Below are 55,341 nucleotides of genomic sequence, written 5' to 3' on the forward strand. Positions count from 1 at the left end.
ATCAAGCCGGATATTCGATCCCATTGCACATCGCTCAGAACCAGCCGATCCATGACACCCAAGGCTTCCTCCTAAAAGAAAGCCTTGAATCACGTTCAATCTGATTTGAGAATCCCAAGAGTCCACACGACCTAGTCTAAGGCGACGCCGCGATCTTGGTCGCGTCCCGCAACCCAAACCGGTCGCCATCGCGGACCAGCGCGATGTTGCGCTGGTGGAATTCCTCCAGCGTCGAGCGGTGGCCGATCGAGACGATCGTGGTGGCCGGCAATTCCTCCATCAGCAAACGATAGAGCGCGGCTTCCGAGGGCTCGTCCAGCGAGGCGGTGGCCTCGTCGAGGAACAGGTAGTCGGGTGCATGCAAGAGCGCGCGCGCCAGCCCCAGGCGCTGCTGCTCGCCGAGCGACAGCATTCTGTTCCAGTGTCCCTCTTCTTCTAGCCGTGAAGCGAGCTGGGGCAGTCCGATCTGGCCGAGCACTTCCCTGATCCTGTCGGCGCTGAACTTTTCTGCTTCGGCGGGATAGACGATCGCCGCGTGCAGCGAGCCGATCGGGAAATAGGGCTTTTGCGGCAGCATCATCAGCGAGGCGTGCTCGGGAATGACGATCGAGCCGCTGCCGAACGGCCAGATGCCGGCGACGGCCCGGAACAGCGTCGACTTGCCCGCGCCGGACGGCCCGGTAACCAGCGTGCGTTCGCCGGGCCGAAGCTTGAGCCCGGTCGCTGCGACCAGCGGCGCCCCATTGGGCAGCTTCACGAGAAGCTCTTGCAGCGCGATCGCATCGCTCGCCGCCGGTACCGCCTTGACTGCGTCGGGGTCGGTAGCGAGCCTTTCCGCCTGCGCAATCGATCGCTCGAAGCCATCGAGACGGGCGACCACCGCGCGCCATTCCGCCATGGTGCGATAGACCGATATGAAGAACGACAGCGCATCCTGCACCTTGCCGAAAGCTTCCATGATCTGCATCACGGTTCCGAGCTGGATCTTGCTGGCGAAATAGGCCGGCGCGGAGAGGATGACCGGAAACACCACGGCGGCCTGCGAGTAGCTCTGCGTGAACGCCGTCAGCCGCTTGGTCCGGCTCATGATGCCGTACCAGTTGGAGACCACACTGCCGAAACGCGTCGACAGCTGCTCGCGTTCGGCGCGGTCACCCTTGAGCAGCGCGATCTGTTCGGAGTTCTCGCGAACCCGCACCAGGTTGAAACGGAAGTCAGCCTCCAGCCGCTGCTGATCGAAATCGAGCCGCACCAGCGGCGAGCCGATCCACTGTGTCAGAGCCGTGCCGAAGATGGCGTAGACCAGCGCGCCCCACACCAGATAGCCGGGGAACGACACGTCGCTACCGAACAGATGCAACGGCGCCGCCGCGGACAGGCCCCAGAGAATTACGACGAAGGATGCCAGCGTCACGATCGAGCTCAACAGCCCGATGCCTAGCCCCAGCGTCTGACTGACGAACATCTTGATGTCGTCGCTGATGCGCTGGTCCGGGTTGTCGGCGGCATCGCCGTGAAGCTGCATGCGGTAGTGGTTGGCATCGTGCAGCCATTCGCCGAGATATTTACTCGTCATCCAGCGGCGCCAGCGGATCTGAAGCCACTGGTTGAGATAGAGCTGATAGATCGACAGCACGGTGAGGATCGCGGCCAGCACGCAGAACACGATGAGCTCGCGGACGAAGCCGTCCCAGTCCCGCTCCTGCAGCGCGTTGTAGAAACGATTGCGCCACTGGTTCAGCAGCACATCGTTGGCGACCAGCGCCAGCTCGATCGCGATGACCGCGGCAAGCAGGCCGCGGCCGGCCCATTTGTCTTCGGAGTTGAAATAAGGCGCTGCAATGCGCCACACCGTCGCGAGCGTCGAACGAATGTTGTTCACAGATTAGCGTCTCCGGGGGACCGCCTACAAAGGCTTGAAAAAACGGGACAATCAGGGAACCTTCAGACTAAAGTCGTGGGTTCCTCGGTCAGCGTCCACTTGTCGCAGCATGATAGTTAACCCTAGCATGCCAAGGCGACGCGGGGCGGCGGACTTTCTGATTTCGCGAGGTTGTGAGCGTTTGGCTGTGCCGACTCGTGCAGGCCTGTTTCGCACCACATGATCTTTGATTGCGCCCGGTGCGCCGGGTCCATGCCCGCGGCGAGCCGACGCAAGCCGCCGGCGGGAAGCCGCCACCGGGAAACCTTGGGGAGGAACAACAAAAATGTGGAACCAAATCTACAACCCGCTCGGCAACGCCGCGCTGTCGACGATCGCAGCCGCCGTTCCCGTGGTCACGCTGCTGGTCCTGATCGCCAGCGGCAGAGTGAAGGCGCATGTCGCCGCCATCATCGCCGTGATCGTGACCAACCTGATCACGATCTTCATCTTCACCATGCCCCCGAACATGTCGATCCGCGCCACGCTGCTCGGCGTGGTGACCGGCTTCTTCCCGATCGGCTGGATCGTGCTGAACGTCATCTTCCTCTACCAGATCACGGTGGCGACCGGGAAATTCGAGCTCCTGAAGCGCGCGGTCGGCGGCGTCACCGAGGACCGGCGCTTGCAACTGCTGCTGATCGCGTTCGCCTTCGGCGCGTTCTTCGAGGGCGCCTCGGGCTTCGGCACGCCGGTCGCGATCACAGGCGCGATCCTGATCGGCCTTGGCTTCTCGCCGCTCGCGGCGTCCGGACTGTCGCTGATCGCCAACACCGCACCGGTCGCCTACGGCGCGCTGGGCACGCCGATTCTGGGTCTCGCCTCGGTCACCGGGCTGGACCCCTATGTGCTTGGCGCGATGGTCGGGCGGCAATTGCCGCTGTTCTCGCTGATCGTACCGTTCTGGGTGGTGTGCGCATTTGCCGGCTGGCGCGGCATGAAGGACGTCTGGCCGGCGATCCTGGTCACCGGCGTCTCTTTCGCGGTCCCGCAATTCGTGATCTCGAACTTCATCAATCCCTGGATCGTCGACATCGGCGCCTCGCTGATCTCGATGGGCTGCCTGATCCTGTTCCTGCGCGTCTGGCAGCCGCGGCAACTCTGGCTGTCACCGGCGCTGCGCGGCCACGATGAATCGGCCGCGACCATGGCGGCGCCGAAGACGCTGGACAAGACGCCGCTCACGCAAGGCGAATTGTGGAGCGCACTGCTGCCATGGATCATCGTCTGCATCCTGATGCTGGTCTGGGGCAACGGCGCGTTCAAGACCTGGGCGAACGCCAATTTCGTCTGGAACTATCCGGTGCCCGAGCTCGACAAGCTCATCAACAAGATGCCGCCTGTCGCCGCCAAGCCGACGCCGGAAGGCGCGGTGTTCGGCTTCACCTGGCTGTCCTTCACCGGCACGGGCATGCTGATCGCGGCGATCATCTCGGGTCTGTTGATGGGCTTCTCGCCGCTGAAGCTCATCACCGAATATGGCCGCACCATCCGCCTGTGCGCGATCTCGCTGATCACGATCTCGGCGATGCTCGCGATCGGCACGCTGACGCGGCTCTCCGGTGTCGACGCGACGCTCGGCCTGGCCTTCGCCGCAACCGGCGTGCTCTATCCCTTCTTCGGCACGCTGCTCGGCTGGCTGGGCGTCGCGCTGACCGGGTCGGACACCGCCTCCAACGTGCTATTCGGCAACCTGCAGAGGATCACCTCCGAGCAATTGGGCCTGTCGCCGATCCTGATGGCGGCCGCCAACTCCTCGGGTGGCGTGATGGGCAAGATGATCGACGCACAATCGATCGTGGTCGCCTCCACCGCGACCAACTGGTACGGCCATGAAGGCTCGATCCTGCGCTATGTGTTCCTGCACTCGATCGTGCTGGCCTGCCTCGTCGGTCTGTTCGTGACGCTCCAGGCCTATGTCTACCCGTTCACGGAGATGGTCCTGAAGTAGCGACTCGCCGCCCTCCCCCTGCAGGGGGAGGGCGGGGTAGGGGTCAGCCACGGGCGCAGGCGTTCGCGGAGAGACCGGATCCCCACCCGGTTGCGCGTTGGGCAAACCGACCTCCACTTTTCGAGGAGGTGGATCGAACTCGTAGCCCGGGTGAAGCGCCAGCGTAACCCGGGTCCGCTCGCAAACACTGACACGGATATCCCGGGTTGCGCGTTCCGCTCCGCCCGGGCTACGAACTCGTCTCCGCGTCGCCGATGCGGCAGTGTCAGAGAGAGTTGATGGTTTCACGGATTTGCAAGAGCACGGTCTTTGTCTTCGCGCTGCTCGCGACTGCGATCGCGGCAGGTCCGGCGCGCGCCGACGAGGAGTTTCCCTTCGGCTTCGAAATGTCGCTCGATGCCGCGCGCATGCCCGGCTCCAAGCGCATCCCTTCGCTCGAGATCGGCGACAATGGCGAGGGGGTGCTGGAACTCTGGTGCAAGGGCGGCAAGGGCCAGTTCTCGGTGGCGGGCAACACCATCATCTTCGTTCCCGGCGCGATGGAGAATCGCAACTGTCCGCCTGAGCGGGCGCAGGCCGACGATGATCTGCTTGCGGCGCTCGGCGACACCGCGACCTGGCGCCGTCAGGGTGACCTCGTCACCTTGACCGGCTCGAAGACGCTGCGCTTCCGGCTCAACACGAATTAAGGCGCCGCAATCAGTCCGTTGGCCGTGGCAACGATCCAGCGGTTACCCCAGCGCACGATGGTTTCGATACGCCCGAGCCCGGGTATCGTGTCGCCGCGCGCGGCCATCCGAATGCCCTCAGGCCCGTCGAGAACAGCGGTTCCGTCCCGGACATCGACAACCGTCCAGCCCGATATGGTGGTCGGTCTCGTTTCCGGTGCCGGCGCCAAAGGTGGCCTCGCCGGCGCCGCGCCGGAAGGACTCGCATTTGCCTGCGAGGCGAACGGGTTTGAAGTGCGCGCGGCCAGGTGAGTGCTCGCGGGTAAAGGCTTGGGAATGCTTCCTACGACAGCGGGGGCCGCTGCCTGCAGATCTGACGTGGATGTTGCTTTTTTGGTGCCTTCGATCCTGCCGCCCGGTCTTGCTTCAGCGGTTCGAGGCGAAGACGTGACTTTCTGGGTGACCGAGCTGATCCCGAGCGTGCTCGCGAACTCCGGCCAATTCAGACCGCCGGCCCATCCCAACCCAAAGGCTGCCACCAGTGCCGTCGCGGGCAGCGCAATGGTGCGCGCCCAATCGCCGTACGGCCCCCGCACCACCAGAACGTCACCGCGATTTTGCTGCAGGAAATCCGACAGGCGCGCCGGCTGCTCCGGCAACTCGCCGTCAGCCACATTCCCCGACCAGCTTCCAAGGGTACTCGGCTCGTGGACTTGCATGGCGTGACCCACGTTCGGCTGAGCGATGATGTTCCCGGAAATTGAATCGAACCTTAACGACCAGGCCGAATGAACTGCGTCGCGATGCCGCTCCGATCGCTGGCCCCGGCAGCCGGCCATCCCAAATGGAGCTGCCAAAATTCCATGTCAGGCTGTCGAGCCGCCGGCTATCAACCTTCACGGCTCTCCGTTTTGTGATTAGACAGGTGCGAGTTTTGGGGCGGACATGCACGCGCAGTGGGAAAGTCGGTTGGCAGGCACGGAAATCTGCTGGTTAGCCCCGATAATTTTGCCCAGCGCCTGACAGCCGGAATCGAAATCTCTGACGTGGGCATGCGACGTGATGATTGTCAGTCATCCTGTCTCAACCGCGTCGTAACGGTGGAGAGACCGCCATGGCTGTGAACCTCGTCTCTGTTGTCATGCAATGTCTGACTCCTGACCTGATCGCCAAGATCGCGTCATCTCTGGGACTTGATCGAGACATCGTACAAAAGGCGATAGGAGGTGCCGTCCCCGCACTGCTCGCGAACTTGTCCGAGGTGGCCTCCACCCCCGGTGGGGCTCGTCAGTTGTCCAGCGCATTGTCGCAGCAGCAGCCCGGAGCGCTTGAAAGCCTAAAGAATGCGATGGCAGGTCCTGGCCAGGCGGCGCTCGCGGACAGCGGATCGGCGATGCTGGCCGGCCTGTTTGGCGGCCGGGCGCTGGACACGATCGCTCAGGCCATCGCGAAGTTCGCTGGCATCGGCGAGGGCTCCGGCAAGTTGCTGACCGGCATGCTTGGCCCTGTCGTCCTCGGGGTGTTGGGGCAGCATCAACGCAGCACCGGCATGGAGGCGAGCGGGCTGACATCGCTCCTCGCCGCGCAAAAGGACCAGATCACTGCGGCGCTTCCATCTGGTCTCGCCGATCAACTGAGCACTGCCGGTCTCATTGACAGGGCGGGGGAGAGCGTGCGCAGCGGAGCTTCGGCGGCCGCGAGCCGCGTCGCCGGGGCTTCTACACGCTACACGCCAAGCAACACGATGGCGCAGTGGCCCTATTGGCTGGCCGGCCTCGTCGTGCTCGGCGGTCTTCTCTGGTACGCAACGCAGCGCCCGGGTGAACAGACTGTCGCCGAGCAACCCGCCGCAACGCGCCCCGCAACCGGGACCGTGGGCGTGGCGCCCGCGAATTTGACCGTCGACGGGGTGAACCTGGCCAGCCAGGTCGATTCGTCCGTCAACACCTTGAAGTCCGCGCTGTCAGGCGTCACAGACGTGGCTACCGCTCAAGCGGCCCTGCCCAAGATCAACGAGGCGGTAGCACAGTTGAACGATGTCAACGCGCGAGCTGCAAAGCTGCCTCCGGAAGGACGAAGCGCACTCGCCAAACTGGTCGTGGTGGTGACACCTGCAATCAATCAGATGTGCGACAAGGTGATGGCGATTCCAGGTGTTGGTCCCGTCGCGAAGCCGGCGATTGATGATCTTCACGGAAAACTGGACTCGCTCGCACGAGTCTGAGCTGCGCGCGGCAAGCCAGTCACATATCGCCGCGTGGCCGCTACTTCCACGCCGATTTGTCGGCGTCCCAGCGCTGGGCCTTGAATTCCTTCGCCAGCGCCTCGATCGAGCCGTTGTCGTCGGGCGGCTCGCCGCCTTCCTCGTCGCCGACGGAGTCTTCCGAGAGGTTCAGCTTTGGACCTGAACCCTCATCGGCGGTGGTGACCACCGGGCTCGAGACCCACAGCATCAGCCTGTCCGACGCACCGGGCTTGTCCGAGGATACCAGCGCCGAGATCTCGACGGTCTCGGTGAGGCCGAGCGCGGGATAGACCTGGCTCGGACGCTTGAAGGTCAATTTCAGCTTGCCGGTGTTGGCGTTCCATGACGCCCCCGACGGCTTTGCCGCCAGCGTCTTGCTCAGTACGCCCGATATCGCTGATGCGATCTTGTCCCTGTTGATCTTGTCGCCGCTGAGCCAGTCGGCGGCGGCGAAGCGGATGGTGCGGTCCATCTCGACGCTGCCCGTGGTCCAGCCGGCCGCGACCACGCCCGGCGTCGCCTTGGCCTTGGCGACCAGGGCCGAGGCCTGTTCCGGATCGACGGTGAGGTTGATGGTCTGCTCGCCGGCGCGCAGCGCGTCGCAGGTGATGGCGAGGCTCGAGAGGCCGACCTCCACGGCCTGGCCCTTGAGGCTCTTCAGCAAGTCCAGCGCCGCGTCGAGCTTGACGCGCACGCCGACGGATTCGGGAGACACCTCGGTAAAGTCCTTCGGTGCCGGCGTGATGCCGTCATCGGTGGTCTGGCTCTCCTGAAATTCCCGCTCCGAAAGGTCGGTATTGTCGGAGGAGGCGACTTCCGTCACCGCCTGGCCGATTGTGATCTGGCCGCGGAATTCGAAACTGTCGCCGGTCGGCTTGCGCACGAGCTTCACCGTGACGGGCGATTTGTCATTCAGGGTCTGCGTCGTGCCGCTCAGGTTCTGGCCATTGACGGCGAGGTTGACGACGAAGCGGTCCTTGCGGTCGGAACCTTTTTCCGCGGGGTAGCAGACGTCGAGGACCGCCGCGGTGACGTTCTTGCCCTGGCGGGTTTCCTTCAGCACCGCGTCGGCATTGCCCTCCATCAAGCCGTCGATCGCGGTGAAATAGCGCGTCTCGGTCGTGCCCGGCGCCGTCTTGGACGGCAGCTTCATCTGGGCAAGAGCGAGATCCGAAGAGGCCGTGAGGAGGCCCACGAGGCAGCAGAGCAGGGCGCGCATATGAGGATCCCCCTTGAGGAACAGAATCGCCAACGCCGTAACTAGCAAACCTTTGGTGAAAAAGAAGGCCGCGGCGGTGACGTAACCCAAAAATGCGCAGCCGCATTCAGGGACGCGGGTGCGGGCGGGGAAACCGGTTGCGGACTGCTGGGATGGGCGCGTTCCCAACTCGAAAAAAGTCGTGGGCTAACCGGACAAGGGGTGAGCCGCAACGGCTCCCGCGTTTGCTCGCTTCCGCTTCAGGCGGCGCACGACCGGAATTCCGCCCGGTGTCAACTGCTGCGACGGCACCATGCGACGCCGACGCCACGCGTCCGTTTCGTTCTTCAGCTTGGCTGCCCAATCGGCTTCGCCACCGATACCCTTGTCAGCCACATCCGAGCCAGCCATGCATTCTCCAACAATCATCTAAAATAACAGCCACAACGCTGCTCGCGCGATGACAGGCTTGCCCGCTGCGCTCGTGCGTCCTGCAACAATCAGGTTCATTGAATTCCCGAGCCCGGGCTGCAGTTCCTTCGGCAACGCCGATCGCAGCCTCGCGCTTTGTGCGGGTCGAAGAATGCTGCATCGTGTTCTTACGTCCCGCCGAAGGGAACGGAATCTCCACTGCAATGGTTAGGGTGAACAGCAGTCCGGGCGTTCATCATGGCCATTGATGATCGCAACCCCGACATTTGGTGGTGGATTCGTCGCGCCGCTGAAATAGTGGGAAAAATCGGAAAAATCGCCGCGGCGTCCTCCGGCAAGAGCAGATGCGGTGATTACAAAAATCGACAATTTTCATTGCTAATCGTCCGATCAGTCGGATGCTCCTTGGCAAATCAATATCGGGATAAAATGGAAATTCGCTCTGCGCGCCCCGGAACTTGTGCGAGTCCATGAAGTTCTTTGAGCGCCGCATGTCGCGGCGAGGAGAATCCAGATGAGGAAGATGCTTTTGCTTTCCGCGGCTATCGCTCTGATGTCGAGCGGTGCGCTCGCGCAGAGCACCGTGACGACCACGACCGGGGCCGGACGTGCAACGGTTCAGATCGAGCCGGAGTACCGCACCAGGATCAAGACCTACGTCACCGAGCACAAGGTTCGTCCCGTGACGACAAAGGAAAAGATCGTCGTCGGCGGAACGGTGCCGAGTGATGTCGAGCTCGCGGCGGTGCCGTCCGATTGGGGACCATCGCTCACGAAGTATCGCTATGTGTATTCCGGGGACCGCGTGATGCTGGTGGATCCCGGCACGCGCACCGTCGTTCAGGAAATTGATTGATGCAGGCTAGAGGCTGCCGTTATGGCGGCCTCTATCTCTTCGAACGGAGGGAAATTTGGAATCTCATCGCGAGGCCAGGATCGTGGGCGTGAGCCTGGCCATGGTCTACGTCGCCTGCCTGGTATTCGCCGCCATCAGCCTGGCCTGACAGAAAGTACTCGGCGGCTATTCGGTTCTGATACAATCAGAACCGAATATGTTCTAATCCGGATACGAAAAGGCCGCCCAAAGGCGGCCTTTTGATTTGATTGTTAGAGGGGCTCAGAAGCCCATGCCGCCCATACCGCCGCCTCCGGGCGGCATCGCAGACGCCGGCTCCTTCGGCAGTTCGGCGACCATGGCTTCCGTCGTCACCAGGAGGCCGGCGACCGAGGAGGCGTCCTGCAGCGCGGTGCGCACAACCTTGGCGGGGTCGATGATGCCTTCTTCGACCATGTCGACATATTCCTCGGTCTGGGCGTCGAAGCCGAAGGTCTCCGACTTGTTCTCGAGGATCTTGCCGACCACGATCGAGCCTTCGACGCCGGCATTTTCCGAGATCTGGCGTACGGGGGCTTCGAGGGCCTTCAGCACGATGTTGATGCCGGCCTGGACGTCGGAATTGTCGTTGGAGAGACGGCCGACCGCCTTCTTGGCGCGCAGCAGCGCCACGCCGCCGCCGGGCACGATGCCTTCCTGCACCGCGGCGCGGGTTGCGTTCAGCGCGTCCTCGACACGGTCCTTCTTCTCCTTGACCTCGACCTCGGTGGCGCCGCCGACGCGGATCACCGCGACGCCGCCGGCCAGCTTGGCCAGCCGCTCCTGCAGCTTCTCGCGGTCGTAGTCGGAGGTGGTCTCCTCGATCTGCGCCTTGATCTGGCCGACGCGTGCCTCGATGTCGGCCTTCTTGCCGGCGCCGTTGACGATCGTGGTGTTCTCCTTGTCGATCACGACCTTGCGGGCGCGGCCGAGCATCTTGATCGTGACGTTCTCGAGCTTGATGCCGAGCTCTTCGGAGATCAACTGGCCGCCGGTCAGGACCGCGATATCCTCCAGCATCGCCTTCCGGCGGTCGCCGAAGCCCGGCGCCTTGACGGCGGCGACCTTCAACCCGCCGCGCAGGCGGTTGACCACCAGTGTCGCCAGCGCCTCGCCCTCGACGTCCTCGGCGATGATCAAGAGCGGACGGCCGGACTGCACGACAGCTTCCAGCACCGGCAGCATCGCCTGCAGACCGGAGAGCTTCTTCTCGTGCAGGAGGATGTAGGCGTCTTCGAGCTCGGCGGTCATCTTCTCGGCATTGGTGATGAAATAGGGCGAGAGATAGCCGCGGTCGAACTTCATGCCTTCGACGATGTCGACCTCGGTCTCCAGCGACTTGTTCTCCTCGACCGTGATCACGCCCTCATTGCCGACCTTCTGCATGGCCTGGGCGATCATCTTGCCGATCGCGGTGTCGCCATTGGCCGAGATGGTGCCGACCTGCGCGACCTCGGAAGAGGCGGCCACTGGCTTGGCGCGCTTCTCGAGGTCCTTGACCACAGCGGCGACAGCAAGGTCGATGCCGCGCTTCAGGTCCATCGGGTTCATGCCCGCAGCAACCGCCTTGCCGCCCTCCCGCACGATCGCCTGCGCCAGCACGGTCGCGGTGGTGGTGCCGTCACCCGCAGTGTCGTTGGTCTTGGAGGCGACTTCGCGCAGCATCTGCGCGCCCATGTTCTCGAACTTGTCCTCTAGCTCGATCTCCTTGGCGACGGTGACGCCGTCCTTGGTGATGCGAGGGGCACCGAAGCTCTTTTCGATGACGACGTTGCGGCCCTTCGGGCCGAGCGTGACCTTTACCGCATTGGCAAGGACATCGACGCCGCGCAGCATTCGCTCGCGGGCTTCTCCGGCAAATTTAACGTCTTTGGCAGCCATATCTTGCTCCTGGAATGATTGAGGGCACTGGGCCGCACACCCTTGTCGTCATTGCCGGGCTTGACCCGGCAATCCATCGCTCTTGAAGATCGATGGATGCCCGGGTCAGGCCCGGGCATGACATGTGTGGATGTTGCGGCCGCTCCGCTAAGTTGCGTTAGACCAGCACGCCCATGATGTCGGACTCCTTCATGATCAGGAGTTCCTCGCCGTCGAGCTTGACCTCGGTGCCCGACCATTTGCCGAACAGCACGCGATCGCCGACCTTGACGTCGATCGGGATCAGCTTGCCGGTCTCGTCGCGGCCGCCTGGCCCGACGGCGGTGACTTCGCCCTGAGAGGGCTTTTCCTTGGCGGTGTCGGGGATGATGATGCCGCCCTTGGACTTCTCTTCGGCTTCGATGCGCTTGACCACGACACGGTCATGCAGCGGGCGGAATTTGGATTTAGCCATGACGTTTCCTCTTGGAGGCTCGGTTTCAGGTCTCGTTCATCGAGGCCGGGGTTGAATGCCGGCCGGTCGATGGCTCGCGGGCAGGATATCCAGCGCATTAGCAATCGTCGCGCCAGAGTGCTAATTGTGGGGCGGGGAATATGGCTTGGCGCCTTTCCTGTCAAGCAAAGTGGTTAAGGCCTTGGTGAGGCCAATATAGGATGCTGCAACCAAATCAAATCAGAGCCCAGGTTGGAGTTCTCACGTCATCGTTTCGACGTCATTGCTCTGCCTTACGTTTTAAGCTTGGCTGCAGGACGGGTGCGGCCCAAAGGTGCGACCAAGGATATTTCGGGGGAATACGGATGATCGGATCAGGTGACGCGCGCGCGGTTGCGAAATTTGCGACCGTCTCGGCGCTGACGCTTCTGTTGGGCGCGTGCAGCAGCGTCAACCTGCCGTCGCTGTCATCCAACCCGGGGCCTGGGCCCGAGGAGGCCGCGCCGGAAATGCCCGCCACCATTCGTTCCGACGAGATCGTCGGCCGCTGGGGCTTGGCCTCCTACCAAAATCCGGCGGACCGCGCCCGCACCGAGAAGATGGCGCGCGACCAGTGCAAGCAGCCTTACGTGATCGGCGCCGGCCAGTCCGGCGGCGTGATCATGCATCTCGCAGACCAGGCCACCCCCCAGGAGCTGCGTCTGAAGGGCTCTCCGAGCGGCAAGAACTATATCGGCCCGCCCGGGCCGTCCGGCGGCGAGCAGGACCGCGAGATCGTCTCCTTCGACGGCCGCGTCATGGTCACCCGCTTCGTCGACAAGGACGCCGCCGTCCGCTACGGCAACATGGTCTACGTCCGCTGCGCGCCACGGGCGTGAAGTGCCAATTGCTGTGCCCTCTCCCCTTACAAGGAGGGCTATATGCGGCGGTGCCGGTTGATGTGCCCTCGCCCCTTGCGGGAGAGGGCAGCTCCGCTGCCAGAACTGGACTCATTTGGGTGAGGGGTACTCTCCGCGAACGCTATCGCGCGCGGAGACAACCCCTCATCCGGCGCTTCGCGCCACCTTCTCCCACAAGGGGAGAAGGGAAGAGGGGGCGCCGCCGCGCATAAAAAACGCCGGCATCGCGCCGGCGTTTTGTGTTGTTCCCTGCGACCTGTCCGCTCAGTCGAACATCGCGTCGATATCGTCCTGCGAGGCGTGGCCCACGTCGCCGTCGAGCTTCGGGCCGTTGAGCAGGCGGGCGTCGCCCTCGCGGGTGTCGACGATCGGCGGCGCGTGCGCCTTGATGGCGTCGACACCGCCCCAGATATCCATCATCGCATTGATGTGCTGCTCGATGAACTTCATCGTGTTCATCACCTTGTTGATGCGCTGGCCGGTGAGGTCCTGGAAATTGCAGGCCTCGAAGATCGTCACCACACGTTCCTGGATATCCTCGGCAAGCAGCTTCTGCTGTTCGGGCGAGGCGACCTTGGTCAGCGCGGTGGCGGCCTGGTCGATCGCCTCAGTCGCCTCGAGGATCTGCTGGGTCGCCTCCTCGGTGCCGCCGACGACGGCCCCGAGCTCGCCGTTCACCTTGGCCATCTCCGGGCCATCGAAGCCCCTGCCGTGCAGCGCCGCGATCTCGCGCTTGGTGCGGTTGATGGCATCGTGGATCAGGTCGAGCTCGACCTTCAGCTTCTCGCATTGCTCGATCTGCGCCCGATAGGTGTCGAGCAGCGCATGCGCTTCGGCGACCTCGCGCGCCACCGCCGCCTCGGTGGCTTCGGCTGCGACCGGACGCTGGGCGTGGACGCCGAGCGCCATCTGCGCACGGATGGATCGAAGCTCCGCCATGATCTCCCGATGCATTGGACCGATTTCACCGCCTTCCACCGTAACCGGTGCCGGCATCGGCATGTCGCCCATAATGGCTTGTTCAACACGAAAACGCTTGCGACTAACTGACATGAGACTGTTCCCGCCCCCTTCACTCCCACTGTTCTACGCAGAAGCGATTTAATAGGGAGTTCACACGGGAATGTTTTGCAACGGCGTTTCGCGTCGCGCCGCATACCCGGGATTAACCATGACGCCCACGAATTTAAGCAAAATAAACGCTAATTTTGAAATCCGCCGCCGATTGCCGACGTGGTGAATCCAAACGCTGGTTACGTTTACCAAACCGATGCGGTTTTGATTTTGATTGGTCGCATGCCACGGCGCCTAACGCCGAGTGCTGCTGACGATTGACGAAACAGTACAGAGTACGTCGATGAAGAAAACATTCTTTGCGCTTGTTGCCGGCGCGTCCTTCCTGCCTGTCGCTCCGCATCAGGCGTTTGCGATCGATGGCGCGCCGCTCGCCGGGCCGACCGTGATCTATTCCTACCAGGCGCCGCCTCAGCCGGTGCGCAGGGCCTCCAGCCTCGGCGGCGGCTTTATCGAATTCCTGTTCGGCGACGGTCCCGACCAGGGCTATCCGCAATCCTACGAGCAGCAGCCGATGTATCAGCAGCAGCCGGGTTACTATGGTGGCCGGCGCACGATGCTGCCGCCGATGGATCCGCAGCAGCCGATGATGCGCGAGGAGCAGGCGGCCGATCCCACGCAGCGGCCGTTCGATCCGAGATATGAGAAGCAGCTTGTCGATTATGACGGCAAGGAAGCTCCGGGCACGATCGTCGTCGATACCCCGAACAAGTTCCTTTATCTCGTGCAGGCTGACGGCAAGGCACTGCGCTACGGCATCGGCGTCGGCCGCCCCGGCTTCACCTGGTCGGGCGTTAAGACGATCTCCGCCAAGCGCGAATGGCCGGACTGGACACCGCCGCCGGAAATGCTGGCGCGCCGTCCCGATCTGCCGCGGCACATGGTGGGCGGACCGGAAAATCCGCTCGGCGCGCGTGCGATGTATCTCGGCTCCTCGCTCTATCGCATCCACGGCTCGAACGAGCCCTGGACCATCGGCACCAACGTGTCCTCCGGCTGCATCCGCATGCGCAACGAGGACGTCATCGATCTCTATGGTCGCGTCAACGTCGGCACCAGGGTGATCGTGATCTAGCGATGCTGTCGTCCCGGGCAAGCGAAGCGCAGACCCGGGACCCATAATCACAGGCGTTTGTGGTGTGCCCCGCTGCAACAGCTTGCTCGCGCCACAATAGCTTCCTGTGGTTAGGGACGACGAAAGAGAAACGGCCGCTCGCTCGAGCGGCCGTTCTGCTTTGGAATTTGCGTGCGGCTTACGCGTAGTCGCTGCCACCGTCGTCGCCGCCGTCATCGAACCCATCGTCGTCATCGTCGGGACCATAGCCATGGTCGTCATTGTTGTTGTCGTTGTTGTTCGACGCCTGATCGTACAGGCCGGAGCGCGAGTCGTTGTCGCGCCCGCCAGAGCCGATGTCGTTGACGCCGGCATCGCGCGCAAGATTGCCGCCCGACTGGTCATTGCCCCACGGCTTGTTGTCGCCGAGACTTGCGGAGTCTCCGAACGCCTGGTGACCGCCGCCACCGCCCATCAGCCCGCGGATGCTGTTCATCAAGAGCGAGCCACCGACGACGCCGGCGGCGGCCGCCGCAGCGGTGCCGAGGAACGAGCCGCCGCCACCGCCGAACGGACCCGCCTGTGGCGCGCCATAGGGCTGGGGCTGCTGGCCGTAAGGCGGCTGGCCATACGGTCCAGGACCCTGCGCCTGCTGCAGCGCCTGGCCGGTATTCCAGGCCGGACGGCTGCCACCCTCCGGCGGGCGCACCGGCGGAACCGAGCCGCGCGGCTGATTCTGGTTCTGGCCGAAGATCGCATCGCGCATCGAATCGAGGAAGCCGCCGCCTTGGCCCTGCTGCTGCGGTCCACCGCCGAGTTCTGCTTCCAATTGCTGGATATGGTCGTTGGCGCGCTTCAGCGCCTCGTCCTGCACCAGCGTGGTCTGCACCAGCGCATAGACGGCGTTGGGCGCCTTGCGCAGCCCTTCCGAGATGGCGGCCAGCGCCTCCGGATCACGCGGGGCGTTCTCCAGCTTGGCGAGCCGGTCGAAGAGATCGTCGATCAATTGGCGTTCTTGCGGGGTCATGGCCTTCTCCATCGCGTCGATTGCGTCGAAGCGCGGAACATGTAGGGCCGCCTTTGTGGCGCAAGGAGTGGGGCCGCGAATTAAATTTGCGTATGCGACAAAACGACCGGCGGATTTCTCTTTGCGCACGATCTTTTCGGAAAACCGGTACCCACTTTTCCGGATCATGCTCAGGCGAGCGTAACATTGTTCGCCGCCAGCAATTGCGGGAAGTGCTCGCTGCCGAGGTAGGCATGCTCATTTTCGCGCTGGGTCGTCAGCGGATCGAGCTCCCTCAGCGTCTCGTCGACGAAGCCGGGATGGCACATCACGAGCCCGCCGTCGGGCAGTCCCTCGAGAAACTGTCGCATCAGGGGACCGAAATCGGGCGATCTCGAAAAATCATAGGCGCCCGCAAAAGCGGGGTTGAAGGCAATGCCGACGCGTCGTGCACGCTTCCTGAACTGCGCGCTCAGCGTGTCCAGCACCAGTGCTTTCGGCGACCGCAAGCGTTGCGATAACGGCTGGCTGCGTCCGCCCTGGCGCACCCAGGCTTCGGGCGCGGCGTCCTTCACGGCGCGCAAGAAGGCGTCCCGCACCTGCGGAAACAATTGCACATGCTGATGGCCGTCAACAAAGTCAGGCGCGCGGCCGAACATGTCCTTGAAGGTCGCGAGCTGCTCGACGAGCTCGGCATGGATCATCTCGCGATCGAGCCGCCGGAGCAGGCCGGCGCGCAACATTTTCGGGAAGGGCAGGAACAGCCCGCCAGTGACGGGTCGGAAATGCATGGTCAGCGGACGGAACGGCGCGCTCAGCGTCGCGTGCAGCCCGACCGCGCAGCGCGGGCTTTCGGCGGCAACGCGCTTTAGGGCCGCCACTTCGTCGCGGCCGATTGCCGCGCCCACCACCATCACCGAGGTCGCGTTGAGACGGCCGCGCGCGATGAGATCGCGAATGGCGCGGTTGACGCCCTCGCTCAATCCGTAATCGTCGGCGCAGAGCCAGATCCGGCGCGGCTGCGCGGCATCGTTCATTCGGCCGCGGTCCGTTCGCTGCCCGCGGCGGCCGCATCGGGGCCGGCGCGCTTCTCGCTATGCTCGGCGACGAAATAGATCGGCCGCGCCTTCAGCTCGGACAGGATCTTGCCGATATATTCGCCGACGATGCCGATCATGATGAGCTGCACGCCGCCGATCGTCATCAACCCGATCACCAGCGAGGGATAGCCGGGCACCTGCTTGCCGGTCGTGAAGACCTCCCACAGGATCGAAAGCCCGAACAGGAACGCCGCGGTCGCCAGCAGCACGCCGAGCAGGCTCGCGAAGCGCAGCGGCGCCACCGAAAACGATGTCACTCCTTCGATCGACAGGCCGATCAGCCGCGTCGCGCTGAAGGTGGTGACGCCATGCGCGCGCGGCGCCGGCTCGTAGTCGACCCTGATCTGGCGGAAGCCGATCCAGCTCGCCAGCCCCTTGAAGAAGCGGTTGCGCTCGGGCAATTGCCGCAGCGCCGCCACCGCGCGCGGCGACAAGAGGCGGAAGTCGCCGGCATCTTCCGGGATCTTCTGCCGCGCCCCCCAGTTGATCAGCGCATAGAAGCCGTGCACCGCGAGCCTGCGCAGGAACGGCTCGTTGTCGCGATGCGCTTTCGCGGTATAGACGACATCGTAGCCGTCATCGATCCAGTGTGAGACCAGTTTCTCGACCAGGCTGGGCGGGTGCTGGCCGTCGCCATCCATGAACAGCACGGCGCCGCGCCGGGCATGGTCGAGGCCAGCCATCAGCGCCGCCTCTTTGCCGAAATTGCGCGACAGCGACACCACCTGGACATCCAGCGTGTCGGGGATAAGCGAACGCGCGATCGCAAGGGTGTTGTCCTTGCTGCCGTCGTCGACATAGACGACCTCGCAAGCGAGCCCGTAGCGATCCCTCAAAGTCCGCGCCAGCCCGATCAACCGCTCGTGCAGCAGCGCCAGCCCCGCAGCCTCGTTGTAAACGGGAACGACGACCGACAACCCCTGCGCCGCGGCATTCGTCGCGGTGGTGGTCAGGCCGGAAACGTCAGAGCCCAGCGTCATCGATCAGGTTCCAGGGTTCTCAAAGATATATGATACCGCCCGCCGGCTGTCGCCACGATGAACGGACCGGACGCCTCATTGCCGCAGGAAGGCCTCGAGCCTGGCGAACAGCGGATTCTTGCGGTCGAAGACGTAGTCGAGCGAGACCACCGACACTGTATCGGCGCCATGCTCGCGCAGGAAGCTGCCGAGCGCATAGAGCTGCGTCGGTGGGCAGTGCAGCGTCAGCATGCCGGATGAGGTCGGCCCGCCGAACGGGGCGACCACGCCGAAGCGGCTATGGGCCTCCGCGAGCAATGCTGCATCGCATCCTTTGAAGCGGGTGCGGACCTCGCGATATTTGTTGGCCCGGGCGCGCGCGGCGATGTGATCCAGGATGACGCGGGCGGCCTCGCGGGCCTCGGTCGACCAGTCGGCGTCTTTCGAGGCGACGAGGTTGGCCTGGCTGCGCAGGATCACGCCGTCGTCGAGCACCTTCAACCCGTTGGCAGCGAGCGTCGCGCCGGTCGTGGTGATGTCAACGATCAGCTCCGCCGTGCCGACGGCGGGCGCACCTTCGGTCGCGCCGGCGCTCTCGACAATGCGGTAGTCGAGGATGCCGCGGGAGGCGAAGAAGGTTCGCGTCAGGTTGATGTACTTGGTTGCGATCCGCATCCGCCGGTGATGCTGCTCGCGGAAGCCGGTGGTGACGTCGTCCAGATCGGCCATGGTCCGGACATCGATCCAGGCCTGCGGCACCGCGACCACCACATTGGCATAGCCGAAACCCAATCCGTCGATCAGGTGCACCCGCTTGTCGGCGTCGGCGATGCTCTCGCGCACGAGGTCTTCGCCGGTGACGCCGAGATGCACCATGCCGCGCGCGAGCTGGGAGGCGATCTCGCTGGCCGAGAGATAGGCGATCTCGACATTGTCGAGCCCCGCGATGGTGCCGCGATAATCGCGTGCGCCGCCGGGCTTCGACAGCGTCAATCCGGCGCGGGCGAAAAAGGCCTCGGCATTTTCCTGCAGACGTCCTTTCGACGGGACGGCGAGAACGAAGGGCGCGCTCATGCCTTGCCTCCGCTGCGAGGCTTGCCATGCTGCGTCAGCGCCTCGATCCAGACCGAGAAGCCGACCGCCGGGATCGGCTCAGCCGAGCCGAGCTGCGTCATCAATCCATCATAGCGGCCGCCGGCGACCAGCGGCTCAGTGCCGTTGCCCCTGGCGTGCAATTCGAACTCGAAGCCGGTGTAGTAATCGAGCCCACGCCCGAACGACGTCGAGAAGCGCGTCTTGCTGGTATCGATGCCGCGCGCGGCCATGAAGCCGACGCGGCGTTCGAACTCGTCGATCGCGCCGGAAAGGTCGAGCCTGGCGTCTTCAGCCAATGCGCGCAGTTGCGCGATGGCCTCGTCCGGCTCGCCCGCAATCGACAGGAAGCGCTTGATGGTGGCGATCGCATCGCGCGGCAATGCGCCTGCTTTCAGCGTCGACTGTTCGAGGAAGCGGTCGGCGATCTCGGCGACGGTGCGGCCGCCGACATTGGTGGTGCCGGCGATCGACATCAGGTCGGTGACGAGCGCCAGCGCCGCCTTGCGGTCGGAGCCGGCAAGGGCGGCCAGCACGCCCTGATATTCGTTGCCGGCGGGGCCGCCGGTCAGCGTCAGCCGTTCGATGTCCTCGGTGAGGTTGACCTTGCGGTTGAAATCCTTGATCAGGCGGCGGCGCCACACGGGATAGAGTCCAAGCGTCTCGATGAGCGCATTGAACAGGGCGACGTCGCCGGTGCGGATCTCGACGTCGGTCAGTCCGAACGCCGCCGTCGCCTCCAGCGCGAGCGCCAGCATTTCGGCATCCGCTGCGGCGCGGTCCTGCCGGCCGAATGATTCGATGCCGGCCTGCAGGAACTCGCTGGGCTGGCCGCCGCGATAACGGAACACCGGGCCGAGATAGCTGAAACCGGCCGGCTTTCCGGCCTCCGGCGAGGCGAGGTAGTCACGCGCCACCGGGATCGTCAGGTCCGGGCGCAGGCACAGGTCCTCGCCGCTGGCGTCGGTGGTGAGGTAAAGGCTCTTGCGGATACCCTCGCCGGAGAGGTCCAGGAACGGCTCGGCCGGCTGCAGGATCGCCGGCTCGGACCTGATGTAACCGGCCTGCGCAAATGACAACAGCAGTGCATCCGCCCATGCGGCGGAGGAGGCGGCACCGCGTGTGGTGGCGGTTGCGGTCATCTCGACGTCCAAATCGCCCGAAAATGGGTTCCCGGAGTGGTTTTAAGGGTTCGCGGCGAGCCCTTAGCACGGCAAAAGTGTCGTTTCGACAACCATTGGCCAAATCGCTTAATGAGCGCGTAACCCGGGTGGAGCGAATGCGCAACCCGGGACATCTGCCTCGGCGTTTGCCATTGGTCCCGGGTTACGCTGGCGCTCCACCCGGGCTACGGCGCCAGTCCCCGAGCGCCGCCTGCACCAAGGCCAGCGCCGCGACCCCTGCGGTGTCCGCGCGCAGGATCCGCGGCCCCAGCGACAGCCGGAGGGTCTTGGGCTGGCGCAGCAGCAGCGTGCGCTCCTCTTCGGCGAACCCGCCCTCCGGGCCGATCAAGACGTCGATGCCGTCAGTGGCGGCCCCCTGTTGCAGGGCATACAGGGGATCGCCGAGATCGGCGGCTTCGTCGCAGAATACCAGGAGCCGGCCGCCCGCGCGCTCGGTCAGGAAGCGCTCGAGCGGGACGGGATCGGCGACCTCGGCGAGGGCCGTGATCCCGCATTGCTCGGCCGCCTCGATCACATTCGCCCGCATCCGCTCGCCGTTCACCCGCGAAACCTGGGTGAAGCGGGTCAGGACCGGCCGCAGGCACGAGGCGCCCATCTCGACCGCCTTCTGCACCATGTAGTCGAGCCGGGCGTGCTTCAGGGGCGCGAAGACATAGGCGATGTCGGGAAGGCGATCCTGCGGCCGGGTCTGGCGGTGGACCGTCAGCGTGTCCGCCCGCTTGCGGCCACTGAGCTCGGCCTGCCACTCGCCGTCGCGGCCATTGAATACCAGGATGGCGTCGCCGGCCTTCAACCGTAATACGTTACCGAGATAGTTGCTCTGGTCGCGGTCCAGCGCGACAATTTCGCCCGCTTGCAGGGGCGCATCGACGAACAGGCGAGGGGCGCGAAAGTCGTAGTCCGGCATCTGTTAATGTTCCGTCGTCACGCAACTCGGCCGCGCTTTTAGCCTAAAGCGCTAGAATCTGTAGCTTATTTTTGATCGATGGCGCGGCGTGACGCCGCGCTGTTGCCCCAATCCACGGGTTGTTAAGGAACGGCTGGAATCGTAAAAAGCCGCATGGAAATTGTGCTTCGTTTGGAAGCCGGCTGCCGGAGAAATATCCTTGATGACCCGCCTGATGGTGTCGCTGACGGTCGCCGCCGTGGTGCTCCACGCCGGCCAGGTTTTTGCGCAGGGCGCGTTTCCCGCGCCGCTGCCCGGTCAGCAGGCCGCAGCGCCTGCCAACGCCTCGCCCTTCCCGCCGGTGAACGGCGGGGTACCTTCCGCGTCGATCGGGGCGCCTTCGGCCTTCCCGAGCCAGGGTGCGGCGCCGATCGGTGGCGGTGGTGCCGGGTTTGCACCGCCACCCTCCCAGTCCGCGGGCGCGGGCCCGTCGGACGCCTGCATGAAGGGCTTCGTCCCCTTGCGCGAGGAGACCGAGCGGCGCGGCAAGCTGATCAAGGCCGCCGGTGAAAAGAAGGCCGGTCCGGACGAGGCCTGCAAGCTGATCGGCAATTACAGCCAGGCCGAGCTGAAGATGATGAAATACGTCAAGGACAACTCGGCGAAGTGCGGAATCCCGCCGCAGATCCTCGAGCAGCTCCAGAACGGCCACAAGAACACCGAGGCGATGCAGAAGAAGGTCTGCGCGGTGGCGCAGCAGATGGCGACGCAACAGGCGCGCGGTCCGGCTGGCCCGACCTTGAGCGAAGTGCTGGGCTCGGCCTCCGCGCCCGAAGCAGTGCCGACGCGCAAGGGCGGCAGCACCTTTGACACGCTGAACGGCAACGTGCTGTCGCGATGAGCGACGTCACCGCCCGCGTTGCCGATGCGACCGGCAACTGGGTCGACAGCCACGCGCCGCTCTGGTCGCGGCCTTACCTGCGACTCTCCCGCTTCGACCGGCCAATCGGCTCGTGGCTTCTGTTGATGCCGTGCTGGTGGTCAGCGGCGCTCGCCGCCGGCATCGCCCATGACCGTCACCAGCTCCCGCTTGCGATCGTTCTGTTCTTCATCGGCGCCTTCGTGATGCGCGGCGCGGGCTGCACCTGGAACGACATCACCGATCGCAATCTCGATGCGAAAGTGGAGCGCACGCGGTCGCGGCCGATTCCGGCGGGGCAGGTGAGCGTGACGCAGGCGCTGATCTTCCTGGTCGCCCAGGCGCTGATCGGTCTCGTGGTGCTGCTGCAGTTCAATCGCTTTGCGGTCGCGACCGGCATCGCCTCGCTCGTCATCGTCGCAATCTATCCCTTCATGAAGCGCATCACGTGGTGGCCGCAGGTGGTGCTGGGACTCGCCTTCTCCTGGGGCGCTTTGATGGGGTTCGCCGTCATCCTCGAGCGCATCGATCTGACAGCGCTTGCGCTCTATGCCGGCTCGATCTCCTGGGTGATCGGCTACGACACCATCTACGCGCATCAGGACGCCGAGGACGACGCGCTGATCGGCATCAAGTCGACCGCACGCCTGTTCGGCGCGGCCACGCACAAGGCGCTCGTGGTGTTCTATTCGCTCGCGGTGGTCCTGATCGGCATAGCGCTCGTGCTGGCTGGCGCGCACTGGTTCGCGTGGATCGGCCTCGCCGCCTTCGCGTTGCATCTGGCGATCCAGATCAGACGGCTCGACATCAGCGATCCCGCCTTGTGCCTGCGCGTCTTCAAGTCCAACCGCGACGCCGGCCTCATCCTGTTCGCCGGCCTGCTGATTGATGCCGCGATGCGCTGACGCTCGCGGTCATTCCGGGACGTGCCGAATCACCACTCTCTCGTCATTCCGGGGCGCGCCCCTTGGCGCGAGCCCGGAATCCATCGGGCCGCATGTGCTGGTGTTGAAATGGATTCCGGGCTCACCGCTTCGCGGCGCCCCGGAATGACGGTGTGTGTTGTGGCGCTCAATCCCGCGCGATGATCTCGCGTTCGCCGCGATGGACATTCCCCGCATCGAGCGGGCGGCCACGGCGGCGGCGTACCAGGAAGCGCGGGCGGCGCGTGTGGATGACGTTGCGGCGCCTGCGCCGGGCTGCAGGCTCGCGCGGCGCTTGCTCGCTGAGTTGCGGCAGGCGGAGCACGTCGCTCCACATCCGCCAGGCGCTTTCGATCTCGTCGCGATCGGAACTGACGCCAAGCGGGATTGCGAGCGACGGATCGCGGTGGACGAGCGTCAGCATCTGCTCGTCGCCCAAATCGCGCAGCGCGACGCCGATGAAGTCGCTGACGCGAACATTGATCGCCATCCGCATGCCCTTGACGGCACGGCGCAGCACGACGCGTTCGTGGTGAAGTTCAACCTGCCGCATGCCACCATCCGCGCGGACGTCCTGCGCATGGAAGCTGAGCGGAAGAGAAAGCGGGTCGAGCCGTTGCACACGGCCCGACCCGGCGGGGTTGAGCCCGCCTGTTGCTGTTTGACGCCTCACGGCTTTATCTCCCCGCCGGGATTATGTTCCCGGTCGATGCGCGAGACCTTAGCGCAGCCGTTTCCCGATCAGCTTAAGAAGGCTGGTTAAAGAGACGTCAAAGGCGCGCATGCTTGACAAGACCTTGCCGCGCTCGAGCAATTCTTCTTCATCGCGCGGCAAAACGCTTGAAATCGCTGCAAATCCGGCCCACTTGGTGGGTTTGGCGCGCTGCGCTGCGTTGAGCCCTTCAATGTCAGGAATCTGTTCGTGAACCCTTCACCATCGCCTGCCGAAAAGTCCGCGACCGACCTGTTCGACCAGTCGGTTTTGAGTGAACTGGCGCAGCGTCTTGTCGAGGCCGCCAAGCGCGCCGGCGCGGATGCGGCGGATGCGATCGCGGTGCGCGGCGTTTCGCAAGGCGTCGAGGTGCGCGACGGGCGCGTCGAGGAGTCCGAGCGCTCCGAAGGCGACGATGTCGGCCTGCGCGTGCTGGTCGGTCAGCGCCAGGCGGTGGTCTCCACCAATGATGTCACTGGCGACGGGATCGCCAAGCTTGCCGAGCGCGCGGTCGCGATGGCGCGCGTTGCGCCCGATGACAAATATGTCGGGCTTGCGGATCCTGCGCTGCTGGCGCGCGACTTCCCCGCTCTCGACCTGCTCGACCGCAACGTGCCCTCGACCGCGGAACTCGAACGCCGCGCCACCGAGGCGGAAGCGGCGGCGCTCGCGGTGAATGGCGTGACCAAATCCGGCGGCGCGTCGGCTTCCTCCGGCATCGGCGGCATGGTGCTGGTGACCTCGACCGGTTTCCATGGTTCCTACCTGCGCTCGAGCCACGGCATCTCGATGACCGCGATCTCGGGCGAGGGCACCGGCATGGAGCGCGACTATGATTTCACGAGCGCGTTGCATGCATCCGATCTTGCTTCGCCTGCGAGTGTCGGCCGCAAGGCGGGCGAGCGCGCGGTGGCGCGCACCAATCCGCGCAAGGTCGAGACCTGCAAGGTGCCCGTCGTCTACGATCCACGCGTTGCGAACTCGATCGTCGGCCATCTCGTCGGCGCCATCAACGGTGCATCGATCGCGCGCAAGACCAGTTTCCTGAAGGATCGTCTCGGCCAGCAATTGTTCGCGAGCAATATCCGCATCATCGACGATCCGTTGCGGGTGCGCGGCCTGCGCTCGCAGACCTTCGATGCCGAAGGCGTCAAGGTGAAGAAGACCGCCCTGATCGATGACGGCGTTCTGACCACCTGGCTGCTCGATTGCGCCACCGCGCGCGAGCTCGGCATGGTGACGACGGGACACGCGCATCGCGGCGTCTCCTCGGTGCCGTCGCCGGGGGCCTATAATCTGCATCTCGAGCCCGGCTCGGCGACGCCGAAGGAATTGATCGCCGATATCAAGCAGGGCTTTTACGTCACCGACCTGATCGGTTCGGGCGTCAACGGCGTGACCGGCGACTACAGCCGCGGCGCCTCGGGCTTCTGGATCGAGAACGGCGAGATCACCTATGCCGTCAGCGAAGTGACCATCGCAGGCCATCTGCTGGCGATGTTCAAATCGCTGGTCGCCGCGAACGATCTGGAATTCCGCTACAGCGTGAACGCGCCGACCCTGCGCATCGAGGGACTGACGCTTGGCGGACGCTGATACGGACGACGGGATCCTGGCGCGCGACGCCGCGCTGCTGGCGGAGGCGGTGCGGGAAGCAGGGGCGCTGGCGCTCTCGCTATTTCGCACCGAATTGAAGAACTGGATCAAGGGCGCCTCATCGCCGGTGTCGGAGGCCGATATTGCGGTCAATGACCTGCTGGAGCAGCGCCTGCGCTCGGCGACGCCCGATTACGGCTGGCTATCGGAAGAAAGCGCCGACAACCAGGTGCGGCTTGGCAAGCGAATGGTGTGGATCGTCGATCCCATCGATGGCACCCGTTCCTATCTGGCCGGGCGCGAGGACTGGTGCGTCAGCGTGGCGCTGGTTGAAAATGCCGCGCCCGTACTGGCGGCGGTATTCGCACCCGCCAGCGAGGAGTTCTTCTTCGCCGCGCGCGGGCAGGGCGCCACGCGCAATGGCATCGCGGTGCGCGCGACCGCGGGCACCGATCTCGATTTCTCCCGCATGGCCGGCCCGAAGCCGCTCCTGCAGCGATTGAGCCCTTCGACGCAGGAGATCACGCTGCATCCGCGAATCGGTTCGCTGGCGCTCCGGCTATGCCGGGTCGCGCATGGCGAGCTCGATGCGGCCTTCGCAGGCGGCAATAGTCACGATTGGGATCTTGCGGCGGCGAATTTGATCGTGCAGGAAGCGGATGGTAAGATGACGGCACTCTCGGGGGATGCGATTGAGTATAATCGCCGGGAGCTGGCGCATGGGGTGCTGGTGGCAGCGGGACATGATCGTCATGCACGTATTGTCGAGCATTTTCGCAACCGCCCGTTGCACTGACCGCCGCGCGCCGCAGGACTTGCCTGCCGGGCATCTCATCAGGAAAAACGATTATGTCAGATAGTGCCCAGCCGCAGCAATTGTTGCATCTCGTCATCGGTGGCGAGCTGATCGACCTCCAGCACAACACCTTCAAGGATCTCGATAAGGTCGAGATCGTCGGCGTATATCCGAATTACGCCAGCGCCCACGTGGCCTGGAAGGCGAAGGCGCAGCAGACCGTGGACAACGCCCACATGCGCTATTTCATCGTCCACCTCCATCGGCTGCTCGATCCGGGTCAAGACACAAAGCCCTCCCTTTGAAACGACTGATTCGCGATTTCCTGCGCAGCGGCCTCGTGCAGCGTGCGCTGGGCCTGCTTGCGGCCGAATATCTGCGGCTGGTCTGGCTGACCAACAGGTTCAGCCTTGAGCCGCCTGACGTCTACGAGCAGGTGGAACCGCAGATGCCCTGCATCTTCGTGTTCTGGCACGGCCAGCACCTGATGACCCCCTTCATCCGGATCAGGGGAAACCATCGCGCCAAGGTCCTGATCTCCCGGCACCGGGACGGCGAGTTCAACGCGATCGCGGCCGAGCGGCTCGGCGTCGGCACCATCAGGGGGTCGGGGGACCATTCCGGCGGCTTCCATCGCAAAGGGGGCGTCGGCGCTTTCAGGGAGATGCTGCAGGCGCTGGAGGACGAGTGGAACGTCGCGACCACCGCCGACGTGCCCAAGCGCGCCCGGGTCGCCGGCCTCGGCATCATCATGCTGGCCCGCGAGTCGGGCCGGCCGATCATGCCCTTTGCCATGGTGACCAGCCGGTTCATCCGGTTGAAAAACTGGGATTCCACCACCATCAATTTGCCATTCGGAAGGGGCGCATTGGTGGGCATCGATTCCGTGGAGGTGCCGCCCGACGCCGACGCAGAGACCATGGAAACGCTGCGGCTCAGGGTGGAGGCCTTGCTGAACGAAGCGACCCGAAAGGCCTATACGGTCGTCGGGCGTCCGGAGGGAGCGCTTGGCTAACTCGCTGCCGATGACGTTGCGGGTCTACCAAAGACTGTCGTCCGCGATGGTGCCGCTCGCGCCTGCGCTGATCCGGCGGCGGCTGAAGCTCGGCAAGGAGGATCCGGCCCGCGTCGGCGAACGGCGCGGCGTCAGCGCCGATGTGCGACCGCACGGGCCGCTGGTGTGGATCCATGGCGCCAGCGTCGGCGAGGTGCTGGCGGCGGCGGCGCTGATCGAGAAGCTGCGCGAGCTCAATTTGCGCATCCTGCTCACCTCCGGCACCGTCACCTCGGCGGCGATCGTTGCCAAGCGTTTTCCGCCCGACGTCATCCATCAATATGTGCCCTATGATTCCCCGCGCTTTGTCGCGCGCTTCCTCGATCACTGGCGGCCGTCGCTGGCACTGTTCATCGAGTCGGATCTCTGGCCGAACCTGATTCTTTCGAGCTCCGCGCGCCGCTTGCCGATGGTGCTGATCAACGGACGAATGTCGCAGCGCTCGTTTCCGCGCTGGCAGCGGATGTCGCACACGATCTCGGCCCTGCTCGATCGCTTCGATATCTGCCTGGCCCAGTCGGGAATGGACGCCGAGCGCTTTGCGGCGCTCGGCAGTCGCAACGTCGTTATCACCGGCAACCTCAAGCTCGACGTCGCGGCGCCGCCGGCCGATCCTGCCAAGCTGGAGCGGCTGATGGCAGTGACGCGCGGCCGCCCGATTGTGGTCGCAGCCTCCACCCATCCCGGCGAGGAAGAGCAGCTCGTGGAAGCGCATCGCGCGCTTGCGGGATTCTTTCCCTCGCTGCTCACGGTGATCGTGCCGAGGCACCCGGATCGCGGCGAGGCGGTCGCGCGCGTCGTCGATGGCGCCGGCCTGCACAGCGCGCTGCGGTCGCGCGAGGAGCTGCCGATTGCGACCACCGACGTCTATGTCGCCGACACCATGGGCGAGCTAGGCCTGTTCTATCGATTGGCGCCGATCGTGTTCATGGGCGGTTCGCTGGTTCCGCACGGCGGCCAGAACCCGATCGAGGCCGTGAAGCTTGGCGCAGCGATCGTGCACGGCCCGCACGTCTTCAATTTCACCGACGTCTATGAGGCGCTCGATCGTGCCGGCGGTGCGCGGCGTGCCGAGACGCAGGAAGCGCTGGTGAAGCAGCTCGGCCAGTTGCTGGACGATGCCAAGGCGCGCGAAGCCTCGCTGGGGGCGGCCGAACATGTGGTGCGGCAGCTCGGCGGCGCGCTGGAGCGAACACTTGGGGCGCTCGAACCGTATCTCTTGCAGTTACGGATCGAGATGGGAGCCGCCAATGCGTGAGCCGGCCTTCTGGCACGGTCCGGCATCCCTAAAATCGCATCTGTTGCAACCGCTCGCCACGCTCTATGGCGCCATCGCCGCCAGACGTATGCAGCGCAAGGGGATCGACGCCGGCATTCCCGTGCTCTGCGTCGGCAATTATCACACCGGTGGCGCCGGCAAGACGCCGACCGTGCTGGTGCTGGCGAAGCTGCTGCGCGAACTCGGGGAAGTGCCTGTTGTGCTCAGCCGCGGCTATGGCGGTGAGTTGCGCGGGCCGGTGCAGGTCGATCCTTCCAGCCATTCCGCCGCCGATGTCGGCGATGAGCCGTTGATGCTGGCCGAGCGGCTGCCGGTCGTGGTCGCGCGCGACCGTGCCGAAGGCGTCGCGCTGGTGAAGTCGCTGGGAGTGACCGTACTGGTGATGGATGACGGCTTCCAGAATCCGGCGGTCGCGAAGGATGCCTCGATCATCGTGATCGACAGCCACCGCGGCCTCGGCAATGGAAAGGTGTTTCCGGCCGGCCCGTTGCGCGCGCCGCTGTCGCCGCAGGTTGCGCGTACCGACGCGCTCGTCGTGGTCGGCGGCGGCCCTGCCGCGAAGATGCTGGCGACCGAACTCACGGTGCGCGGAAAGCCTGTGCTGGCGGCGCGGCTGCGGCCGGACGATGCATCGCTTGCGTCGCTGCAGGGCCGGCGCGTGCTCGCCTTTGCCGGCATTGGCGATCCCGCGCGCTTCTTCAACACCCTCCGCAACAGCGGCGTCGACGTCATCAAAGAGAGTGCGTTCCCCGATCACCACGTGTTCTCAAAGGCTGACATCGATAGCCTGGTGTCGCAGGCGAGAGGCGACGGGCTGACATTGGTGACCACGGAAAAGGATCTGGCGCGGCTCAAGCAGCGCGGAGAGCTGCCTGTCTGGGCGCAGGCGGTGGTGCCGTTCGCGGTGACGCTGGAGTTCGAGGATGCAGCATCGCTGCGAAAGTTCGTCTCAGACAGCCTGTCCAAGGCGCGCGAAAACAGGTTCGGTAGTTCGTAGCCCGGGTGGAGCGAAGCGCAACCCGGGACATCCCCGTCAGCAATTGAGAGCGGTCCCGGGTTACGCTGGCGCTCCACCCGGGCTACGGCAGTGCCATCTATGGCAGCGCTATCCCTGCTTCAGTGCAGCGGGAAAATGCCGCTGCAGCACCGCGGTCGGGGTGGCATAGGCCTCCTGCAGATCGACGCTCCAGTACTTCAGCTCGTCGAGCGGGATCCGTACGTCCGTGAGGGCGCAGCGCACATAGGTTCCGGGCGAGACCACGCGGAAATCGCCATCCAGATATTGCACCTGTGCTTCGCCATGACCCGAGGGACCAAACTTGTTCAGCACTATGAAACTCTCCGCCCGGCCTTAACACGAGGCCTCGTTGGGGTTGCGGTTTTTACCTACCATAAATAGGCTGTAATGTCCGCAGCTTAAACCACCGACTTGTGATGAATTGCAGCCATGCTGCATGATAGTTTGACAGCCCTGGTCCGCTCGGTCAGCAGCGCCACCATGATCCGGCCAATTGAGATGCGGTTTTTGTCAGCAGCCATTTTCCTGACGTTCGTTGCTGTGGCTTCCGCCGCGACGGCCGCGCCGCTGCCTGCGCCGCATCAGGTCGATATTCCTGCCACCAATCTCACGTTGCACGCGCAGCTCTACAAGCCCGACGGCGATGGCCCGTTTCCGACCGTGATTGCGCTGCATGGCTGCGGCGGTCTCGCCGGGCGTTCGGAGCCGGTCTTGCCGCGCTACCGCGATTGGGCGGAACAATTGCTCAAGGCTGGCCACGCCGTGCTGTTGCCCGACAGCTACGGCTCGCGCGAGGTCGGCCCGCAATGCCGCGTCAAGGACCGGGAACGGCATGTGCTGGCGCGCCGCGAGCGGGTCGCCGATATCATGGCGGCGCGGCAATGGCTGATGCAGCAGCCCTGGGTGGCGCATGAGCGCATCAGCCTGATCGGCTGGGCCAATGGCGCCAGCGCGCTGTTGTGGGCCGTGCGGCCGCAACTTCCCTCGCGCAGCACCGAGCCGGATTTCCGCTCGGCGATTGCGTTCTATCCGGATTGCCGGCTGTCCTCCAGGCTCGGCTGGAGCACGCGGGTGCCGACCTTGGTCATGATCGGCGCCAATGATGATGTCAGTTCTCCGCCGGCCTGCCACCAGATGGTCGACGGCGCGCGAGGCCGCAGCGCGCTGGCTCGGATCATCACCTATCCCGGCGCCTATCACGACTTCGATCTCGCCAACCTGCCGCTGCGGGCGATTGCCGGAACAGCCGATGCCGCGATGCCCGAGGTCGGCCACATCGGCACCGATGCGGAGGCGCGCACCGACGCGCAGAAGCAAGTCGCCGCCTGGCTCTCGCGTTAGTGCCAGGTGAGGGCTCTCTTTCCCCACTGCCGTAGCCCGGGTGAAGCGCCCGCGTAACCCGGGGCCGCTCGCAACGCGGACACAGGTGTCCCGGGTTACGCGTTCCACCCGGGCTACAGGCTAGAACAGGCTGCCCTGGTCGACCGGCTTTACGAGCCGCTTCGGCGCGGGTTTCGACTCGCGCGTGACCGGCTTCGGCTCAGGCGTCGGTGCCGCGATGGCCGGGCGATCGCCATCGGCGGTAGCAGCCACGCGGCCGTCGGCGAATTCGATCGACAGAAGTGCATTCGGCGCGACGCTGGCCGCGGCATGTACCGGATGTCCCGCGTCGTCGCGCACCAGGGCAAAGCCGCGCGCCAGCACGCTGCGATAGGAGAGCGCCGCCAGCAATTTTCCGCTCTGGCCGACGCGTGCATCTAACCGCTGCAGCAATGTGACCATGGCGCGCTGCGCGCGCTCGGCGAGCCGATGGGTGCGTTCGCGCTGCCGTGCGATCGCGTTCCGCTGCGCCTGTGCATTGGCGAGCTTGGACGCCTTGAAGCGAACCTCCAGCCCCGTAAAGCGCTCGCGCCGGCTGCGCAGCAGTGAGCGTGCCGAGAGCGCGATGCGCTCGCCCGAGACGGTCAGGCGCTGCCTGGCATGCGAAATCTGCCCGTGCAGCACGCGCAGCGTCAGCCGGCCGCTGGTGGAGGCGAAGCGGCGGAAATGCGCGTGCGTGTTTGCCTTCAATCCGCGCGGCAATGCTGCGCCGAGATGGTCGAGCCGCTGCCGCGGGATCGCCAACAGCTCGCTCGGCGCCGGCAGCGCGCGCGCCGCGGCCCGCAGTTCGTTGCGGCGGGCTTCCTGGCCGCGCTGCCAGCACACCGAGACACGCCGGGCCAGTGCAGCGACTTCGGTGAGCAGTTCGCTGCGCACCGGCACCGCCATCTCGGCGGCCGCCGTCGGCGTCGGCGCCCGCTTGTCGGCGGCGAAATCGATCAGCGTGATGTCGGTCTCATGGCCCACGGCCGAGATCAGCGGGATCATGCTGTCGGCGGCGGCGCGAACCACGATCTCCTCATTGAAGGACCAGAGGTCTTCGAGCGAACCGCCGCCGCGCGCGACGATCAAAAGATCGGGTCGCGGAATCCTTCCGCCTTCGGGGAGTGCGTTGAAGCCGCGGATCGCGGCGGCGACCTGCTCGGCGGAGCCGTCGCCCTGCACCTTTACCGGCCACACCAGCACGCGGCGCGGAAAGCGGTCTTCCAGGCGATGCAGGATATCGCGGATCACCGCGCCGGTCGGCGAGGTGACGACGCCGATCACTTCCGGCAGCCAGGGCAGGAGCTGCTTGCGCGCCTCGTCGAACAGGCCCTCGGCGGCGAGCTTCTTCTTGCGCTCCTCCATCAGCGCCATCAGCGCGCCGATGCCGGCGGGCTCCAACGCCTCGATCACGATCTGGTATTTGGAGGAATTCGGATAGGTCGTGAGCTTGCCGGTCGCGATGACCTCGAGCCCCTCCTGGGGCTTGAAGCGCATGCGGGCGTGGGCGACCTTCCAGATCACCGCCTCGATCTTGGCGTTCTCGTCCTTCAGCGCGAAATAGCAATGGCCGGAGGAATGCGGGCCCCGGAAGCCCGTGATCTCGCCGCGGACCCGGACATGGCCGAACCGGTCCTCCACCGTTCGCTTCAGCGCGGAGGACAGTTCCGAGACGGTGAATTCGGGCGCGTTGAGCAGATTCGGTGCGGCGGTCATCACTTGTTAGAATCGGGCTTTTTAGGCGCGGGCGCAAGGTCCTGGGATGCCAACCAGCCCGTCAGGCCACATATCCACATCAGAGCGGAGCCATTCCTTGCGGCGGCGTGATGCCGTGCTAAACCGTCGCGCTACGGCGCGGCAACCCTTAATTCTGACTGCAATCGCATGAACATTCTCCTGATCGGTTCCGGCGGCCGCGAACATGCGCTGGCGTGGAAGATCGCCGCCTCTCCATTGGTGACAAAGCTGTGGTGCGCCCCGGGCAACGCCGGGATCGCGCGCGAGGCTGAATGCGTGGCGCTCGATGTCGCCGATCATTCCGCCGTGATTGAGTTCTGCAGGCGCAACGCCGTCGATCTCGTCGTGGTCGGTCCGGAGATCCCGCTCGCCGCGGGGATCGTGGATGATCTCGCTGCCGCCGGCATCAAGGCGTTCGGCCCGAGCAGGCTCGCGGCGCAGCTTGAGGGGTCCAAGGGGTTCACCAAGGACCTCTGCAGCGAGTTCAACATTCCAACCGGTGCCTACCGCCGCTTTGACAATGCCGATGATGCGCTGGCCTATGTGCGGGCGCAGGGCGCGCCGATCGTGGTCAAGGCCGACGGGCTCGCGGCGGGCAAGGGTGTCGTGGTCGCCAAAACGCTGGGCGAGGCGGAAGCCGCCATCGCGATGATGTTCGAGGGTGGATTCGGCTCGGCTGGCGCTGAGGTCGTGATCGAGGAGTTCCTGTCCGGCCGCGAGATCAGCTTCTTCGCGCTGTGCGACGGCGAGACCGCAATCCCGCTTGCCTCCGCGCAGGACCACAAGCGCGTGTTCGATCACGACGAGGGGCCGAACACCGGCGGCATGGGCGCCTATTCGCCGACGCCGTTCGTGACTCCTGAGATCCACGACCAGATCATGGCGCGGATCATCCTGCCGACCGTTGCCGGCATGAAGCAGCGCGGCACGCCGTTCCGCGGCGTGCTCTATGCCGGCGTGATGCTGACGGAGCAGGGCCCGAAACTGTTCGAATACAACGTCCGCTTCGGCGATCCCGAATGCCAGGTGCTGATGCTGCGGATGATGTCCGACATCGTGCCGGCCTTCCTCGCTGCCTGTGACGGGCAGCTCAAGAATTTTGACCTGCGCTGGTTCCCCGAGCCGGCGCTGACGGTGGTGATGGCGGCGAAGGGCTATCCCGGCGATTACAAGAAGGGCACGCGCATCGAAGGGCTCGACGAGGCCGCTCAGATCGAGGGCGTCGAGATATTCCATGCCGGCACGGTCGAGAAGGATGGCGCCATCCTCGCCAATGGCGGCCGCGTGCTCAACATCTGCGCGTCGGGCAACACCGTCACTGAGGCCAAGCAGCGCGCCTACGCCGCCATCGACCGCATCCGCTGGCCGGACGGCTTTTGCCGCCGCGACATCGCCTGGCAGGCGGTGGAGGCCGAGAAGGGCGTCTGACGAACTCGTCATATGCGGGCTTGACCCGCGTATCCATCTTCAAAGAATCTCTTGGTAGGATGGATTGCCGGGTCAGGCCCGGCAATGACACCGCCGCAGGAGTGTTCGCGAATGTCCGATCTCGCCGATCTGTTTCCCGGTTATGCCTCTGAATGGATCAATACGTCCTCAGGCCGCATCTTCGCGCGTGTCGGCGGCAAGGGGCCGCCGCTGCTGTTGCTGCATGGCTTCTCGTCCACGCATGTGATGTGGCATCCGGTGGCGCCAAAGCTCGACGACAAATTTACGCTGATCATCGCCGACCTGCCGGGCTATGGCTGGTCCGACATGCCTGACAGCGACAAGGACCACACGCCCTATACCAAGCGTGCGATGGCCAGGACGATGATCGAGGCCATGGAGAAGCTCGGCCATGTGCATTTCGCACTTGCCGGTCACGACCGCGGCGGGCGCGTCTCCTATCGGCTGGCGCTCGACCATCCGGGCCGGCTATCGAAGCTTGCCGTGCTCGACATCCTGCCGACCTATAATTACTGGGAGCGCATCAACCGGCTCTATGCGCTGAAGATCTATCACTGGACCTTCCTGGCGCAGCCGGCCCCGTTTCCGGAGACGCTGATCCTGGGCGCGCCGGATTTCTTCCTCCGCCACAAGATGGCGAGCCAGACCAAATCGAAGACGCTGGATGCCATCGATCCGCGCGCGCTGGAGCATTATCTGGCGCCGTTCCGCGATCCCTCGCGCGTGCATGCGATGTGCGAGGATTACCGCGCCGGTGCTTATGCCGATTACGAGATCGACAAGGCGGACTTCGAGGCGGGCAAGAAGATCACGATCCCGATGCTGGCGCTGTGGGGCGATGCCGGCATCGCGAGTGCCGCGGCGACGCCGCTCGACACCTGGAAGCAGTGGGCGACCAATGTCAGCGGCGCGCCGGTTGATTCCGGGCATTTCCTGACCGAAGAGAATCCGGAAGCGACGGCGAAGCTGCTACGGGAGTTTTTCCTGGCGGGGTGATCGTCATTGCGAGGAGCGAAGCGACGAAGCAATCCATGCCTCAGCAAGTGGCGGCATGGATTGCTTCGCTCCGCTCGCAATGACGGGCGGGCCCGCTACCGCCGCTCCCTGAAAAACTCCCGCAACAGCGCCGCGGCCTCTCGCTCGCCGATGGCGGGGTAGATTTCCGGCCGGTGATGGCAGGTGGGCTGCGAGAAGAACCGCACGCCGGATTCGACGGCGCCGCCCTTGGGGTCGGCCGCGCCGTAATAGAGCCGGCGGATGCGGGCGAACGAGATCGCGGCGGCGCACATGGTGCAGGGCTCGAGCGTGACATAGAGGTCGCAATCCACCAATCGCTCGGTGCCGATCGCCTCGGCGGCCTGCCGGATCGCCAAAATCTCGGCATGCGCGGTCGGGTCGCGGTCGGTGAGGGTCTGGTTGCCCGCGGTGGCGATCACGTCGTAGCCTCGCACGATCACGCAGCCGATCGGAACTTCGCCGGCGTTTCCGGCGTTTTTGGCGGTTTTCAGCGCCAAATCCATGAAAGAAGGGGCAGTCATGCCTCGTATCATCGCAAGAAACCTGCTACTAGCTGCGCCTTCAGCAACAGTGGACACCCGGCTTTGCAAGAGATGCGGCCCGATAGCGGCGCACGCAAATGCCTTTTTGACCGACATTTGAGAAGCGAGACCTTTCATGCCCCGCGACCGCGACAAACACAACGACTCCCCGCGCGGCCGGCGGGACGGGGCGCCCGGCAAGGGCCGCTCCGGCGCGGCGCGCGGGCCGGAAAAGAAGTTCGCCAAGCGCGGCTATGGGCGGGACCGGGACGAGGGTGAGAAGCGTTCGTTTGGCGGCAAGCGCGAGGAGCGCCCATTCCGCCGCCGCGAAGAGGGCGATGCGCCGCGCCGCGAGTTTGGCGACCGGCCGCGCTTCAAGCGCGACGACCGCCCGCGCGAGGATCGCGGCGAGCGCACCTTCAAGCCGCGCGGCGATCGTCCGAAATTCGGTCGCGATGATCGCGCGCCGCGCGATGATGCCCGACCGGCCGGCCGCTTTTCGGACCGGAAGTTCGGCGACAGGAAGCCATACGCTTCACGCGACCGCGACGGCGAGAAGCGACCGTTCCGCGAGCGCGGTGAGGGTCCTCGCGGCGAACGCTCATTTGGCGAGCGTTCCGAGAGAAAATTTGGTGGCGACAAGAAATTCTCCCGCGGCGGGGATCGCAAGAGCGACCGCGGACCGCGCAAGAATTTCGGCGACCGTCCGCCGCGTGGCGAGTCCAAGCCGTGGGAGAAGCGCGAGCGCGATTTCGACCGGCCGAAGTTCGACAAGCCGCGCTATGACCGGCCGCGCGACGATCGTGGCGGCGACGAGCGCCCGCGCTTTTCGCGCTCGCGCGACGACCGTCAGCAGGGCGATCGTCCATTCCGTGAGCGGCCGAAATTCGATCGCCCGCGCGAGCGCGATGATCGCAAGTTCGATCGTCGCAGCGAGCGCCCCGAGGGGCGGACCGATTGGCAGGAGCATCCGCGCAGCGAAGGCCGTTTCGGCGCTCGTCCGCGCCGCGACAATGAGGATGACAGCAAGATCTTTGCGAAGCGCCCGGCCTTCGGCGGCCGCGGCGCCTATCGCGAACGTCCGGCGGACTTCGAGAGGCGGCCGCGTCCGGAGCCGAAGCCGAAAAAGTCCGGCGAGCGGATTGCAAAAGTGCTGGCGCGTGCCGGCCTGGCCTCACGCCGCGATGCCGAGGAGATGGTGACGCAGGGCCGCGTCACCGTGAACGGCCGCGTCATCAATTCGCCGGCCCTCGACGTCACCGCGAACGATGTCGTCGCCGTCGACGGCAAGCCGTTGCCGCCGCGCGAGCGGACGCGATTGTTCATGTATCACAAGCCGCGCGGCCTGATGACGACCCATGACGATCCCGAAGGGCGTCCGACCGTGTTCGACAATCTGCCCGAAGGCCTGCCGCGGCTGATCAGCGTCGGCCGGCTCGATTTCAACACCGAGGGATTGCTGCTGCTCACCAATGACGGCGGGCTCGCGCGCGTGCTCGAACTGCCCGACACCGGCTGGCTGCGCCGCTATCGCGTCCGCGCCCATGGCGAGGTGACGCAGGCGCAGCTCGATGAACTGAAGAAGGGCGTCGAGGTCGAGGGCGTCAAATACGGTCCGATCGAGGCGACGCTGGAGCGCGACCAGGGCTCGAACGTCTGGCTGGTGTTTGCGATCCGCGAGGGCAAGAACCGCGAGGTGCGCAATGTGATGGCGCATCTCGGCCTCGAGGTGAACCGGCTGATCCGGATCTCCTACGGTCCGTTCCAACTCGGCGAGCTCGAGGAAGGCAAGGTCGATGAGGTCAAGACACGGGTGCTGCGCGAGCAGCTCGGCGAGAAGGTCGCCAAGCTTGCGGGCGCCGACTTCGCCCGGCCAGAGCACCATGCCGGCGGTGACGACGATGCGCCAGGTGACAGGAAGCCGCCCAAAAGCAAGCGCGCGGTGATTGCCGACAGCAAGGGCCGCCGCGTGCTGGTGCAGCGCTCCGGCAGCGAGGAGGCGCGCATTCGTAACGAGGAAGAGAATGCCGGCTACGGCCCGCCGCGCCGCGTCAAGCGCGCCTATCACGGCAAGCGCGACTTCAAGCCGAAGGACGAGTAGGCGGGCCGATGCGTAGCGGCAATCGGTCCGCTCTCAGTGCTTCGTCATGGCCGGGCTTGACCCGGCCATCCACGGCTTTCTCGCGCCGCGGACTGAAGCACGTGGATGCCCGGGTCGAGCCCGGGCATGACGGAGAGTTGTGAATGCGCGTCGTCGGGGGACGATTGAAGGGCCGCAACCTGGCCGCGCCATCTTCGCGCGACATTCGCCCGACCGCGGATCGATTGCGCGAGTCCGTGTTCAACATCCTCGTCCACGCCTATGACGATCCGATTGAGGGCGCGCGGGTGCTGGACCTCTTTGCCGGCACCGGCGCGCTCGGCATCGAGGCGGTGTCGCGCGGCGCGAAGTTCGCGCTGTTCGTCGACAACGGCGCCGAAGCCCGCGCGCTGCTGCGTAACAATGTGGAGTCGCTGGGCCTCGGCGGCGTGACAAAAGTATTCCGCCGCGACGCCACCAATCTCGGGCCTGCGCATCCCGTCGAGCCGTTCTCGCTGGTGTTCCTCGATCCGCCCTATGGCAAGGGATTGGCGGATAAGGCGCTGGCGTCCTTACGCGACGGTACGTGGCTGACGCCGGGCGCGCTCGTGGTGGTGGAAGAGGCGAAGGCCGCCGCATTCGCCGCGCCTGACGGATTCGAGGAGCTGGAGCGCCGCGCCTACGACGACACCGAGTTCGTGTTCTTGAAGGTGCCGTAGGGTGGGCAAAGCGAAGCGTGCCCACCATTGCGAGCGCAGTGCTGATGGTGGGCACGGCGCAAGCGTGCCTTTGCCCACCCTACCGCATCTCACGCCTCATCTTCTCCCGAACAGCTTCTCGATATCCGACAATTTCAATTCCACATAGGTCGGGCGGCCGTGGTTGCACTGGCCGGAGTTCGGCGTGTCTTCCATCTCGCGCAAGAGCGCGTTCATCTCTTCCGGCTTGAGGCGGCGTCCGGCGCGCACTGAGCCGTGGCAGGCCATGGTGGCGGCGACATGCATCAGGCGCCGCTCGAGCGGCAGCGCCTCGTCCCATTCGGCCATGTGCTCGGCGAGGTCGCGCAAGAGCCCGGCCGCGTTGGCCTTGCCGAGCAGCGACGGCGTCTCGCGCACCGCGACCGCGCCGGGGCCGAAGGACTCGATCGCAAGCCCGTAACTGGCAAGCTCCTCGGCGCGATCGAGCAGCTTCTCGACGGTGGATTCATCGAGCTCGACGATTTCAGGAATCAGCAGGATCTGCCGCTGCACGCCGTTTTTGGCCAGCGACGCCTTCAGCCTTTCATAGACGATGCGTTCATGGGCGGCGTGCTGATCCACCACGACGAGCCCGTCGCGGGTCTGCGAGACGATGTAGGTCTCGTGGATCTGCGTGCGCGCTGCGCCAAGCGGGCGATCGAGCAGGTCGGCCGCCAGCTGCGCCTCGAAGCGGACATCGGCGGTGGGCGTGCCGACGTCGAAGGCGGCCTGGCCGGGTTCGGCCAACGCGTTCGCGGCCGCGCCGTCGAATGAAGGCATCGGCCGCACCGGATAGGCCGGCGACTGGCGCCAATCCCAATTGCTCGGCCGTGGCGGCGCGAACGAGGGACGGAAGGCGGAGAGCGCTGCGCCGTCAGTATTGGCCGCGGTGCGCCTTCCCTCGCGCGCGAGGCCTTCTTTGAGCGCATGCACGATCAGGGCGCGGACCAGGCCGGCATTGCGGAAGCGCACCTCGGTCTTGGCCGGATGCACATTGGCGTCGACCTCCTGCGGCGGCAGCGTGACGAACAGCGCCACCACCGGATGGCGGTCGCGCGGCAGGTAGTCGGCATAGGCCGCGCGCACCGCTCCCAGGATCAGCTTGTCGCGCACCGGGCGACCGTTGACGAACAGATATTGGCCGAGCGCATTCGCCCGCGTCAGCGAGGGCGCGGCGGCAAAGCCTTCGACCACGACGCCCTCGCGCTCGGCGCGGACCTCGATCGCGCAGGAGCGAAACTCGCCCCCAAGGATATCACCGAGCCGCGTCAGCCGTCCGGCGACGCCGGGCAGTGCCGCAGCCCAGGTCACGGGCGCGCGCTCCTCGCCGGCGAGGGTGAAGGCGATGTCGGGCCGCGCCATCGCCAGCCGCCGCACCACCTCGCGGATCGCTTCCGCTTCGGTGCGGTCGGTCTTGAGGAATTTCAACCGCGCCGGCGTCGCATAGAAGAGATCGCCGACCTCGACGCGGGTGCCCTGGCCGAGCGCCGCGGGCATGATTTCCGACTTCGCGCCGGCTTCGACCGAGAGCGACCATGCATGCGGCTCGCTCGCATGTCGCGTCACGATGTTGAGCCTTGCCACCGCGCCGATCGAAGGCAGCGCCTCGCCGCGGAACCCCAGCGTCCGGATCCGCAGCAGGTCCTCGTCGTCGAGTTTCGACGTGGCGTGGCGATCGACCGCAAGCGTGAGGTCGGCGCGGGTCATGCCGCCGCCGTCATCGGTGATACCGATCCGCCGCCTTCCGCCGCCATCGGTGAAGATGTCAATCCGGCTGGCGCCGGCATCGATCGCATTCTCCACGAGTTCCTTGACCACGCTCGCGGGACGTTCGACCACCTCGCCGGCGGCGATGCGATTGACGACCTGTTCGGGAAGCTGACGGACGGGCATGGCGTGGGATCGATTCGGGTTAAGGCCGCATTCTAGGCGGGCGCCGCAGCAAATGCATGCGTCCGGTCCGGAAATCCACGCCATGCTGGGGACGGGACCTGCCTATCGTCTTGAAGAGATTGGCATTCGCTGGACGCTGCCTGTGCAGCGCAGGATTGTCGGGTCGCACAGCCGGGTATATCGTTTAGAAAAATTATAATCTGGCGGGAGGATCCCATGTGCCATCTGTTCGCCCATCAGCCGCAACGCGATTACGAATCGCAGACCAGATCGCTGCGACTTGGCGGCCATTGCACCTCGATCCGGCTGGAACTGGCATTCTGGGACACACTGGAAGAGATCGCGGCGAAGGAGGGGATGAGCCTGGCGAAATTCCTCACCACGCTGCATAACGAGGTTCTCGACCATCACGGCGAGGTCAATAATTTCGCCTCGCTATTGCGCTGCTCCTGCCTGATCTATCGCTCCAAGAGCGCCGCATCGCCGGAGTTGCGCGACAGGCCCGCCATTCTCGACGCGGCGGAGTAGGGCGGCTCCCTCTCCCGCTTGCGGGAGCGGGCTGGGGTGAGGGTGTCTCTACGATGGGACTAGCCGTGGGGGGGAGAGCCCCCACCCGCCGCGCTGCGCGCGTCGGCCTCCCCCGCAAGCGGGAGAGGCGGAGCGAGTGCGCGGTTGGAGCGATTCATCCAACCTAAATCTCCTTCCGCTGCATCGCGCCGGCGATATGGTCCGCCTGCCGGATCGCGAGCGACACGATCGTCAGGGTCGGGTTGCACGCCGCACCGCTGGTGAACTGGCTGCCATCCGAGACGAAGAGGTTCTTGATGTCGTGGGTCTGGCCGTATTTGTTCACCACGCCATCTTTCGCCTTCTCGCTCATCCGGTTGGTGCCGAGATTGTGCGTGCTCGGGTAGGGCGGCGTCGGATAGGTGACGGTGGCGCCGACCGCCTCGTAGACCGCGGCGCCCTGCTTATAGGCATGGGCGCGCATCGCGAGATCGTTCGGATGATCGTCGAAATGCACGCTCGCGACCGGCATGCCGAACTTGTCCTTCGCCTTGGGATCAAGCGTGACACGGTTGGTCTCCTGCGCCATGTCCTCGCCGACCAGCCACATGCCGGCCATCCGCGGATAGCCTTCCATCGCACTGGTGAACGGGCGTCCCCATGCGCCGGGACTGAGGAAGGCCGCCATGAATGGCAGGCCGAGCGACAGCGTCTCCATCTCATAGCCGCCGACGAAGCCGCGTGAGGGATCGTTCTTGGCCTCGTCGCGGATGATGCCGGCCATCGTGGTGCCGCGATACATGTGCACCGATTTCTCGAAGGTCGCATACACGCTGCCAGTCATGTGCCGCATGTAGTTGCGGCCGACCTGGCCGGACGAGTTGGCGAGCCCATCCGGGAACATGTTCGATGCGCTGTTGAGCAGCAGCCGCGGGCTCTCGATCGAATTGCCGGCGACCGCGACCACGCGGGCCTTCTGGCGCTGCATCGCGCCGCTCTCGTCGGCATAGACCACGCCGGTCACCTTGCCGGATTGATCATGCTCGATCTTGATCACCATGCTGCCCGGGCGCACTTCGAGATTGCCTGTGGCTTCGCCCTTCGGGATTTCGGTGTAGAGCGTCGACCATTTCGCGCCCGACTTGCAGCCCTGGAAGCAGAAGCCGATCTGCTGGCAGGAGCCGCGGCCGTCACGCGGCTCGCTGTTGATCGCCATGTTGCCGGTGTGCACGGTCTTGTAGCCGAGCTTCCTTGCGCCGGCCTCCAGCACCTTGAAATTGTTGTTGCCGGGCAGGCCCGGAATGCCGTTGGTCCGCGTGACGCCCATCTTGTTTTCGGCCTTGGCGTAATACGGCTCCATCTCGGCGAGCGTGATCGGCCAGTCCAGCAGATTGGCGCCGGGGATGCCGCCATAGGTGCTCTTGACCTTGAATTCGTGCTCGTCGAAACGGAGAGAGGCGCCGGCCCAGTGCGTGGTCGAGCCGCCCACCGCCTTCACGATCCACGCCGGCAGGTTCGGAAAGTCCTTGGCAACGCGCCAGCTTCCCGACGTCGTGCGCATGTCCGACCAGGCGAGCTGCGCAAAGCTGTCCCACTCGTCGTTGATGAAGTCCTGATTCTCGATGCGCGGTCCGGCTTCGAGGATGACGACCTTCACGCCCTTCTGCGCCAGCTCATTGCCCAGCGTTCCACCGCCCGCGCCGGAGCCCACGATCACCACCACGCCACTGTCATTGAGATCGAATTTTGCCATGTGATCCTCCCAGAGCGTTACTTTGTTTTGAGCATGATCTCCGCGCAAACGCTTCGCGTTTGTCGCAGGGAAAACCGGTACCCACTTTTCCGGATCATGCTCTAAGCTTTCGGGAGCCAGTCGATGTCGGCGAAGCCGCGCTTTATGTAGCCGCCATGTTCGGCGGACGAGCCCTCATAACCGAACTTCGGCCAGACCTCTTTCTGGTTGTAGAGCGAGACGACGAGATCGCCGCGGATCCTCTGGAAGAATGCGCTTTGCTCGATCCCTTGCAACAGCACCACGCGGTCAGCTTCCCAGGGCACCTGGACGTAGGGGACCTTGCGGCGGTCATTGGCCTCCTGGTCCAGTCTGACGACTCCCTCGTTGATCAGCGACTTGATCGCGGGATCCTTGGCCGCCTTGCCGTCCCAGGGCTTGATCGCGATGATGTAATAGCTGTCACCCAGGAAATCGTGCGGATAGATGTCGCGCGCCATCTTCACCAGTGTCTTCAAGGTCGCCGGCGTCAGCGTGGTGGCGTCATCGGCCCAGGCATCGCTGATGGTCAGTCCCGCGCTGGTGGCAATGGCGACGGTCGGTACCGCCGTCGCCGCGCCCTTCAGGAAGACGCGGCGATCATATTTGCTTCGACGATCGACTTCTCTCATGGGTTTCCTCCGTGGAATGTTTTGTCTTTGTTGATTGCTTGTTATTTCTTCGTCCCGGCTAGCGCTCTAGCCAAACCGGCCGCCGCGCTGGATCACCTCGATCTTGTAGCCATCGGGATCGGCGACGAAGAAGAAGCGCGCCAGCGTCTTGCCGTCATGCTTGAAATCGCGCAGCGGTCCCGGCGCGAGCTTCTCCCGCTCGAACCGCGCATGCTCGGCATCGACATCGTCGACGAGCACAGCGAGATGGCCGTAGCCGTCGCCGAGCGTATAGGGCTCCTTGCGGTCGAAATTGACGGTCAGCTCGACCTCGAAGGGGGAGGACGGGTGGCGCAGGTAGATCAGCGCGAAATCGTCAAACTTGAGATGATCGGCGACCTTAAGGCCGAAGGCGCGCGCGTAGAAATCGAGCGACTTCGCCTCGTCGAGCACGCGGATCATCGAGTGAACGGGTTTTGCCATTCAGTTGAGCTCCTTCAGATAGGCGATGATGGCGGCGCGGGTCTCCGGTTTGGCCTGGCGATAGGCCATGATGGAGCCGGGGATCATCGCCTGCGGGTTGGTGAGCCAGGCGTCGAGCCTGGCGTCGTCCCAGATGAAATCGGCTTGCGCGAAGCCGGACGAATAGTGAAAGCCCTCGGCCTTGCCCGCGGGGCGGCCGACGATCTTGAACAGAGGCGGGCCTTGGCGGACCGGATCGGACAGGTTCGTGGTGTGGCAGGTCCCGCATTGCTGCTTGAACAGCGCAGCACCATCGGGCGGCTTGGCGGCAGGCAATGGCATCTGCGCAGCCGCGATCGTCGCGAGCAACGCACTGCAACATCCAAGCCCGATTGCTGCCGTTGCGCGTAACCTTCTCATCCACATCACCGCCTGTACGCGGTAACTCTAGGTCGCGCACGAAAGGCGGTGGTAGTAGCGGGCTGTTTCACCGCAGAACAAAACGCGTCGATGACCTGCGGCTAGGAAAATCGTGCCGGCCAAACCGCTTGATGCCGCCGCATATGTGAAGCGCAATTTCGCGAAATTGCCCCGAAATCCCTGCACGATCTCCACACGACGCAGATTGCATGGCGCACGCGTCGTTTGCGAGACGTTCAATCCGCGTGAAGGGGAGACCGGCGCAGCAGGCGGCGTATGGAACCGCCGAACCTTCCCGCACGAACAAAATCCAGGAGCAATGGATGAAGCTAGCGAAAACCTCTGTGATCGCGCTTGCCCTCTCGGCTGCACTTGTCGGCCCTGTCCTTGCGCAAGGTGCTGCCACCGGCGGCACGATCCGCGGCGGCGCGCAGGAAAGGGGCGCGGCGCCGGGTGGGATGACGGGCAGCGGCGATGAGGAGATGAACGCGCAGACGGCCGCTCCGACCGGAAAGGCCGGCGCAAAGGCCGGCGCCAAGGGCACGGTGGGTGCAGGCGCCGGATCTGGAGCGCACAAAGGCACGGCAACGGAGCCCGCTGCTCCCGGCAGCAAGCGCTACTAGCCGCGCAACCTCTTCACCTCTCCCGCTTGCGGGAGAGGCATAGGCCGCCTTCGGCGGCCGTTCTCCCAGTGCGGAGACACCTCACCCCAACCCTCTCCCGCAAGCGGGAGAGGGAGCGCAGCATCCGCGCGTTTGGCATCAATCCTCAAACCCTCTTGCGCCGCGCCGTGCCTTGATGTCGCCGCGGCGCTTCTTGCCTTCCAGGCGCCGCTGCTTGGAGCCGAGCGTCGGCTTGGTCGGTCGGCGCGGGGTTGGCCGAACCATGGCTTCGCGCAACAACTCGAGCAGGCGCTCAATCGCGTCGGCGCGATTGCGCTCCTGGGTGCGGAAGCGCTGGGCGTGGATCACGATCACACCATCCTTGGTCATGCGCTGGCCGGCCAATCGGACCAGCCGCGCCCGGACATCCTCGGCGAGCGCGATCTTGTGCGTGTCGAGGCGTAGCTGCGCCGCAGTCGCGAGCTTGTTGACGTTCTGCCCGCCCGGACCCGAGGCGCGCACGAAACCGATCTCGATATCGTTCTCGTCAATGAAGAGGTCGCGGGCAACCCGCAGCATGGCATCACCGGTGGTCGATCAGAGCGAAGCTCTAAGGGAATCGTCCACCGCACCATAGCGGTTTTCCCATGCACATGCTCCGCGAGCACAGACCCTCATCCTGAGGAGCGGCCGTCAGGCCGCGTCTCGAAGGATGGCCGCGGGCGAGACCGGGGCCTCATGGTTCGAGACGGCGCTACGCGCCTCCTCACCATGAGGGACGGATAGTGTAGCTCGCGGGGCGAGCAGCCCGACTCAGTTCGGCGCGGACGGCTTTGCGGCTGACGGCGCGGCGGCAGGTGGGCTTGCGGCCGGCGGCGTTGCGGCTGATGGCGCGCTGGCCGGTTGGGCCGCGGCCTGCGGGGTGCGGCCGACAACGACCGTGAGCAGGCCCTGGCCCCAGAGCCGCTGCGACACCTTCCTGGCGTCGTCCAGCGTCACCGCGTCGACGATGGCGTTGCGCTTCTCGATGTAGTCGATCGGCAGCTTGTCGGTCTGATACTGCAGCATCGCCTGCGCGAGCTTCGAGGAGGTATCGAGCGCCAGCATCTGCGAACCCTTCAAATACGACTTGGCCTCGTCGAGCTCCTTCTGGGTCGGGCCCTCCTCGGCCATGCGGCGGACTTCCTTCTCGATCGCGTCCACCGTTTCGCCGGCGCGATCGGCGCGGGTGCCGGTATTGCCGATGAACAGCGAGGAGTGCTCCATCCAGACCAGCGCTCCATAGACGGAATAAGCCAGCCCGCGCTTCTCGCGCACTTCGCGGTAAAGCCGCGAGGACAATCCGCCGCCGCCGAGGATGTGGTTGACGACGTAGCCCGGCATGAAGTCCGGCTCGTGGCGGCGGATGCCGGGGCCACCGAAGGTCACGACCGTTTGCGGTACGTCGAGCGGAATGAGGGTGCGCTGCGGCGGCTTGGCCGCGACGACGTCGGCGACCGGCGTGAGCGTGGCCTTGGCCGGCAGCCCGCCAAAGGTCTTGTCGAGCAATTTGCCGAGCGTGTCCGGATCGACATCGCCGACCACGGCGACCTTGAGCGTGTCCTTGGCGAGGACGCGGCGGACATAGTCCTTGAGCTCGGCGATCTCGATCGTCGGCACGCTCTCGAGCGTGCCCTGGGCTCCCCGGCCGTAGGGATGGTCGCCGAACGCGACTTCGAGGAACTTGCGGCCTGCAAGCGAACTCGGGTTCGTGGATTCTCTGCGCAGGTTGGACAGCACCTGCGCGCGGATGCGCTCGACATCGCTCGGCTCGAAGCGCGGCGAGGTCAGCGCGGTGCGCAAGAGGTCGAAGGCCTCGTCCTTGTTGTCCTTGAGCATGCGCAGCGAGCCGCGGAAATTGTCGCGCTGCGAGGAAAAGCTCAATTCGATGGCGCGGCGATCGAGCCGCTCGTGGAAGGTCTTGGAATCGAGATCGCCGGAACCTTCGTCGAGCAGGTCGCCGACCAGATTGCCGACGCCGGGCTTGGCGGCGGGATCCTGGCTGGCGCCGCCACCGAAGGCGTATTCCATCGCGATCAGCGGCACGGTCGAATCCTGCACGAACCAGGCCTCGATGCCGCCGGGCGATACAAGACGCTGGATCTTGGTTGCGGCCTGCGACGGGCGCGATGCGAGCATGGTCGTCAGCGCGAGCGCGCTGCCGCCGACCAGGACCGAACGCCGAGTGAGAGAATAAGTCACGAGCGCTTCTCCTCGCGTTTGGGCGCAGTATCCTTGATCAAATAACCGGTCACGGAACGCTTCTTGTCGAGCCAGTTTTGCGCGGCTTCGCGGACCTGTTCGGCGGTGACGGCGCGGATGCGCTCGGGCCAGCTCCTGATATCGTCGACGCTCAAGCCCGTGGTGAGCGCGCCGCCATACCAGCGCGCCAGCGTCGCCTGGTTATCCTGCGCGTAGATCGATTCCGCGATCAACTGGGTTTTGACCCGTTCGAGGTCCTCGGCGCGCGGCGGGTTCTGCGCGATATCGGCAATGACCTTGTCGATAGCGTCCTCGATCTGCGCGAACTCGACGCCGGGCTTCGGTGTTGCGGCGATGATGAATTGCGAGGGGTCGAGCGCGGTGCCCTGGTAATTGGCGCCGGTCGAGATCGCGAGCTGACGGTCGATCACCAGCGAGCGGTAGAGATAGGAATTGGCGCCGCCGCCCATCAGTTGCGCGAGCACGTCGAGCGCGGGGCTTTCGCCCACCGCCGCGGTGGCGGCCGACGGGACGAGGTAGTAGCGGCGCATGGTCGGCTGCTCAACGCGCGGATCGGCCAGCGTCACCGTGCGCGGCGAGACCGGCGTCGGCTCCTGCGGCCGCAGCCGTTTTGCGGGGATCGAGGATTGCGCCGGGATGTCGGCGAAATTCTTCTCCACCATCGGGCGGATCTCGCTCGCCTCGACGTCGCCGGCGATGATCAGGATCGCGTTGTTCGGCGCATAGAAGCGCTTGTAGAAGGCGAGCGCGTCCTCGCGGTCGAGCTTTTCGATTTCCTGGTGCCAGCCGATCACCGGACGGCCATAGGGATGGTTGAGATAGAGCGCCGCCATGATCTGCTCGGTGAGCCGCGCATCCGGATTGTTGGCGACGCGCATGTTGTATTCTTCCAGCACGACATCGCGCTCCGGCAGCACGTTCTCGTCCTGCAGGATCAGGCCGGTCATCCGGTCGGCCTCGAATTCCATCATCTTGCCGAGCTGCTCGCGCGGCACGCGCTGGAAATAGCCGGTGTAGTCGGTGGAGGTGAAGGCGTTCTCATTGCCGCCGACCCGCAGCACCGTCTGGGAGAATTCGCCGGCCGGATGCTTGGCGGTTCCCTTGAACATCAGGTGTTCGAGGAAATGCGCCAATCCCGATTTGCCGGGGGTCTCGTCGGCGGAACCGACCCTGTACCACATCATCTGCGTCACGACCGGAGTGCGGTGATCGGGGATCACCACCACCTGCAGGCCGTTGTTCAGCGTGAAGCTCGCGGGGCGTTCCGAGGTGACCGCGGTCTGGGCAATGGCGCTGGAGGCGGAGAGGGATGCCGTCGAAAGCAATCCGGCAAGAAGCGAAACCACAAGGCGGTGCTTGGACATCAGGACCTATCTAAAAAACCCGGAGCAAGATTGCCCCGGGTATGCCGACATCATATGGCGCGCGTAAAGCCACCAACCTCACGAACGCGAGAGACGAGGTTAATTAATCGCCATACTTGCCCTGCGACGGGTTGTATTCCTTGTTGAGCGATTCCTTCGGGCCGGTGCCATAGGCGAAGTTCGGCGACGGCGTCTGGTAGCCGGGCGGAGGCTGGGTCAGGGATTCCCGGGTTGGCTCGCTCTTGAAGGGGGCCGTCTCAGTCTTGCTGCCGCCGAACAGGCCGCTGAAGCCGCCCTCATAGCCGAGCTGCGAGGGCGAGAGGATCGCGTTGGCGCCGGGGTTGCCGCCGGGCTGGTCGACCGACTCGCCGCCGCTGGACTTTTTGTCGCTCTTCTGAGCGAGCTCGCTCGGCGTCAGGATGCGGCTGGCTTCGCGCGGATCCTTGTTCGTGTTCTTCCGCGCCGCGATTGCCGCCTTGCGGCGCGCCTCGTCGGGATCCTTCGGCCAGTTCGGCACCTTGGCCTCGGCGGAAGCTGCCGGCGCGGGCAGGTTGAGGTTGGGGGGCACGACCAGCGGCGAGCGCTCGCGGTAGTCGATGCCGCGGTTTTCCATGTTGGTGCCGCCGAGGCCCTTCATGATGCCTTCGATGACCTTCTCCTCGAAGGTCTTGTCGTCCTCGTCGTCCCCATCATCGCCGGCCCGCACGGGACCTGCGGCCATCACGAGGCCGATGCCGAAGGCGACCGCGGCGAGCCGCAATCCATGCATCAGCGCTTTCCAGGAAGTCGAGGTATCGGCTTGTGGAGCGTTGGCTTCAGTGTGGCGCATCGCGCTCTTCCCCACTCTTTAAATTCGCTAGGGTGATCACCGGCTTAGGCACGGTTCCGCCCTTGAAATCCTACCCGCTTGCAGAGCCGTATCGGCCGCGATCAGGGCGCTTTTGCGGCGGGGACCCCCAGAAAGGAATCATACAATAGTGCGGCTACCCCGACAACGATCGCCACGTCCGCGAGGTTAAAGACGTACCAATTGAGGGTTTTTTCCCCGATCTGGATGTGAAACAGGGCGAAATCGACCACTGCGCCATAGGCGAAGCGGTCGATGGCGTTGCCGATCGCGCCGCCGATGATCAGCCCGAGCGCAATTGTCGCAAGCAGGGTGCGTGAGTACGCCATCCAGATCGCCAGCGCCACCACCGCGATCGCCTTGACCGCCATCAGCACGAGCTGGGCCGTCGGGCTGTTGCTCTGGAACCAGCCGAAGCTGATCCCGACGTTCCAGGCCAGCACCAGGTCGAAGAACGGCGTCACCTTCACCACGCCGCGCCCGGGGAGGTCGAACACGAACAGCAGCCAGAGCTTCGATGCCTGGTCGAGGATCAGCGTGATGACCGCCGCGATGATGCCGGCGCGCAGGGGAGGGCTCATGCGGGCAGTTACACGGCTACCCCGAGCGCCTTCCACTCCCGCAACGCCTGCGCGTCGCGCGGGGAGACGTCGGGATATTCGGCATCCTCGCCGACGGTGGGCAGGATCTTCCACGAGCGCGCGCATTTGCGGCCGACCGCTTTCTCCACCACCACCGCAACGCCCGGCACCTCGTTGAGGCGGAATGCATGCTCCGGCGCGTCCTGGTTGGTCACCATCGCGTTCGATGTGATGCAGACTTCCGCAAGATCGACGTTGAACAGCGTGTCGAGCATCTCCTGGTCGGAGACATAGACCAGCGGCGAGGCTTCCAGCGAGGAGCCGATGTTCTTGGCCGCACGCTCGATCTCGAGCGCGCCGGTGACGACGCGCCTGATGTCGCGGACGGTCTCCCATTTGGTGGCCAGCCGCTCGTCGCGGAATTTCTCCAGCCCCTCGGGGAACAGCGTCAGGTGCACGGAAGGTTCCGCCTCCGGCCGGTACATCCGCCACGCCTCGTCGGCGGTGAAGCTCAGCACCGGCGCCAGCCATTTCAGGACCGCATCGCAGATCATGTCGATCACGGTCAGCGCCGCCTTGCGCGCGACCGAGGACGGCGGATCGCAATAGAGCGTGTCCTTGCGGATGTCGAAATAGAAAGCCGACAATTCCGTGTTCATGAACGTCGCAAGGCTCGCGACCACGGTCTTGTAGTCGAATTCGGCGTAGGCCTTGCGGATGATCGCGGCCTGGCCGGCCAGCTCATGCAGCATCAGCCGCTCGAGCTCGGGCATCTCGCCATAGGCGACCTTCTCGCTCGGCTTGAAGTGATGCAGCGTGCCGAGCATCCAGCGCACCGTGTTGCGCAGCTTGCGATAGGTCTCGATGGTGTTCTTCAGGATTTCCGGGCCGATGCGCTGGTCGTCGGAATAATCGGTCGCGCAGACCCACAGCCGCAGGATGTCGGCGCCGGAATCCTTGATCACCTTCTGCGGCTCGACGGTGTTGCCGAGCGATTTCGACATCTTGCGGCCGTTCTCGTCCAGCGTGAAGCCGTGGGTCAGCACCACATCATACGGCGCACGGCCGCGGGTGCCGCAGCTCTCCAGCAGCGAGGAATGAAACCAGCCGCGATGCTGGTCGCTTCCTTCCAGATACATCACGGTGTCGTCGCCGCCCTCGATCTTGCGCTTGATGCCGGCAAGCCCCGGGAAGTGCACGGGGTCTTCCAGCACGAAGGCGTGCGTCGAGCCGGAGTCGAACCAGACGTCCAGGATGTCGTCGACCTTCTTCCAATCCTCATTGGCGAGCGAGCCGAGAAAGCGCTCGCGCGCGCCATTGGCGTACCAGGCGTCGGCGCCTTCCTGCTCGAATGCTTCTGCAATGCGCTGGTTGACCGCCTCGTCCCGCAGGATCTCGGCCGAGCCATCGCCTTTCTCGCGCACGAACACGGCGATCGGCACGCCCCAGGCGCGCTGGCGCGAGATCACCCAGTCGGGACGGTTTGCGATCATGCCGTTGATGCGGTTCTGGCCCGCCGGCGGCACCCATTGCGTCACCGAGATCGCCTGCAGCGCGCGGGCGCGCAGCGTATCCCCTGGCTTCGCCTTGCCGTCCGTTGCGATGTCCTTATCCATCGCGATGAACCATTGCGGCGTGTTGCGGAAGATCACCGGCTTCTTCGAGCGCCAGGAATGCGGATACTGATGCTTCAGCCGCCCGCGCGCGAGCAGCATGCCGCGCTCGATCAGGGCCTTGATCACGGCCTCGTTGGCGTCGCCCTTCTCGCCCTTGTCGTTGATCACGCGCTTGCCCTCGAAGCCCGGGGCCTGATGCGTGAAGGCGCCGTTCTCGTCGACGGTATAGGGGATCGTGGGGTTGATGCCGCGGCTTTCCAGTTCGCGCGCATTCGCGGTCCAGACGTCGAAGTCCTCGCGGCCATGGCCGGGCGCGGTGTGCACGAAGCCGGTGCCGGTGTCGTCGGTGACGTGATCGCCCGCGAGCAGCGGGACCGTGAATTCGTAGCCGCCGGCGAGGCCCTTGAGGGGATGCGCGGTCTCCACCGCGTCGAGCGTATCGCCCGGCAGATCGCGCACCTTCTCGTAGGCGGTGACGCGCGCCTGCTTGAACACGCTTTCCGCGAGCGCATCTGCGAGGATCAGGAGATCGCCCGTCTTCGCCCAATTGTCGGCGGGCGCATCGGTGACCTCATAGAGGCCATAGGCGATCTTCGGCGAGAAGCTGATGGCGCGGTTGCCGGGCAGCGTCCATGGCGTCGTGGTCCAGATCACGATGCTCGCCTTCGCCAAGACGCCATGCGCGGGCGAGGTGACCGGAAATTTCACCCACACCGTGTCTGAGGTGTAGTCCTCGTACTCGACTTCGGCTTCCGCCAGCGCGGTCTTCTCCACCACGCTCCACATCACCGGCTTGGAGCCGCGATAGAGCGTGCCGTTGGCCGCGAACTTCATCAATTCGCGCGCGATCTGCGCCTCGGCGGGATAGGTCATGGTCTCATAGGGATGATCCCAGTCGCCGATCACACCTAGCCGCTTGAACTCCTCGCGCTGCACGTTGATCCAGTGCGTCGCATAGGCGCGGCACTCTTTCCGGAACGCCACCATCGCCGCGGAGTCGCGGAAATCCGGCTTCTGCTTGCCCTTGCGGCGGTAGTTCTCCTCCTCGATCTTCCACTCGATCGGCAGGCCGTGGCAGTCCCAGCCCGGCACGTAGTTGGAATCGAAACCCAGCATCTGCTGGCTCTTGGTCACCACGTCCTTCAGGATCTTGTTCAGCGCGTGCCCGATATGGATGTTGCCGTTGGCATAGGGCGGGCCGTCATGCAGGACGAATTTGGCGCGTCCTTTGGCGGATTGGCGTAGCCTGTCGTAGAGATCGATCTCGTTCCAATATTTGAGGATTTCCGGCTCGCGCTGGGGCAGGCCGGCGCGCATCGGGAATTCGGTCTGCGGCAGGAACAGGGTCTTGGAATAGTCTTTGGCGTCGGACTTTTGCGGCTTTTCGGACATCGGACCAGGTTTGACTAGGATGGGCGCGTTTAGCGATCTATCGCGGGAGGAACATGAAAATCCCGGTCTCGCGCCGAGCCTTGAGAGCTCAGGCGGAAGCCGGGCCGCTAATGCCGATGATGCGCCGTATCAACATGGCGCCTTCCATAGCAGCCGGGAGGGGAAATCGCAAAGCCCGGCGAGTGGACCATGCCGACATCATTGCGGATTTTTTTGAGGATACTAATGTATTGATTATTGGAGAGAATTCATGAGTACCGAGCCACCGGCCAAGGTTGCCGCCCTCGAAATCCAAATGCTCGTCGATCGGGTCTTCGGCGAAGCAAAAAAGGGTGAAGTTTGGTTGCAACGGCCCAATATGTATCTGTCAGGCCGAAAACCTGCTGACCTCCTAAACGATGAAGCGGGCGCGATGGTCGTCCGCGAAATGCTCGAGCGAATTGATCACGGAATCTTCGCGTGAGCCTGTGGCGTTCGTCTAGACTCGTGGATCAGCGCACCGACGTTGCCGAACTTCAACTCATCACGGACGTGGCCGGGCCGGGTTTCCGGCGACAATCTGGCCTGCGGCGACGTCCCGCGTGACTACGCTGCCGGCGCCGATTACGGCGTCGTCGCCGATCGAGACGCCGGGCAGGATGATGGCACCGCCTCCGATCCAGACGTCGCGGCCGATCCGCACCGGTCGGCCGAATTCGAGGCCGGTGCGCCGGGTCTCGGCATCGCGCGGATGGTCGGCGGCATAGATCTGCACGGCGGGCCCGATCTGGGTGCGGTCGCCGATAACGACCTCGACGATGTCGAGAATGACGCAGTTGAAATTGAGGAAGACCTCCTCGCCCACGTGGATGTTGTAGCCATAGTCGCAGAAGAACGGCGGACGGATCACGGCGCCCTTGCCGACATGGCCGAAATGTTCCGACAGCAGCGCGTGCCGTTCAGATGCCGGCGCGGCCAGGGCGGCGTTGTAGCGCGCGAGCCAGGCCTTGTTGGCGGCCGCATCAGCCTGCAATTCCGGATCGCCCGGACGATACAATTCGCCCGCCAGCATCTTCTGTTTTTCGGTCTTGCTCAATCGATCGCTCCGAGTTTCGGGAACGCCTCAGGGGCGGCGGCGAGTTGCGCCCTGGCGCGGGCGCTGTCGTCGTCCATCTGCAGGATCAACGCTTCAATGTTGTCGAATTTCAGCTCATCGCGGATAAAGCCGATGAAGGCGACGTCAAGCACATTGCCGTAGAGATCGCCCTTGAAGTCGAACAGGAACACTTCAAGCAATGGCGCGCCATTGTCGAAAGTCGGGCGGCGGCCGAAGCTGGCGACGCCGTCGATGCGCTCCGAACCGCGGCCGACGCGCACCGCATAGATGCCGTGCTTCAGGCCGCAATTCTTGTCGAGGCGGATGTTGGCGGTGGGATAGCCGAGATCGCGGCCACGTTTCTCGCCATGGATCACCTCGCCGGTGACGAACCAGGGACCGCCCAGCATGGCGTTGGCGTCCGCGATCTGGCCTTCCGCGAGCGCCATGCGGATGGCGCTGGAGGAAACCGGCCGCTCCTCGATATCGACATGCGCCTGGACATCGATCTCGATGCCGAGCCGCGGCGCCTCGGCAACCAGGAGGCTCGGTGAGCCGACGCGGCCCTTGCCGAAATGGAAGTCGTAGCCGACCGCGATCCCGCTGATGCCGAGCCGTTCGATCAGGTCATGGTGGATGAAATCCTGCGCGCTGGTGCCGGCGCGGCCCTTGTCGAAGGTCATCACCACTGCGCCCGCAAGCCCGGTGCCTGCGAGCAGGCGCAGCTTGTTGGTCTCATTGGTCAGGCGGAACTGCGGCGTGTTCGGGCTGAAAAAGCTGCGCGGATGCGGCTCGAAGGTCAGCGCCAGCGCAGGTTTCCCATGCGCCTCGCCCATTCGCAGGGCGGCCTCGATCACGGCGCGGTGGCCGAGATGGACGCCGTCAAAATTGCCCATCGCCACCACGGCCCCCCTCGGGATCGCGCTCTGCGGGGTATTGTCGCGAATAACGGTAAAACCGGTCGTCATTTTTTCTTGCGTTCTTCAGGAATTCTTAAGGTCGATTGATGCCGGCGGACGGTGGCTTGTTGGCCCCACAGAAGTCAAGCGGGCGAAATCGCGTCAAAACGGATGCAATCCGTCCCCGGCCGGTTAACGCGCTGTTTAACGCCTGATGCTACTGCTTGGGGTGAGGAATGCGGGCCGCGCAGGCCTGTCGGTTTTTCTTGCAAGCGTCAGTCGCGTGTTTTGGGGGAGAGAAGATGGCGGTTGATTTATCCATGTCGGTCCTGGTGGTTGATGACTACAGCACCATGATCCGCATCATCCGGAATCTTCTGAAACAGCTCGGTTTCGAGAACATCGACGACGCGTCCGATGGTTCCGCGGCGCTGAACAAGATGCGCGCCAAGAAATATGGTCTCGTGATCTCCGACTGGAATATGGAGCCGATGACCGGCTACGATCTGCTCAAGGAAGTCCGCGCCGATCCCAACCTCGCCACCACGCCCTTCATCATGATCACGGCGGAATCCAAGACCGAGAACGTGATCGCGGCCAAGAAGGCCGGCGTGAACAATTACATCGTCAAGCCGTTCAACGCGGCGACGCTGAAGACCAAGATCGAGGCGGTCTTCCCGGACATGGCAACGGCGTAAGTCCAAGCCTCCGCTTTATCAGTTTCGTCATGCCCGGGCTTGTCCCGGGCATCCACGTTCTTGGGCCGCGTGCGCGGAGACGCGTGGATGGCCGGGACTAGCCCGGCCACGACGGCGGAGAGAGGGCGCGCCCTCTCAACTCACTACCACCTCAACTCCCGGATCAGCGCCTTCGGCGGGTGGCCGAACAGCTCCGTCACCGAGGCCGGATCGAGCTGGTCGACGCCTTCGAACTCTTCGGAATGGATGCCGCGGGTCACGAACAGGCAGTCGATGCCAAAGCC

Annotated in this window: 55 protein-coding genes (1 of these 55 only partly in view); 24 read left to right on the plus strand and 31 right to left on the minus strand. The window is 64.8% G+C overall.

The genetic code is table 11. The annotated features are described in order from the left end of the window. Positions 1–136 precede the first annotated feature (136 nt). Positions 137–1,882: an ABC transporter ATP-binding protein/permease gene (locus AC5ZGW_RS31250; protein WP_130228016.1), complete on the minus strand. Its 1,746-nt coding sequence runs from the start codon at positions 1,880–1,882 to the stop codon at positions 137–139. Between the two features lie 325 nt (positions 1,883–2,207). On the opposite strand from AC5ZGW_RS31250, the gene AC5ZGW_RS31255 reads away from it, so the two are divergent. Next, positions 2,208–3,872, plus strand: a complete 1,665-nt coding sequence (locus tag AC5ZGW_RS31255) for an L-lactate permease (protein WP_130228015.1) — start codon at positions 2,208–2,210, stop codon at positions 3,870–3,872. A gap of 278 nt (positions 3,873–4,150) precedes the next feature. Then, entirely contained in the window at positions 4,151–4,561 is a 411-nt protein-coding gene (locus tag AC5ZGW_RS31260) for an META domain-containing protein (protein WP_496114015.1), read from the plus strand. On the opposite strand, the gene AC5ZGW_RS31265 is transcribed toward AC5ZGW_RS31260, so the two are convergent. Beyond that, positions 4,558–5,259, minus strand: coding sequence for a hypothetical protein (locus AC5ZGW_RS31265; RefSeq protein WP_130228014.1), 702 nt, complete (start codon positions 5,257–5,259; stop codon positions 4,558–4,560). The genes AC5ZGW_RS31260 and AC5ZGW_RS31265 overlap by 4 nt on opposite strands. 395 nt (positions 5,260–5,654) lie before the next feature. Here AC5ZGW_RS31265 and AC5ZGW_RS31270 point away from each other — a divergent pair, with 395 nt between their 5' ends. Then, positions 5,655–6,764 (plus strand): DUF937 domain-containing protein, encoded by a 1,110-nt coding sequence (locus AC5ZGW_RS31270; RefSeq protein ID WP_130228013.1) that lies wholly within the window; start codon positions 5,655–5,657, stop codon positions 6,762–6,764. A 40-nt stretch (positions 6,765–6,804) separates the two neighbouring features. On the opposite strand, the gene AC5ZGW_RS31275 is transcribed toward AC5ZGW_RS31270, so the two are convergent. Both AC5ZGW_RS31275 and AC5ZGW_RS31280 read right to left on the minus strand, forming a co-directional pair. Beyond that, positions 6,805–8,004: a hypothetical protein gene (locus tag AC5ZGW_RS31275; protein ID WP_496114016.1), complete on the minus strand. Its 1,200-nt coding sequence runs from the start codon at positions 8,002–8,004 to the stop codon at positions 6,805–6,807. A gap of 186 nt (positions 8,005–8,190) precedes the next feature. Then, entirely contained in the window at positions 8,191–8,394 is a 204-nt protein-coding gene (locus AC5ZGW_RS31280; RefSeq protein ID WP_130228012.1) for a hypothetical protein, read from the minus strand. 535 nt (positions 8,395–8,929) lie between these two features. Between AC5ZGW_RS31280 and AC5ZGW_RS31285 the strand changes: the two genes are divergently transcribed. After that, positions 8,930–9,271 (plus strand): DUF1236 domain-containing protein, encoded by a 342-nt coding sequence (locus AC5ZGW_RS31285; RefSeq protein WP_028166957.1) that lies wholly within the window; start codon positions 8,930–8,932, stop codon positions 9,269–9,271. Between the two features lie 261 nt (positions 9,272–9,532). Here AC5ZGW_RS31285 and groL read toward each other — a convergent pair whose 3' ends face one another. Continuing rightward, positions 9,533–11,170, minus strand: a complete 1,638-nt coding sequence (groL, locus tag AC5ZGW_RS31290) for a chaperonin GroEL (protein ID WP_130228011.1) — start codon at positions 11,168–11,170, stop codon at positions 9,533–9,535. A gap of 157 nt (positions 11,171–11,327) precedes the next feature. Further along, positions 11,328–11,624 (minus strand): co-chaperone GroES, encoded by a 297-nt coding sequence (locus AC5ZGW_RS31295; RefSeq protein ID WP_027580177.1) that lies wholly within the window; start codon positions 11,622–11,624, stop codon positions 11,328–11,330. Positions 11,625–11,968: 344 nt separating this feature from the next. On the opposite strand from AC5ZGW_RS31295, the gene AC5ZGW_RS31300 reads away from it, so the two are divergent. Next, the gene (locus tag AC5ZGW_RS31300; protein WP_130228010.1) at positions 11,969–12,481 is read left to right on the plus strand and encodes a hypothetical protein; all 513 of its coding nucleotides are present in this window, start codon (positions 11,969–11,971) and stop codon (positions 12,479–12,481) included. A 285-nt stretch (positions 12,482–12,766) separates the two neighbouring features. Here AC5ZGW_RS31300 and AC5ZGW_RS31305 read toward each other — a convergent pair whose 3' ends face one another. Then, positions 12,767–13,555 (minus strand): protein phosphatase CheZ, encoded by a 789-nt coding sequence (locus AC5ZGW_RS31305; RefSeq protein WP_028166954.1) that lies wholly within the window; start codon positions 13,553–13,555, stop codon positions 12,767–12,769. Between the two features lie 304 nt (positions 13,556–13,859). Here AC5ZGW_RS31305 and AC5ZGW_RS31310 point away from each other — a divergent pair, with 304 nt between their 5' ends. Further along, positions 13,860–14,651, plus strand: coding sequence for a L,D-transpeptidase family protein (locus AC5ZGW_RS31310; protein ID WP_130228008.1), 792 nt, complete (start codon positions 13,860–13,862; stop codon positions 14,649–14,651). Positions 14,652–14,829: 178 nt separating this feature from the next. Here the strand turns inward: AC5ZGW_RS31310 and AC5ZGW_RS31315 are convergent, their stop codons facing one another. The 6 genes from AC5ZGW_RS31315 to AC5ZGW_RS31340 form a co-directional block, all read right to left on the minus strand. Continuing rightward, positions 14,830–15,657 (minus strand): DUF2076 domain-containing protein, encoded by an 828-nt coding sequence (locus AC5ZGW_RS31315; RefSeq protein WP_130228007.1) that lies wholly within the window; start codon positions 15,655–15,657, stop codon positions 14,830–14,832. Positions 15,658–15,827: 170 nt separating this feature from the next. Further along, positions 15,828–16,673 carry a ChbG/HpnK family deacetylase gene (locus AC5ZGW_RS31320; protein WP_130228006.1) on the minus strand — a complete coding sequence of 282 codons (846 nt, stop codon included), beginning with the start codon at positions 16,671–16,673 and terminating at the stop codon, positions 15,828–15,830. Then, positions 16,670–17,716, minus strand: coding sequence for a glycosyltransferase family 2 protein (locus AC5ZGW_RS31325; RefSeq protein ID WP_456645884.1), 1,047 nt, complete (start codon positions 17,714–17,716; stop codon positions 16,670–16,672). The genes AC5ZGW_RS31320 and AC5ZGW_RS31325 overlap by 4 nt, the downstream gene beginning before the upstream one ends. Positions 17,717–17,791: 75 nt before the next feature. Continuing rightward, entirely contained in the window at positions 17,792–18,769 is a 978-nt protein-coding gene (hisG, locus tag AC5ZGW_RS31330; RefSeq protein ID WP_130228005.1) for an ATP phosphoribosyltransferase, read from the minus strand. Further along, positions 18,766–19,929, minus strand: a complete 1,164-nt coding sequence (locus AC5ZGW_RS31335) for an ATP phosphoribosyltransferase regulatory subunit (RefSeq protein ID WP_130228004.1) — start codon at positions 19,927–19,929, stop codon at positions 18,766–18,768. The genes hisG and AC5ZGW_RS31335 overlap by 4 nt, the downstream gene beginning before the upstream one ends. Before the next feature lie 184 nt (positions 19,930–20,113). After that, positions 20,114–20,878: a 16S rRNA (uracil(1498)-N(3))-methyltransferase gene (locus tag AC5ZGW_RS31340; protein ID WP_130228003.1), complete on the minus strand. Its 765-nt coding sequence runs from the start codon at positions 20,876–20,878 to the stop codon at positions 20,114–20,116. Positions 20,879–21,077: 199 nt separating this feature from the next. Here AC5ZGW_RS31340 and AC5ZGW_RS31345 point away from each other — a divergent pair, with 199 nt between their 5' ends. Together AC5ZGW_RS31345 and ubiA are read left to right on the plus strand one after the other, a co-directional pair. After that, the gene (locus AC5ZGW_RS31345) at positions 21,078–21,758 is read left to right on the plus strand and encodes a hypothetical protein (protein ID WP_165435384.1); all 681 of its coding nucleotides are present in this window, start codon (positions 21,078–21,080) and stop codon (positions 21,756–21,758) included. Continuing rightward, positions 21,755–22,681 (plus strand): 4-hydroxybenzoate octaprenyltransferase, encoded by a 927-nt coding sequence (gene ubiA, locus AC5ZGW_RS31350; protein ID WP_130228001.1) that lies wholly within the window; start codon positions 21,755–21,757, stop codon positions 22,679–22,681. Before AC5ZGW_RS31345 ends, ubiA begins: the two co-directional genes overlap by 4 nt. A 166-nt stretch (positions 22,682–22,847) precedes the next feature. Here the strand turns inward: ubiA and AC5ZGW_RS31355 are convergent, their stop codons facing one another. Then, positions 22,848–23,372: a DUF6101 family protein gene (locus tag AC5ZGW_RS31355; protein WP_130228000.1), complete on the minus strand. Its 525-nt coding sequence runs from the start codon at positions 23,370–23,372 to the stop codon at positions 22,848–22,850. A 249-nt stretch (positions 23,373–23,621) separates the two neighbouring features. Here AC5ZGW_RS31355 and AC5ZGW_RS31360 point away from each other — a divergent pair, with 249 nt between their 5' ends. Genes AC5ZGW_RS31360 through lpxK form a run of 6 tightly spaced genes read left to right on the plus strand, consistent with a single transcriptional unit; the run spans position 23,622 to position 29,133 of the window. After that, a complete protein-coding gene (locus AC5ZGW_RS31360) occupies positions 23,622–25,007 on the plus strand; it encodes a TldD/PmbA family protein (protein ID WP_165435383.1) in 1,386 nt (461 codons plus the stop codon). Next, positions 24,994–25,803, plus strand: coding sequence for a 3'(2'),5'-bisphosphate nucleotidase CysQ (locus tag AC5ZGW_RS31365; RefSeq protein ID WP_130227998.1), 810 nt, complete (start codon positions 24,994–24,996; stop codon positions 25,801–25,803). Before AC5ZGW_RS31360 ends, AC5ZGW_RS31365 begins: the two co-directional genes overlap by 14 nt. Before the next feature lie 53 nt (positions 25,804–25,856). Then, positions 25,857–26,108: a DUF4170 domain-containing protein gene (locus AC5ZGW_RS31370; protein ID WP_028166941.1), complete on the plus strand. Its 252-nt coding sequence runs from the start codon at positions 25,857–25,859 to the stop codon at positions 26,106–26,108. Then, positions 26,105–26,818 carry a lysophospholipid acyltransferase family protein gene (locus AC5ZGW_RS31375; protein WP_130227997.1) on the plus strand — a complete coding sequence of 238 codons (714 nt, stop codon included), beginning with the start codon at positions 26,105–26,107 and terminating at the stop codon, positions 26,816–26,818. The genes AC5ZGW_RS31370 and AC5ZGW_RS31375 overlap by 4 nt, the downstream gene beginning before the upstream one ends. Next, entirely contained in the window at positions 26,811–28,115 is a 1,305-nt protein-coding gene (locus AC5ZGW_RS31380) for a 3-deoxy-D-manno-octulosonic acid transferase (protein WP_245474892.1), read from the plus strand. The genes AC5ZGW_RS31375 and AC5ZGW_RS31380 overlap by 8 nt, the downstream gene beginning before the upstream one ends. Further along, positions 28,108–29,133: a tetraacyldisaccharide 4'-kinase gene (lpxK, locus tag AC5ZGW_RS31385; RefSeq protein WP_130227995.1), complete on the plus strand. Its 1,026-nt coding sequence runs from the start codon at positions 28,108–28,110 to the stop codon at positions 29,131–29,133. Before AC5ZGW_RS31380 ends, lpxK begins: the two co-directional genes overlap by 8 nt. 108 nt (positions 29,134–29,241) lie before the next feature. Here the strand turns inward: lpxK and AC5ZGW_RS31390 are convergent, their stop codons facing one another. Beyond that, a complete protein-coding gene (locus AC5ZGW_RS31390) occupies positions 29,242–29,466 on the minus strand; it encodes a DUF2093 domain-containing protein (protein ID WP_028166937.1) in 225 nt (74 codons plus the stop codon). 186 nt (positions 29,467–29,652) lie between these two features. Here AC5ZGW_RS31390 and AC5ZGW_RS31395 point away from each other — a divergent pair, with 186 nt between their 5' ends. After that, positions 29,653–30,495, plus strand: a complete 843-nt coding sequence (locus AC5ZGW_RS31395) for a dienelactone hydrolase family protein (protein ID WP_165435386.1) — start codon at positions 29,653–29,655, stop codon at positions 30,493–30,495. 120 nt (positions 30,496–30,615) lie between these two features. Here the strand turns inward: AC5ZGW_RS31395 and xseA are convergent, their stop codons facing one another. Further along, a complete protein-coding gene (xseA, locus tag AC5ZGW_RS31400; protein WP_496114017.1) occupies positions 30,616–32,232 on the minus strand; it encodes an exodeoxyribonuclease VII large subunit in 1,617 nt (538 codons plus the stop codon). Positions 32,233–32,400: 168 nt separating this feature from the next. Here xseA and purD point away from each other — a divergent pair, with 168 nt between their 5' ends. Both purD and AC5ZGW_RS31410 read left to right on the plus strand, forming a co-directional pair. After that, complete coding sequence (gene purD / locus AC5ZGW_RS31405) at positions 32,401–33,681, plus strand: phosphoribosylamine--glycine ligase (RefSeq protein ID WP_130231638.1); 1,281 nt, start codon at positions 32,401–32,403, stop codon at positions 33,679–33,681. Positions 33,682–33,792: 111 nt separating this feature from the next. Further along, positions 33,793–34,698: an alpha/beta fold hydrolase gene (locus AC5ZGW_RS31410; RefSeq protein ID WP_130231640.1), complete on the plus strand. Its 906-nt coding sequence runs from the start codon at positions 33,793–33,795 to the stop codon at positions 34,696–34,698. A 95-nt stretch (positions 34,699–34,793) separates the two neighbouring features. On the opposite strand, the gene AC5ZGW_RS31415 is transcribed toward AC5ZGW_RS31410, so the two are convergent. Next, on the minus strand, positions 34,794–35,252 hold the full coding sequence (locus AC5ZGW_RS31415) for a nucleoside deaminase (protein ID WP_130231642.1): 459 nt from the start codon (positions 35,250–35,252) through the stop codon (positions 34,794–34,796). Positions 35,253–35,376: 124 nt separating this feature from the next. On the opposite strand from AC5ZGW_RS31415, the gene AC5ZGW_RS31420 reads away from it, so the two are divergent. Next, a complete protein-coding gene (locus AC5ZGW_RS31420; RefSeq protein ID WP_463326979.1) occupies positions 35,377–37,341 on the plus strand; it encodes a pseudouridine synthase in 1,965 nt (654 codons plus the stop codon). 143 nt (positions 37,342–37,484) lie between these two features. Further along, positions 37,485–38,039, plus strand: coding sequence for a 16S rRNA (guanine(966)-N(2))-methyltransferase RsmD (gene rsmD / locus AC5ZGW_RS31425; protein WP_130230603.1), 555 nt, complete (start codon positions 37,485–37,487; stop codon positions 38,037–38,039). A gap of 96 nt (positions 38,040–38,135) precedes the next feature. On the opposite strand, the gene mutL is transcribed toward rsmD, so the two are convergent. Next, complete coding sequence (gene mutL / locus AC5ZGW_RS31430) at positions 38,136–39,950, minus strand: DNA mismatch repair endonuclease MutL (protein ID WP_130230605.1); 1,815 nt, start codon at positions 39,948–39,950, stop codon at positions 38,136–38,138. Between the two features lie 216 nt (positions 39,951–40,166). Between mutL and AC5ZGW_RS31435 the strand changes: the two genes are divergently transcribed. After that, the gene (locus AC5ZGW_RS31435; RefSeq protein ID WP_130230607.1) at positions 40,167–40,478 is read left to right on the plus strand and encodes a ribbon-helix-helix domain-containing protein; all 312 of its coding nucleotides are present in this window, start codon (positions 40,167–40,169) and stop codon (positions 40,476–40,478) included. A gap of 163 nt (positions 40,479–40,641) precedes the next feature. Here the strand turns inward: AC5ZGW_RS31435 and AC5ZGW_RS31440 are convergent, their stop codons facing one another. From AC5ZGW_RS31440 to AC5ZGW_RS31455, 4 genes are all read right to left on the minus strand, one after another. After that, positions 40,642–42,210 (minus strand): GMC family oxidoreductase, encoded by a 1,569-nt coding sequence (locus AC5ZGW_RS31440; RefSeq protein WP_130230609.1) that lies wholly within the window; start codon positions 42,208–42,210, stop codon positions 40,642–40,644. Between the two features lie 101 nt (positions 42,211–42,311). Then, on the minus strand, positions 42,312–42,860 hold the full coding sequence (locus AC5ZGW_RS31445; RefSeq protein WP_130230611.1) for a gluconate 2-dehydrogenase subunit 3 family protein: 549 nt from the start codon (positions 42,858–42,860) through the stop codon (positions 42,312–42,314). A 66-nt stretch (positions 42,861–42,926) separates the two neighbouring features. After that, positions 42,927–43,322 carry a VOC family protein gene (locus AC5ZGW_RS31450; RefSeq protein WP_130230613.1) on the minus strand — a complete coding sequence of 132 codons (396 nt, stop codon included), beginning with the start codon at positions 43,320–43,322 and terminating at the stop codon, positions 42,927–42,929. Further along, a complete protein-coding gene (locus AC5ZGW_RS31455) occupies positions 43,323–43,643 on the minus strand; it encodes a c-type cytochrome (RefSeq protein WP_130230615.1) in 321 nt (106 codons plus the stop codon). It abuts the gene before it with no gap. Between the two features lie 401 nt (positions 43,644–44,044). Between AC5ZGW_RS31455 and AC5ZGW_RS31460 the strand changes: the two genes are divergently transcribed. After that, positions 44,045–44,344: a hypothetical protein gene (locus tag AC5ZGW_RS31460; protein ID WP_028163933.1), complete on the plus strand. Its 300-nt coding sequence runs from the start codon at positions 44,045–44,047 to the stop codon at positions 44,342–44,344. 138 nt (positions 44,345–44,482) lie between these two features. Here the strand turns inward: AC5ZGW_RS31460 and arfB are convergent, their stop codons facing one another. The 6 genes from arfB to ileS all read right to left on the minus strand — a co-directional run bounded on the left by arfB (position 44,483) and on the right by ileS (position 52,385). Next, complete coding sequence (gene arfB, locus AC5ZGW_RS31465; RefSeq protein WP_028163932.1) at positions 44,483–44,902, minus strand: alternative ribosome rescue aminoacyl-tRNA hydrolase ArfB; 420 nt, start codon at positions 44,900–44,902, stop codon at positions 44,483–44,485. Positions 44,903–45,136: 234 nt separating this feature from the next. Continuing rightward, positions 45,137–46,501, minus strand: coding sequence for a M16 family metallopeptidase (locus AC5ZGW_RS31470; RefSeq protein ID WP_463326990.1), 1,365 nt, complete (start codon positions 46,499–46,501; stop codon positions 45,137–45,139). Between the two features lie 59 nt (positions 46,502–46,560). Further along, positions 46,561–47,949: a M16 family metallopeptidase gene (locus tag AC5ZGW_RS31475; protein ID WP_130229842.1), complete on the minus strand. Its 1,389-nt coding sequence runs from the start codon at positions 47,947–47,949 to the stop codon at positions 46,561–46,563. 103 nt (positions 47,950–48,052) lie between these two features. Continuing rightward, positions 48,053–48,778 (minus strand): hypothetical protein, encoded by a 726-nt coding sequence (locus AC5ZGW_RS31480; RefSeq protein ID WP_130229843.1) that lies wholly within the window; start codon positions 48,776–48,778, stop codon positions 48,053–48,055. A gap of 101 nt (positions 48,779–48,879) precedes the next feature. Continuing rightward, positions 48,880–49,377: a signal peptidase II gene (gene lspA / locus AC5ZGW_RS31485; RefSeq protein ID WP_130229844.1), complete on the minus strand. Its 498-nt coding sequence runs from the start codon at positions 49,375–49,377 to the stop codon at positions 48,880–48,882. Between the two features lie 8 nt (positions 49,378–49,385). Then, positions 49,386–52,385, minus strand: a complete 3,000-nt coding sequence (gene ileS, locus AC5ZGW_RS31490; RefSeq protein ID WP_130229845.1) for an isoleucine--tRNA ligase — start codon at positions 52,383–52,385, stop codon at positions 49,386–49,388. Positions 52,386–52,438: 53 nt separating this feature from the next. Between ileS and AC5ZGW_RS31495 the strand changes: the two genes are divergently transcribed. Beyond that, positions 52,439–52,639 carry a hypothetical protein gene (locus AC5ZGW_RS31495; protein ID WP_130229846.1) on the plus strand — a complete coding sequence of 67 codons (201 nt, stop codon included), beginning with the start codon at positions 52,439–52,441 and terminating at the stop codon, positions 52,637–52,639. Beyond that, positions 52,636–52,848, plus strand: coding sequence for an MbcA/ParS/Xre antitoxin family protein (locus AC5ZGW_RS31500; protein WP_028163927.1), 213 nt, complete (start codon positions 52,636–52,638; stop codon positions 52,846–52,848). The genes AC5ZGW_RS31495 and AC5ZGW_RS31500 overlap by 4 nt, the downstream gene beginning before the upstream one ends. A gap of 60 nt (positions 52,849–52,908) precedes the next feature. On the opposite strand, the gene AC5ZGW_RS31505 is transcribed toward AC5ZGW_RS31500, so the two are convergent. Further along, complete coding sequence (locus tag AC5ZGW_RS31505; RefSeq protein ID WP_130229847.1) at positions 52,909–53,460, minus strand: sugar O-acetyltransferase; 552 nt, start codon at positions 53,458–53,460, stop codon at positions 52,909–52,911. Next, the gene (locus AC5ZGW_RS31510; protein WP_130229848.1) at positions 53,457–54,428 is read right to left on the minus strand and encodes a bifunctional riboflavin kinase/FAD synthetase; all 972 of its coding nucleotides are present in this window, start codon (positions 54,426–54,428) and stop codon (positions 53,457–53,459) included. Before AC5ZGW_RS31510 ends, AC5ZGW_RS31505 begins: the two co-directional genes overlap by 4 nt. A gap of 233 nt (positions 54,429–54,661) precedes the next feature. Between AC5ZGW_RS31510 and AC5ZGW_RS31515 the strand changes: the two genes are divergently transcribed. Next, positions 54,662–55,057, plus strand: coding sequence for a response regulator (locus AC5ZGW_RS31515; protein ID WP_028163924.1), 396 nt, complete (start codon positions 54,662–54,664; stop codon positions 55,055–55,057). A 143-nt stretch (positions 55,058–55,200) separates the two neighbouring features. Here AC5ZGW_RS31515 and AC5ZGW_RS31520 read toward each other — a convergent pair whose 3' ends face one another. Further along, on the minus strand, positions 55,201–55,341 hold the final stretch of the coding sequence (locus AC5ZGW_RS31520; RefSeq protein ID WP_028163923.1) for a TIGR01459 family HAD-type hydrolase. It continues 714 nt past the right edge of the window; only the last 141 of its 855 coding nucleotides appear in the window; its start codon lies off the right edge, out of view; its stop codon occupies positions 55,201–55,203.

The sequence above is a fragment of the Bradyrhizobium sp. Crot121 genome (assembly GCF_059512385.1).

Coding starts and splice junctions, on each gene's coding strand:
- AC5ZGW_RS31340 (WP_130228003.1), bottom strand. CDS start 20,878: ATGCCGGACTACGACTTTCGCGCCCCTCGCCTGTTCGTCGATGCGCCC.
- rsmD (WP_130230603.1), top strand. CDS start 37,485: ATGCGCGTCGTCGGGGGACGATTGAAGGGCCGCAACCTGGCCGCGCCA.
- mutL (WP_130230605.1), bottom strand. CDS start 39,950: ATGCCCGTCCGTCAGCTTCCCGAACAGGTCGTCAATCGCATCGCCGCC.
- AC5ZGW_RS31280 (WP_130228012.1), bottom strand. CDS start 8,394: ATGGCTGGCTCGGATGTGGCTGACAAGGGTATCGGTGGCGAAGCCGAT.
- ileS (WP_130229845.1), bottom strand. CDS start 52,385: ATGTCCGAAAAGCCGCAAAAGTCCGACGCCAAAGACTATTCCAAGACC.
- AC5ZGW_RS31445 (WP_130230611.1), bottom strand. CDS start 42,860: ATGAGAGAAGTCGATCGTCGAAGCAAATATGATCGCCGCGTCTTCCTG.
- AC5ZGW_RS31335 (WP_130228004.1), bottom strand. CDS start 19,929: ATGACCGCAACCGCCACCACACGCGGTGCCGCCTCCTCCGCCGCATGG.
- lspA (WP_130229844.1), bottom strand. CDS start 49,377: ATGAGCCCTCCCCTGCGCGCCGGCATCATCGCGGCGGTCATCACGCTG.
- AC5ZGW_RS31420 (WP_463326979.1), top strand. CDS start 35,377: ATGCCCCGCGACCGCGACAAACACAACGACTCCCCGCGCGGCCGGCGG.
- xseA (WP_496114017.1), bottom strand. CDS start 32,232: ATGACCGCCGCACCGAATCTGCTCAACGCGCCCGAATTCACCGTCTCG.
- AC5ZGW_RS31470 (WP_463326990.1), bottom strand. CDS start 46,501: ATGCTCGCATCGCGCCCGTCGCAGGCCGCAACCAAGATCCAGCGTCTT.
- AC5ZGW_RS31300 (WP_130228010.1), top strand. CDS start 11,969: ATGATCGGATCAGGTGACGCGCGCGCGGTTGCGAAATTTGCGACCGTC.
- AC5ZGW_RS31495 (WP_130229846.1), top strand. CDS start 52,439: ATGAAAATCCCGGTCTCGCGCCGAGCCTTGAGAGCTCAGGCGGAAGCC.
- AC5ZGW_RS31500 (WP_028163927.1), top strand. CDS start 52,636: ATGAGTACCGAGCCACCGGCCAAGGTTGCCGCCCTCGAAATCCAAATG.
- AC5ZGW_RS31295 (WP_027580177.1), bottom strand. CDS start 11,624: ATGGCTAAATCCAAATTCCGCCCGCTGCATGACCGTGTCGTGGTCAAG.
- AC5ZGW_RS31320 (WP_130228006.1), bottom strand. CDS start 16,673: ATGAACGATGCCGCGCAGCCGCGCCGGATCTGGCTCTGCGCCGACGAT.
- lpxK (WP_130227995.1), top strand. CDS start 28,108: ATGCGTGAGCCGGCCTTCTGGCACGGTCCGGCATCCCTAAAATCGCAT.
- hisG (WP_130228005.1), bottom strand. CDS start 18,769: ATGAGCGCGCCCTTCGTTCTCGCCGTCCCGTCGAAAGGACGTCTGCAG.
- AC5ZGW_RS31370 (WP_028166941.1), top strand. CDS start 25,857: ATGTCAGATAGTGCCCAGCCGCAGCAATTGTTGCATCTCGTCATCGGT.
- AC5ZGW_RS31475 (WP_130229842.1), bottom strand. CDS start 47,949: ATGTCCAAGCACCGCCTTGTGGTTTCGCTTCTTGCCGGATTGCTTTCG.
- AC5ZGW_RS31460 (WP_028163933.1), top strand. CDS start 44,045: ATGAAGCTAGCGAAAACCTCTGTGATCGCGCTTGCCCTCTCGGCTGCA.
- AC5ZGW_RS31455 (WP_130230615.1), bottom strand. CDS start 43,643: ATGCCATTGCCTGCCGCCAAGCCGCCCGATGGTGCTGCGCTGTTCAAG.
- AC5ZGW_RS31510 (WP_130229848.1), bottom strand. CDS start 54,428: ATGACGACCGGTTTTACCGTTATTCGCGACAATACCCCGCAGAGCGCG.
- AC5ZGW_RS31310 (WP_130228008.1), top strand. CDS start 13,860: ATGAAGAAAACATTCTTTGCGCTTGTTGCCGGCGCGTCCTTCCTGCCT.
- AC5ZGW_RS31265 (WP_130228014.1), bottom strand. CDS start 5,259: ATGCAAGTCCACGAGCCGAGTACCCTTGGAAGCTGGTCGGGGAATGTG.
- AC5ZGW_RS31450 (WP_130230613.1), bottom strand. CDS start 43,322: ATGGCAAAACCCGTTCACTCGATGATCCGCGTGCTCGACGAGGCGAAG.
- AC5ZGW_RS31325 (WP_456645884.1), bottom strand. CDS start 17,716: ATGACGCTGGGCTCTGACGTTTCCGGCCTGACCACCACCGCGACGAAT.
- AC5ZGW_RS31415 (WP_130231642.1), bottom strand. CDS start 35,252: ATGATACGAGGCATGACTGCCCCTTCTTTCATGGATTTGGCGCTGAAA.
- AC5ZGW_RS31260 (WP_496114015.1), top strand. CDS start 4,151: ATGGTTTCACGGATTTGCAAGAGCACGGTCTTTGTCTTCGCGCTGCTC.
- AC5ZGW_RS31440 (WP_130230609.1), bottom strand. CDS start 42,210: ATGGCAAAATTCGATCTCAATGACAGTGGCGTGGTGGTGATCGTGGGC.
- AC5ZGW_RS31315 (WP_130228007.1), bottom strand. CDS start 15,657: ATGACCCCGCAAGAACGCCAATTGATCGACGATCTCTTCGACCGGCTC.
- groL (WP_130228011.1), bottom strand. CDS start 11,170: ATGGCTGCCAAAGACGTTAAATTTGCCGGAGAAGCCCGCGAGCGAATG.
- AC5ZGW_RS31435 (WP_130230607.1), top strand. CDS start 40,167: ATGTGCCATCTGTTCGCCCATCAGCCGCAACGCGATTACGAATCGCAG.
- AC5ZGW_RS31270 (WP_130228013.1), top strand. CDS start 5,655: ATGGCTGTGAACCTCGTCTCTGTTGTCATGCAATGTCTGACTCCTGAC.
- purD (WP_130231638.1), top strand. CDS start 32,401: ATGAACATTCTCCTGATCGGTTCCGGCGGCCGCGAACATGCGCTGGCG.
- AC5ZGW_RS31480 (WP_130229843.1), bottom strand. CDS start 48,778: ATGCGCCACACTGAAGCCAACGCTCCACAAGCCGATACCTCGACTTCC.
- AC5ZGW_RS31255 (WP_130228015.1), top strand. CDS start 2,208: ATGTGGAACCAAATCTACAACCCGCTCGGCAACGCCGCGCTGTCGACG.
- arfB (WP_028163932.1), bottom strand. CDS start 44,902: ATGCTGCGGGTTGCCCGCGACCTCTTCATTGACGAGAACGATATCGAG.
- ubiA (WP_130228001.1), top strand. CDS start 21,755: ATGAGCGACGTCACCGCCCGCGTTGCCGATGCGACCGGCAACTGGGTC.
- AC5ZGW_RS31275 (WP_496114016.1), bottom strand. CDS start 8,004: ATGCGCGCCCTGCTCTGCTGCCTCGTGGGCCTCCTCACGGCCTCTTCG.
- AC5ZGW_RS31410 (WP_130231640.1), top strand. CDS start 33,793: ATGTCCGATCTCGCCGATCTGTTTCCCGGTTATGCCTCTGAATGGATC.
- AC5ZGW_RS31395 (WP_165435386.1), top strand. CDS start 29,653: ATGCGGTTTTTGTCAGCAGCCATTTTCCTGACGTTCGTTGCTGTGGCT.
- AC5ZGW_RS31515 (WP_028163924.1), top strand. CDS start 54,662: ATGGCGGTTGATTTATCCATGTCGGTCCTGGTGGTTGATGACTACAGC.
- AC5ZGW_RS31285 (WP_028166957.1), top strand. CDS start 8,930: ATGAGGAAGATGCTTTTGCTTTCCGCGGCTATCGCTCTGATGTCGAGC.
- AC5ZGW_RS31305 (WP_028166954.1), bottom strand. CDS start 13,555: ATGTCAGTTAGTCGCAAGCGTTTTCGTGTTGAACAAGCCATTATGGGC.